Origin of the sequence: Castellaniella sp. MT123 (assembly GCF_039614765.1) — a bacterium.
Taxonomy (GTDB): Bacteria; Pseudomonadota; Gammaproteobacteria; order Burkholderiales; family Burkholderiaceae_B; genus Castellaniella.
Genome location: NZ_CP154879.1, coordinates 2,339,414 through 2,397,084 on the forward strand (window position 1 = coordinate 2,339,414; position 57,671 = coordinate 2,397,084).

52 protein-coding genes and 1 tRNA gene (2 of these 53 running past the window's edge) are annotated in these 57,671 nt (G+C 64.1%); 28 read left to right on the top strand and 25 right to left on the bottom strand.

Annotated elements, in window-relative coordinates; translation table 11 throughout:
• The 7 genes from ABCV34_RS11000 to ABCV34_RS11030 all read right to left on the bottom strand — a co-directional run.
• Positions 1-1,006: the 5' portion of an ABC transporter substrate-binding protein gene (locus tag ABCV34_RS11000; protein WP_345796267.1), read on the bottom strand. It extends 608 nt beyond the left edge of the window; the window shows 1,006 of its 1,614 coding nt (coding positions 1-1,006); its start codon is at positions 1,004-1,006; its stop codon lies beyond the left edge, outside the window.
• 76 nt (positions 1,007-1,082) lie between these two features.
• Positions 1,083-2,510, bottom strand: a complete 1,428-nt coding sequence (gene hydA / locus ABCV34_RS11005; protein WP_345796268.1) for a dihydropyrimidinase — start codon at positions 2,508-2,510, stop codon at positions 1,083-1,085.
• 635 nt (positions 2,511-3,145) lie between these two features.
• Positions 3,146-4,849 (bottom strand): recombinase family protein, encoded by a 1,704-nt coding sequence (locus tag ABCV34_RS11010; RefSeq protein ID WP_345796269.1) that lies wholly within the window; start codon positions 4,847-4,849, stop codon positions 3,146-3,148.
• Positions 4,849-5,037: a hypothetical protein gene (locus ABCV34_RS11015; RefSeq protein WP_345796270.1), complete on the bottom strand. Its 189-nt coding sequence runs from the start codon at positions 5,035-5,037 to the stop codon at positions 4,849-4,851. Before ABCV34_RS11015 ends, ABCV34_RS11010 begins: the two co-directional genes overlap by 1 nt.
• A gap of 195 nt (positions 5,038-5,232) precedes the next feature.
• Positions 5,233-5,553: an HNH endonuclease gene (locus tag ABCV34_RS11020; RefSeq protein ID WP_345796271.1), complete on the bottom strand. Its 321-nt coding sequence runs from the start codon at positions 5,551-5,553 to the stop codon at positions 5,233-5,235.
• A 273-nt stretch (positions 5,554-5,826) separates the two neighbouring features.
• Positions 5,827-7,104, bottom strand: a complete 1,278-nt coding sequence (locus ABCV34_RS11025; RefSeq protein WP_275162860.1) for an IS256 family transposase — start codon at positions 7,102-7,104, stop codon at positions 5,827-5,829.
• Positions 7,028-7,567 (bottom strand): DUF3578 domain-containing protein, encoded by a 540-nt coding sequence (locus tag ABCV34_RS11030; RefSeq protein WP_345796272.1) that lies wholly within the window; start codon positions 7,565-7,567, stop codon positions 7,028-7,030. The genes ABCV34_RS11025 and ABCV34_RS11030 overlap by 77 nt, the downstream gene beginning before the upstream one ends.
• Positions 7,568-8,097: 530 nt before the next feature.
• On the opposite strand from ABCV34_RS11030, the gene ABCV34_RS11035 reads away from it, so the two are divergent.
• Positions 8,098-9,129, top strand: coding sequence for a hypothetical protein (locus tag ABCV34_RS11035; RefSeq protein ID WP_345796273.1), 1,032 nt, complete (start codon positions 8,098-8,100; stop codon positions 9,127-9,129).
• Positions 9,130-9,248: 119 nt separating this feature from the next.
• On the opposite strand, the gene ABCV34_RS11040 is transcribed toward ABCV34_RS11035, so the two are convergent.
• Positions 9,249-9,323, bottom strand: a tRNA-Arg gene (locus tag ABCV34_RS11040).
• A gap of 200 nt (positions 9,324-9,523) precedes the next feature.
• Here ABCV34_RS11040 and ABCV34_RS11045 point away from each other — a divergent pair.
• The 4 genes from ABCV34_RS11045 to ABCV34_RS11060 all read left to right on the top strand — a co-directional run bounded on the left by ABCV34_RS11045 (position 9,524) and on the right by ABCV34_RS11060 (position 12,739).
• Positions 9,524-10,429, top strand: coding sequence for a c-type cytochrome (locus ABCV34_RS11045; RefSeq protein ID WP_345796274.1), 906 nt, complete (start codon positions 9,524-9,526; stop codon positions 10,427-10,429).
• A gap of 152 nt (positions 10,430-10,581) precedes the next feature.
• Positions 10,582-11,583, top strand: a complete 1,002-nt coding sequence (locus ABCV34_RS11050) for a nitronate monooxygenase family protein (protein ID WP_345798768.1) — start codon at positions 10,582-10,584, stop codon at positions 11,581-11,583.
• Positions 11,580-12,314 (top strand): enoyl-CoA hydratase-related protein, encoded by a 735-nt coding sequence (locus ABCV34_RS11055; RefSeq protein ID WP_345796275.1) that lies wholly within the window; start codon positions 11,580-11,582, stop codon positions 12,312-12,314. The genes ABCV34_RS11050 and ABCV34_RS11055 overlap by 4 nt, the downstream gene beginning before the upstream one ends.
• A 197-nt stretch (positions 12,315-12,511) precedes the next feature.
• Positions 12,512-12,739: a hypothetical protein gene (locus ABCV34_RS11060; RefSeq protein WP_345796276.1), complete on the top strand. Its 228-nt coding sequence runs from the start codon at positions 12,512-12,514 to the stop codon at positions 12,737-12,739.
• Between the two features lie 142 nt (positions 12,740-12,881).
• Here the strand turns inward: ABCV34_RS11060 and ABCV34_RS11065 are convergent, their stop codons facing one another.
• The 4 genes from ABCV34_RS11065 to ABCV34_RS11080 form a co-directional block, all read right to left on the bottom strand.
• Positions 12,882-15,110: a UvrD-helicase domain-containing protein gene (locus tag ABCV34_RS11065; RefSeq protein ID WP_345796277.1), complete on the bottom strand. Its 2,229-nt coding sequence runs from the start codon at positions 15,108-15,110 to the stop codon at positions 12,882-12,884.
• Between the two features lie 2 nt (positions 15,111-15,112).
• On the bottom strand, positions 15,113-17,203 hold the full coding sequence (locus ABCV34_RS11070; RefSeq protein WP_345796278.1) for a primosomal protein N': 2,091 nt from the start codon (positions 17,201-17,203) through the stop codon (positions 15,113-15,115).
• A 251-nt stretch (positions 17,204-17,454) separates the two neighbouring features.
• Positions 17,455-18,522 carry a uroporphyrinogen decarboxylase gene (gene hemE / locus ABCV34_RS11075; RefSeq protein WP_345796279.1) on the bottom strand — a complete coding sequence of 356 codons (1,068 nt, stop codon included), beginning with the start codon at positions 18,520-18,522 and terminating at the stop codon, positions 17,455-17,457.
• A 109-nt stretch (positions 18,523-18,631) separates the two neighbouring features.
• A complete protein-coding gene (locus tag ABCV34_RS11080) occupies positions 18,632-19,414 on the bottom strand; it encodes a helix-turn-helix domain-containing protein (RefSeq protein WP_345796280.1) in 783 nt (260 codons plus the stop codon).
• Positions 19,415-19,638: 224 nt separating this feature from the next.
• Here ABCV34_RS11080 and ABCV34_RS11085 point away from each other — a divergent pair, with 224 nt between their 5' ends.
• Positions 19,639-21,051: a sodium:alanine symporter family protein gene (locus ABCV34_RS11085; RefSeq protein ID WP_345796281.1), complete on the top strand. Its 1,413-nt coding sequence runs from the start codon at positions 19,639-19,641 to the stop codon at positions 21,049-21,051.
• Positions 21,052-21,112: 61 nt separating this feature from the next.
• Here ABCV34_RS11085 and ABCV34_RS11090 read toward each other — a convergent pair whose 3' ends face one another.
• The 9 genes from ABCV34_RS11090 to ABCV34_RS11130 form a co-directional block, all read right to left on the bottom strand.
• Complete coding sequence (locus ABCV34_RS11090) at positions 21,113-22,213, bottom strand: ABC transporter ATP-binding protein (protein WP_345796282.1); 1,101 nt, start codon at positions 22,211-22,213, stop codon at positions 21,113-21,115.
• A 4-nt stretch (positions 22,214-22,217) separates the two neighbouring features.
• Positions 22,218-23,264 carry an ABC transporter ATP-binding protein gene (locus ABCV34_RS11095; RefSeq protein WP_345796283.1) on the bottom strand — a complete coding sequence of 349 codons (1,047 nt, stop codon included), beginning with the start codon at positions 23,262-23,264 and terminating at the stop codon, positions 22,218-22,220.
• The gene (ddpC, locus tag ABCV34_RS11100; protein WP_345796284.1) at positions 23,264-24,097 is read right to left on the bottom strand and encodes a D,D-dipeptide ABC transporter permease; all 834 of its coding nucleotides are present in this window, start codon (positions 24,095-24,097) and stop codon (positions 23,264-23,266) included. The genes ABCV34_RS11095 and ddpC overlap by 1 nt, the downstream gene beginning before the upstream one ends.
• On the bottom strand, positions 24,094-25,116 hold the full coding sequence (locus tag ABCV34_RS11105) for an ABC transporter permease (protein WP_345796285.1): 1,023 nt from the start codon (positions 25,114-25,116) through the stop codon (positions 24,094-24,096). Before ABCV34_RS11105 ends, ddpC begins: the two co-directional genes overlap by 4 nt.
• Positions 25,117-25,174: 58 nt before the next feature.
• Complete coding sequence (locus tag ABCV34_RS11110; protein ID WP_345796286.1) at positions 25,175-26,737, bottom strand: ABC transporter substrate-binding protein; 1,563 nt, start codon at positions 26,735-26,737, stop codon at positions 25,175-25,177.
• A 47-nt stretch (positions 26,738-26,784) separates the two neighbouring features.
• Positions 26,785-27,345: a D-alanyl-D-alanine dipeptidase gene (ddpX, locus tag ABCV34_RS11115; RefSeq protein ID WP_345796287.1), complete on the bottom strand. Its 561-nt coding sequence runs from the start codon at positions 27,343-27,345 to the stop codon at positions 26,785-26,787.
• A 16-nt stretch (positions 27,346-27,361) separates the two neighbouring features.
• Positions 27,362-28,951, bottom strand: coding sequence for a glucose-6-phosphate isomerase (pgi, locus tag ABCV34_RS11120; RefSeq protein ID WP_345796288.1), 1,590 nt, complete (start codon positions 28,949-28,951; stop codon positions 27,362-27,364).
• 147 nt (positions 28,952-29,098) lie between these two features.
• Complete coding sequence (locus ABCV34_RS11125) at positions 29,099-30,295, bottom strand: acetyl-CoA C-acyltransferase (protein ID WP_345796289.1); 1,197 nt, start codon at positions 30,293-30,295, stop codon at positions 29,099-29,101.
• An 11-nt stretch (positions 30,296-30,306) separates the two neighbouring features.
• Entirely contained in the window at positions 30,307-32,730 is a 2,424-nt protein-coding gene (locus ABCV34_RS11130) for a 3-hydroxyacyl-CoA dehydrogenase NAD-binding domain-containing protein (RefSeq protein ID WP_345796290.1), read from the bottom strand.
• A gap of 200 nt (positions 32,731-32,930) precedes the next feature.
• Here ABCV34_RS11130 and ABCV34_RS11135 point away from each other — a divergent pair, with 200 nt between their 5' ends.
• The 5 genes from ABCV34_RS11135 to ABCV34_RS11155 all read left to right on the top strand — a co-directional run bounded on the left by ABCV34_RS11135 (position 32,931) and on the right by ABCV34_RS11155 (position 42,089).
• Entirely contained in the window at positions 32,931-33,716 is a 786-nt protein-coding gene (locus ABCV34_RS11135) for a hypothetical protein (protein ID WP_345796291.1), read from the top strand.
• Positions 33,717-33,750: 34 nt separating this feature from the next.
• A complete protein-coding gene (locus ABCV34_RS11140; RefSeq protein WP_345796292.1) occupies positions 33,751-34,806 on the top strand; it encodes an iron ABC transporter permease in 1,056 nt (351 codons plus the stop codon).
• A gap of 13 nt (positions 34,807-34,819) precedes the next feature.
• On the top strand, positions 34,820-35,635 hold the full coding sequence (locus tag ABCV34_RS11145; RefSeq protein ID WP_345796293.1) for an ABC transporter ATP-binding protein: 816 nt from the start codon (positions 34,820-34,822) through the stop codon (positions 35,633-35,635).
• A gap of 278 nt (positions 35,636-35,913) precedes the next feature.
• The gene (locus ABCV34_RS11150) at positions 35,914-40,611 is read left to right on the top strand and encodes a glutamate synthase-related protein (RefSeq protein WP_345796294.1); all 4,698 of its coding nucleotides are present in this window, start codon (positions 35,914-35,916) and stop codon (positions 40,609-40,611) included.
• A 14-nt stretch (positions 40,612-40,625) separates the two neighbouring features.
• Positions 40,626-42,089: a glutamate synthase subunit beta gene (locus tag ABCV34_RS11155; protein WP_345796295.1), complete on the top strand. Its 1,464-nt coding sequence runs from the start codon at positions 40,626-40,628 to the stop codon at positions 42,087-42,089.
• Between the two features lie 58 nt (positions 42,090-42,147).
• Here the strand turns inward: ABCV34_RS11155 and ABCV34_RS11160 are convergent, their stop codons facing one another.
• From ABCV34_RS11160 to ABCV34_RS11175, 4 genes are all read right to left on the bottom strand, one after another.
• The gene (locus ABCV34_RS11160; protein WP_345796296.1) at positions 42,148-42,639 is read right to left on the bottom strand and encodes a hypothetical protein; all 492 of its coding nucleotides are present in this window, start codon (positions 42,637-42,639) and stop codon (positions 42,148-42,150) included.
• 93 nt (positions 42,640-42,732) lie between these two features.
• A complete protein-coding gene (locus ABCV34_RS11165; protein ID WP_345796297.1) occupies positions 42,733-43,218 on the bottom strand; it encodes a periplasmic heavy metal sensor in 486 nt (161 codons plus the stop codon).
• Entirely contained in the window at positions 43,215-43,676 is a 462-nt protein-coding gene (locus tag ABCV34_RS11170; protein ID WP_345796298.1) for a hypothetical protein, read from the bottom strand. The genes ABCV34_RS11165 and ABCV34_RS11170 overlap by 4 nt, the downstream gene beginning before the upstream one ends.
• Before the next feature lie 14 nt (positions 43,677-43,690).
• A complete protein-coding gene (locus tag ABCV34_RS11175; RefSeq protein ID WP_345796299.1) occupies positions 43,691-44,239 on the bottom strand; it encodes a sigma-70 family RNA polymerase sigma factor in 549 nt (182 codons plus the stop codon).
• A gap of 122 nt (positions 44,240-44,361) precedes the next feature.
• On the opposite strand from ABCV34_RS11175, the gene ABCV34_RS11180 reads away from it, so the two are divergent.
• The 17 genes from ABCV34_RS11180 to ABCV34_RS11260 form a co-directional block, all read left to right on the top strand.
• Complete coding sequence (locus ABCV34_RS11180) at positions 44,362-45,189, top strand: ABC transporter ATP-binding protein (RefSeq protein WP_345796300.1); 828 nt, start codon at positions 44,362-44,364, stop codon at positions 45,187-45,189.
• A complete protein-coding gene (gene mlaE, locus ABCV34_RS11185) occupies positions 45,186-45,974 on the top strand; it encodes a lipid asymmetry maintenance ABC transporter permease subunit MlaE (RefSeq protein WP_345796301.1) in 789 nt (262 codons plus the stop codon). Before ABCV34_RS11180 ends, mlaE begins: the two co-directional genes overlap by 4 nt.
• Before the next feature lie 12 nt (positions 45,975-45,986).
• Positions 45,987-46,550, top strand: coding sequence for an outer membrane lipid asymmetry maintenance protein MlaD (mlaD, locus tag ABCV34_RS11190; RefSeq protein ID WP_345796302.1), 564 nt, complete (start codon positions 45,987-45,989; stop codon positions 46,548-46,550).
• A 62-nt stretch (positions 46,551-46,612) separates the two neighbouring features.
• A complete protein-coding gene (locus ABCV34_RS11195; RefSeq protein ID WP_345796303.1) occupies positions 46,613-47,449 on the top strand; it encodes an MlaA family lipoprotein in 837 nt (278 codons plus the stop codon).
• A gap of 86 nt (positions 47,450-47,535) precedes the next feature.
• Positions 47,536-48,192: an ABC transporter substrate-binding protein gene (locus tag ABCV34_RS11200; RefSeq protein WP_345796304.1), complete on the top strand. Its 657-nt coding sequence runs from the start codon at positions 47,536-47,538 to the stop codon at positions 48,190-48,192.
• 290 nt (positions 48,193-48,482) lie between these two features.
• Entirely contained in the window at positions 48,483-49,274 is a 792-nt protein-coding gene (locus ABCV34_RS11205) for an ABC transporter ATP-binding protein (protein WP_345796305.1), read from the top strand.
• Between the two features lie 29 nt (positions 49,275-49,303).
• The gene (locus ABCV34_RS11210; RefSeq protein WP_345798769.1) at positions 49,304-50,062 is read left to right on the top strand and encodes an ABC transporter permease; all 759 of its coding nucleotides are present in this window, start codon (positions 49,304-49,306) and stop codon (positions 50,060-50,062) included.
• 3 nt (positions 50,063-50,065) lie between these two features.
• Entirely contained in the window at positions 50,066-50,317 is a 252-nt protein-coding gene (locus ABCV34_RS11215; RefSeq protein WP_345796306.1) for a BolA/IbaG family iron-sulfur metabolism protein, read from the top strand.
• Positions 50,310-51,563 carry a UDP-N-acetylglucosamine 1-carboxyvinyltransferase gene (murA, locus tag ABCV34_RS11220; protein WP_345796307.1) on the top strand — a complete coding sequence of 418 codons (1,254 nt, stop codon included), beginning with the start codon at positions 50,310-50,312 and terminating at the stop codon, positions 51,561-51,563. The genes ABCV34_RS11215 and murA overlap by 8 nt, the downstream gene beginning before the upstream one ends.
• 12 nt (positions 51,564-51,575) lie before the next feature.
• Positions 51,576-52,241, top strand: a complete 666-nt coding sequence (hisG, locus tag ABCV34_RS11225; RefSeq protein ID WP_345796308.1) for an ATP phosphoribosyltransferase — start codon at positions 51,576-51,578, stop codon at positions 52,239-52,241.
• A 108-nt stretch (positions 52,242-52,349) separates the two neighbouring features.
• Positions 52,350-53,657 (top strand): histidinol dehydrogenase, encoded by a 1,308-nt coding sequence (hisD, locus tag ABCV34_RS11230; protein WP_345798770.1) that lies wholly within the window; start codon positions 52,350-52,352, stop codon positions 53,655-53,657.
• A gap of 67 nt (positions 53,658-53,724) precedes the next feature.
• Positions 53,725-54,312: an imidazoleglycerol-phosphate dehydratase HisB gene (gene hisB, locus ABCV34_RS11235; protein WP_345796309.1), complete on the top strand. Its 588-nt coding sequence runs from the start codon at positions 53,725-53,727 to the stop codon at positions 54,310-54,312.
• A gap of 58 nt (positions 54,313-54,370) precedes the next feature.
• On the top strand, positions 54,371-55,084 hold the full coding sequence (locus ABCV34_RS11240; protein WP_345796310.1) for an imidazole glycerol phosphate synthase subunit HisH: 714 nt from the start codon (positions 54,371-54,373) through the stop codon (positions 55,082-55,084).
• A 45-nt stretch (positions 55,085-55,129) separates the two neighbouring features.
• Positions 55,130-55,960 (top strand): 1-(5-phosphoribosyl)-5-[(5-phosphoribosylamino)methylideneamino]imidazole-4-carboxamide isomerase, encoded by an 831-nt coding sequence (hisA, locus tag ABCV34_RS11245; RefSeq protein WP_345796311.1) that lies wholly within the window; start codon positions 55,130-55,132, stop codon positions 55,958-55,960.
• Complete coding sequence (hisF, locus tag ABCV34_RS11250; protein WP_345796312.1) at positions 55,957-56,763, top strand: imidazole glycerol phosphate synthase subunit HisF; 807 nt, start codon at positions 55,957-55,959, stop codon at positions 56,761-56,763. The genes hisA and hisF overlap by 4 nt, the downstream gene beginning before the upstream one ends.
• A gap of 17 nt (positions 56,764-56,780) precedes the next feature.
• Positions 56,781-57,239 carry a phosphoribosyl-AMP cyclohydrolase gene (gene hisI, locus ABCV34_RS11255; protein ID WP_345798771.1) on the top strand — a complete coding sequence of 153 codons (459 nt, stop codon included), beginning with the start codon at positions 56,781-56,783 and terminating at the stop codon, positions 57,237-57,239.
• Positions 57,240-57,297: 58 nt separating this feature from the next.
• Positions 57,298-57,671, top strand: partial view of a phosphoribosyl-ATP diphosphatase gene (locus ABCV34_RS11260; protein WP_345796313.1) — the 5' portion only. The gene runs 7 nt beyond the window's last position; only the first 374 of its 381 coding nucleotides appear in the window; it begins with the start codon at positions 57,298-57,300; its stop codon lies beyond the right edge, outside the window.

The window sequence follows — 57,671 nt, forward strand, 5'->3', positions numbered from 1 at the left end:
ACACGGCCTTCAGAATATCCTCGCGCGGCACCAGGTAGTTCAAGGCCTGGCGCACATTCTGGTTATCGAAGGGTGGCGTGGTGTTGTTCATCTCCACGCGATGAATGTAGTTACCGAATACCTGCCACACTTTGATCTGGGGATTCTTCTCCAGGGCGGACAGTTCCCGGGGCGAAAGCCATTCGGCTACATCGACTGCGCCCGCCTGCAATGCTGCCAACCGGTTGGCCGACGTCGGCATCTCACGGAAGATGACTTTCTTGATCTGCGGCGCACCACGGTAATAGTTTGGATTGGCTTCGTAGATGACCTCCTGGCCCGACTGGAATTTCGCCACCTGGTATGGCGCAAACGACGCCGAATGGGTGGACAGCCAGCGCGAAGCCCAGGGATCGTCCGCCGTCACATGCTTCTTCGCGGTCACCGCATCCAGGATGCCTAGGTCATTGTTGACCCAGATGCGCTCGATCAACGGAGAGGGTCGGGGCAGCGTGACCTTCACCGTCATGCCGTCGACCTTCTGGAATGCCGAGAAATCGGTGATGCCCATGATCTGGCCCATGTACCAGCGGAAATTGGCATTCTTGTTCCAGCCACGCTCAAACGTCCACATCACGTCATCGGCGGTCATCTCGTTACCATCGGCGCTCTTGACGCCCTTGCGCAGGAAGAAAGTGATCGACGTCTTGTCTGCGGAGACTTCCCACTGCTCGGCCAGAGCACCGACGAGCTTGTCAAAGTTCTCTACCTTGACGCCATTCTGCATCTTGGTGTCATAGGCCAACAGACGCTCGTAGGTGTTGCGCTTGGATTCGTGCGAGGCCTCTGTGGGTGGATATTCCTGGTCAAGCGATTCCGGCGTGCGAGGTCCTGCCACGACCAGAACCGATTTTGCATCCTGCGCATATGCGGAGGGCACCACAAACATACCCAGCAACGATGCGGTGATGATGGCTCTCGCCATAGACTCCATAAGCGATTGTGCAGCTTCCTTCTTGATATTCATGGCTGATTTTCCAAGGTGGTGGAGAAAAGTGAAGCTTCAAAACAGAGTGACAAACAAAACCAGAAAACGCTCGAGACTAGGAAGCACGGACGTCGGGCAGGATCGAAGGCCGACCCGCCACAATGAACTTCCCTCGATGCCTGGAACCGACATAGGACTCACCGTCCCACAGCACTTCGCCACGCAGCAGCGTGCAGGCTGGCCAGGCGCCCAGCCGCATACCTTCATAAGGGGTGTAGTCGACCGCGTGATGCAGCGACCCATTGCGGATGGTGACTTCGCGTTCATCCCAAATCACCAGATCGGCATCGGCACCGATGCAGATGGCCCCCTTGCGTGGATGCAAGCCGTAAGTCTTGGCTGGACCCGTCGCCGTCAGCTCGACGAACTTTTCGAGACTGATGCGCCCCTTGAGGACCCCTTCCGAATACAGCAGCGGCATGCGCGTTTCCAACCCGGGGATTCCGTTGGGAATATGCCGGAACGACACTTCCTTGCCCTGCGGATGCTTGCCCTCGTCGCCTTCGAAATTGAAGGGCGCATGATCGGAAGAAAATACGGTGAACAACCCGTCACGCAGACCATTCCAGATGAATTCCTGATTTGCTTTGTCGCGCGGGGGCGGGCTGCACACACACTTGGCACCGGTATAACTGTCATCGATTCCCAGGTCCTCTGCCGTCAGGAAAAGATATTGAGGACAGGTCTCGGCGAAGATGTTCAAGCCATGCGCACGGCCCCAGCGTATCTGCTCGATCGCCTCGCGGCCCGAGACATGGACGATGAGAATCGGTACAGCCACCAATTCGGCCAATGCAATAGCGCGATGGGTGGCTTCACGCTCCACCAGCATCGGACGGGAATAGGCGTGAAAACGCGGAGCATGGCGCCCCATTGACTCAAGCCGCTGCGTCAGCCATTCGATGCAGTCCGAATTCTCCGCATGAAGCATAGCGATCGCACCATGACGCTTCGCCACATCCAGAACATCCAGGATCTGGCCATCGTCGAGCTTGAGATCGTCGTATGTCATGTACGCCTTGAATGACGTGTATCCTTTGCCGATCAGCTCCGGCAGCTCGACCTTCAGAACCTCGGGCGTCGGATCGCTGACGATGAGGTGAAATGCATAATCGATATGCGACACGCCATCCGCACGCCGGTGGTAGTCCTCAACAGCCGCACGCAGACTATGCCCCTTCTGCTGGGCGGCAAAGGGGATGACCGTCGTCGTTCCACCGCAAGCAGCGGAAATCGTGCCACTATTGAAATCGTCAGCCATCTTCACGGGCGACGACGACGGCTGGTCCAGGTGACAATGCGCATCAATACCACCCGGCGTGACGACACGGCCACGCGCATCGATCTCCCGGGCGCCTTCTGGCAGGCCTGACCCCAACTGGACGATCCGGCTATCACGAATGCCGATATCCGTGGTAAAGACATCGGAAGCCGTGGCCGCACGGGCATTGCGGACCACCAAATCAAAACAGGATGTGCTCATCTCTCTATGCTTCTTTCAATCAGGGCGACAGCGTATTTCTGGCCTTAGCACCTCATAAATACGCAACAAAATTCAGGTCAATTGCTTACAAAGCTTTATTTATGCTTTTATGATGAATCGTAGAAACTGTTGTAGACAATAATGTGGACAAAATTTACACGCCTATGTTTTTGTCGAATAGAGGGGAAAACCCTCACGTCTGAAGGGTCGGTGCATGGGGAAGCGTGGAGCTGGATGGCGGCGCTGGTCACGGAGTACAGGGCCACTGGCTGCAATGAACGCCCACTCTGACATCCCAGTCAGGGGTGGCTATCCTATGCCTTGTTTGGCTGATTCAATATCAACGCATCCCTGAAATCGAAGACTTAGGCGACCTATCCGCCTACGAGCAGGTCACGCACCCGAAATTGAGATCGGAAATACAGCAGACGCTTTCCGCTCGGACCGCCCAATAAGAGGAACGCGGCCGACTCATCGACTACCAGAACGTGCAGACGTGGGCAGATAGCCTTGGCACTGACCAGCCGATGTCGGTGCCGCGTTGATGGATCTGAAGTGGGTTCGGACCGTGCAGGGCACGGCGGCTGCTGGTCAGCCAGGATACGAGATACGCTATGAAATCCAGGGTTCCTGATCTACGTGCTGAGACTGTGCACACACGAGAGGATCGCTAAAGAGAGGGTCCGCCGACTGGCGGGAATGCCCATCCCCCGTTTATGGGGTAGAGCCGGGAATTTCGATTTAATTGGTGCGCCAGGTACGGCAAGGGTGGGCACTTTCAGCCCACCGCCCGCATTCAGTTCCTCGATGACACCCTCCAGGTCGCCAGTCCTGCCGGTGATCTTGATGTCACCGGCCTTGACCCGGATCTCTTTCACCAGCAGGCGCAGCAACTGCTTGCCATAGCCCTTTTCGCGATCCATCAGCATGGCCCGCATACGGTCGCAGGCGAAGGCTACCTGCGTGGGGGCTACATGTCGGGCCGACGGCGTTTCACGCCGCACCTCTGCCATCTGAGCCAGGATACGCTCCCGCTCGTCCTTGAGCCGGTTGATGCGGGCCTGGAACGTCGAGTCGAGGGTCACAATCCCCTTCTCAATGGCACCGTACAGGTTGTTGAGCCCATCATCTGCAGCCTTCAGCGCCTTTTGCAGATGCTCCATGGTGTCATTGGTGGCCGCTGCGCGCTTACCCTGCTCAGCCAGCCAGGCCTTGAGAATGACGGTAACCCGCTCAGGTGTAAGGACCTTGCCGATCAGGTGGTTCAGGATCAGTTCGTCCGTATCCCTGACCGGCAGATTGGGGGTATCGCAGGCGTTCGCCGAGAGGGAAACCTTGTGGCTGCATTTGTAGTACCTGTACCGCCCTCCCTTGCCGCTCGCCTGGGTCATGGATGTACTGCAGTGGTCACATTTTATGAGACCTGCCAGCAAGGTCACGCTGGTCGCATGCTGGGCCTTGCCGCCTTGCTTGTTAGGGTCTCGCGACTCCCGCACTCGGCGCACAGCCTCAAAGGTCTCGTCATCAACGATGGCCGGAATCGTGGTACGGATCCACTCGCTTTCAGGGCGCACCTGTCCCGTACGAGAATTCCGCATATTGAAGCAATACTCGCCGCGATAGGTTGTATCGGCCAGCACGGCATTGACCTTCTGCACCAGCCATGGCTTTCCGCGCATGAGAGTGCCGGACTGGTTCAGCCGGCCCGCGATCGCCTTCAAGCCCAGCGCGCACCCGTTTTCGCCATGTAGGTAAAGGTCATAGATCCGTCTGACGACCAAAGCTTCACGTTCATCGATTGCCAGCCGCTTGCGCTTCTTGCCCTTGTGGCCGACCACATCAGTCTCTACGGCCTCATAGCCAAAGGGCGCACACGATCCGTTGAAGTAGCCCCTGCGGGCGTTCTCCTTCATCGCCCGGCTGGTGTGCTTGGCATTCTCCAGCGAACTGTACTCATCCATCATCGAAATGAGGTTGTCCATCATGAAGCCCATCGGATCATCCGATGTGGGCTGCGTCATGGACAGAATGCGCGTGCCGTTGCGCTTGAGCCGGTGGGTGTACAGCGCCGAGTCCATCGTGTTGCGGAAGATCCGCGACCGGGCAAAGACGAGGATCGCATCGTACCGCCGAGACTTGCAGGAAGCGTCCTCGATCATCTGCTGGAAGACCGGGCGCCTATCGTCCATGGCAGAGTCGCCGGGCTCAACATACTCATGCAAGACCGTCATACCGTTTTGATGGCAGTAGGCCCGCATTTGGTTCAGCTGGTCTGGGATCGAGAGGTCGGCTTCGGCTTGCCTCGTGGTGGAAACGCGGGCATACAGGGCTACATCCATCAGTTGATCTCCCACTGAGCAAACGGCTGGACACCCAGCAGGTCATCCAGCATCGAGAAGGCCAGCTCCATTTCTTCCGGCCCCGGCTCGACTGCCGGTTCGCGGTAGGCCATGGCCAGGATTGCATTGGGTACCTTATCAGAAGGTGCAGTGAAAGTCTGAGTTGAGAATTGTGTGGTCGAGGACATCGACGGGCTCCACAAGGAGCGCCGGGGCCGTGGAGTGTGTCGTTTGTCCTCGAAATACCTGTGAAAATTTCATGTCTGCCTAACTCCGCCGTGCCAGGGCGCGATTGCAGTCCAGGATTGGGCTGTAACTCGTATAGGCCGTGGATTCAAGCTGAAGTCTGGTAGGGCGGAGGCAAAACCACTAGATCTGCCGATCTAGCCACGGTAATTGTTCTTCTTGAACTCAGCAATATCACCAACGCAACCTGATCGATGAATCATCCGGTGGCAGTTGGCACAGAGAACCGCAAAGTCCTTTACAGGATCCATGGCAACTCTTTTCCCTTTGAGAGTTGCAAGCGGCCTGAGGTGATGGGCTTCGATGTAGTCCTTGCCGAGTGCTCCATAGCGCATTTCAAAGTTGGTGCCACACACCTGACAGGTGTAGCCACGGTATTTCTTCACAGCTTTGACTAGACTTACGTTCCGTTCGATGCGTTTATGCATGCGGAAGCGCGTTGCGTCCTCGTAAGCCATGTCTGCGGGCTCGTCGCCCTCCACGGCCGTAGAACTTACCTCAGTATTCGTCTCGCTCTGAATAAGGGACTCATAAAGCTGAACCATATCGCTGAGATCACTAACCAGTTGAGCCTCACTCGGCAGAGCCTCTAGGGGGTAGAACTTGGCACATATGTTCCCAGCTTCGTAAAAAACTGTGTCGTTAGTACGGTTGGAAGGACGCAAATCGATGCTTAGCTCTGGGAACCCGGGAGTGTCAGATTTTTTGTGGGCGGGGCGGTTTGACATCGTTTAATCCCTCGCCTCGGTGAACCGTTCACCGAACAGGATGGCGAACTGATTCATGGCTGCTTTCCACGTATGAACCGATCGTGACGGCTTGGCCAGCACGTTTCGCAGCGCCAGCCATAGGAGTTTGACGGCCGCCTCGTCGCTGGGGAATTGGCCCCGGTTCTTGATGATTTTACGCAGCTGCCGATTCATGTTCTCGATGGCGTTCGTGGTATAGATCACGCGCCGGATATCGGGTGGGAAGATGAAGAACGGCACCACATGTTCCCAGGCCCGCTCCCAGGCGGCCACGATCGTCGGATATTTCGTGCCCCAAGGGCCAGCCGCGAAGGCGGCCAGCGCCTCTCTGGCCTGTTGCTCATTGGCGGCGGCATAGATGGGCTTGAGGGCGGCGGCGACCAACTTACGGTCCTTCCAGCCGGCGTAATCCAGGCTGTTGCGCATCAGATGCACGATGCAGGTCTGCACCGTCGTTTTCGGGAAGACCACGTTGATGGCCTCGGGCAGGCCCTTTAAACCATCGACCACGGCAATCAGAATGTCCTGGCAGCCCCGGTTCTTGAGCTCGTTGAAGACCTTGAGCCAGAACTTCGAACCTTCGGTCTGCTCAATCCACAGCCCCAGCACGTCACGCTCCCCGTTAGCGTCGATCCCCAGGGCCAGGTAGACCGCCTTGTTGACCACCAGCCCGTCGGTGCGGATCTTCACGCGCAGGGCATCGAAGAACACGACCGGGTACATGCGCTCCAGGGGCCGATTCTGCCAGGCCACCGTCTCGGTCATGACCTCGTCAGTGACCTCGCTGATGAGCTCGGGCGAGACATCCGTGCCATAGGTCTCAGCCAGGAATGCCTGGATCTCGCGCACGCTCATGCCTCGGGCGTACAGGGCGATGATGCGTTCATCGAACCCGGCGAAATGGCGCTCATGCTTGGGGATCAAGACCGGCTCGAAGGTACCGTCCCGGTCGCGGGGCAACTGAACACGCATCGAGCCGTGTTTGGTCAACAGCGTCTTGGCGCTCACGCCGTTGCGTTCGTCGGCTTGTTGGGCCGGCTTGTCTTCGCCGGCACGGTAGCCAAGGTGGGCGTTCATCTCGCCAGCCATGGCCCGCTCGATCACCGCCTTGCCAAAGGCATCAATCAGATCCTCGACCTCCATGGCCGACATCGGACCTTCGACCAGGCCGTCCAGCAAATGCTCAGGCAGCTTCGGAAATCGGGCCGTACGGGCGGCCGCCTGGGCCGCAATAGATGGCTTCTTGTGTTTCACGGGCATATCCATGATCGTTTTCTCTCATGTTATGCCTCGCCCACAAAATTCTGGACACTCTCGGGAACCCAGCAACCTCCTTTCCAAGCATGGCACGGAAGTTAGCTGCCCGCGACTTCAAGGCAGTTTGTGCGTCAGATCTGTACAACCTTCTTACTTCAGTCATCCCTTGATTTAGGCTTAGATAAAGCCCCGTCATATCTTCGCGGAACAAATAGACCGGGTAATAGCCGCTTTGGGCACCAGCAGTTACGAGCTTGTCAAAGACAGCCACCCAGGGACCGCGCGCCCAGGCACCTTGACCGGCGCTTCCTTTGAAGAGCAGACGATCACTTTGGCCGACGGCGTGGGCGACATCATCTCGCAGCCCATGACGGATGAAGTCCGCCAACACGTGTTGCGTAAAGTCTTCCTGCCTCGCCAAGGGATACTCCCTGAGTACTCGTTCCAATCCTTCACGCACACCCACAGGCGTTTCCTCCGCTTGCGTCGCTAAATTAGTCACGCCGATAGCATACTGCCGGCATAACAAGGCCGCTCAGCGGGAGCCGCGCCAGATGCTCTCGGAGGCCATCCGGAGGCGTAGCCGACGAGCCGCAGAGAGCAACTGGCGTGGGGCGCAGCCCGGTCCAGGCGGCAGCCTGGTGGGGGAGCCGTCCAGAGTCCGGACGCAAGCCGGGAGCCCGAAGGGCGGAAGGCGGCCGGAGCTCTGGATGGGGGCAACGCCCCGCCCCCCGCCGGCAGGCGGGCAAGGGGGTTTTTGAGGCCGTCCAGGCCGAAAAAAAGCCACTTGCCCGCCTGCGAAGCAGGTGGGGGGCGCCCCGAGCCGCCCGCCAGGGTGGCGCTGGAGGCTGACGGCAGTCAGCCGTGAAGGCCCTTGTGCGGCAAGGAGATTTGCGCAGCAAATCGACCCAGCACAAGGGTGTTCGCTGAGATAACGCACCCCACACTCTGGGAGTGTCTGGCGGTGTAAGGGGCTCACGCGGTGCTATACCATGCATGAACGACCAAAAAACCTCCCCATCGTCCCAACAGCAGCGCAAAGAAAACATCATCGATGCGCTCTACTTCATACACCAGCATGGCTGGTTACGGCCCATCGAAATGGGCGTGCACCTGTGGCCGCAAAACGCGTTCCCGCGTGCGCCTGGCTATGCCCTGGCCAAGGTGCTACAAGAAAAGCGACTAGTACGCGGAGTCGTACTGCCCGACAAGGCGGGTACGGCGCTGGTCCTGGCCAGGCGTGGAGCCGCTCTGCTGCGAGAGGATGGCATAGCTGGCGCCCAGGCACAGGAGCGGTGGCGGCCATCAAGCTCCTGGCGACATGAACTCATCGCTGCGGGGACCCTGGCTACCCTCTACAAATACGGTTGGGACGTCTTACCAGAGGCCGAAATCCGAAGACGAGTGAATCTGCGCGACACACTCAAACTGCCCGATGGACTGGCACGCGACCCTGAGGGTCGCTGGTGGTGGATCGAATGTGAGCAGGCAAGGAAATCAGGGCCGCAGTTGCGCCGCATGGCATCCTATGTCAGCGCGGTAGGCAACGGTGAGACTGAGATATGCGGGGTACGAACTACGGGCACGATGATCGCTTACCCGCATGAGGCGCGCGATGAAGGCGGCCACCGCATCGATCATCGGCTTCGCGTGACGCACGCCATCGAAACGTGGGCATGGGGTCCCGTACCGATCATCTGGGCGTCCTGCACGATGCACGGAGCAGGTGTTCAATCGATCGCGACAGAAATGGAAACCCTCCATCCCGACGCGGCACGCCGCGTGCGCAGAGTGCTGGATGCACGAAAATGGCAACCAGACGAGAGCGGCGTTTTGGTAGGGACACACCCACCGCACACGGCCCATGTCTGGCACGACGAGGACTATGGCCCAGGTTGGTACGCTAACGTGGAAGGTCCTGGCATAGAGCCGGGAGAACTCGCCTCGTACCACCCCACGATATCGGAGGCAAAATGGGACGCTGCACAGCGAATAGCCAATGCCCGAGCCAAGGGGAAAGCTGCTTGATACCCAAAGGTAGAGACCTCCGCACATTCCGCGCGGGGCTGTGCGGATCAAGATTTGGACTTCTGCGGCCACCGATACAGCGGGATATGCTCTACCCAGTGCCCAGACTCATACGTAATTGGCGCGCCCGACAGGAATCGAACCTGTATCAGAAGCTTCGGAAACTCCTATTCTATCCATTGAACTACGGGCGCTGATGGCCAGCCTGGCGGCTGACTAGGGCATATCATTGCGACATGCAAGTCAATCATTGTAGCGGTTTTAGTTCACAGCTGCAGCGGCTCAGGCCTGTCGCTATAATTGACCGTTGAAGCCTGTAACAGACAGCAGCCGGGATGTCTTACGGCACCGACCGCAGGCCGTTGGCCGCATTCCAATATCCCAGGACCTCACCATGAGTCTTCCCCAACATCAACACGAGCACGCGCACGAAAGCCCCATCAAGACCCCGAAGCAGTTGCTGATCACGGTCGTGCTGGCTTTCCTGATCCCGATCACGGTCATCATCCTGCTGGTCAACATGGTCGGCTCCTCCATCCGGACCGGATACGGTTCCAACAGCCAATCCGAGGAAGCCATCGCCAAGCGCATCCAGCCCGTGGCCGGCTTCAAACTCGTAGACGCCAATGCGCCGAAAGTCTTCAAGACCGGCGAACAGGTCTTCCAGTCCACCTGTTCGGCCTGTCACGGCACGGGCGTGGCAGGCGCGCCGAAATTCGGTAACAAGGAAGCCTGGGCACCATTCATCAAACTCGGCTTCGACCAGTTGCTCAAGAACGCCATCCACGGCATCGGCGCCATGCCGCCCAAGGGCGGCAACGCGTCGCTGGATGACCTCGAAGTCGCGCGCGCCGTGGTCTATATGACGAATCATTCCGGTGCCGACTTCCCCGAACCGAAGGAACCCGCTGGTGCCGCCACCGCGCCTGCTGCCGGCGCAGCGCCGGCAGCCAAGCCCGCCGAACAACCGGCCGCAGCCCAGCCTGCGGCAGCCAAACCTGCTGAAAAGCCGGCTGAAACCGCCACCCCCAAGGCGGAAGCCGCCCAGGCATCCGCCGGCAACGCGGTTGGTGAAAAGCTGTACAAATCCGTCTGCATCACCTGCCACTCCATCGGTGTGGCGGGCGCGCCCAAGTTCGGCGACAAGGCATCCTGGGAACCGTTTATCAAGACCGGTCTGGACACGATGCTGAAGAAGGCCATTTCCGGCGTGGGCGCCATGCCGCCGCGCGGCGGCTCGCAGGCAACCGACGACGAAATGAAGGCAGCCATCCAGTACATGGTTGACGCCGCGAAGTAATACTCTCGCGGCCCCGGAACCCCTCGCACCCAATCGGGTCCGGGGGGTTTTTTCATATCCCGGCGGAACAGACCGGGCCACCCCGTCTCCGCCGATCCACAGCGACGATCGGTTTTTCTGATTCAAACGATCGTTTGATTTAGAATGAGAGAATTCATCCGCGGGAGACAACCCTCATGCCTGATCCTATCGTCACCACGCTCTACCAGACCATGACGCTGCCCGTCATGGCCGCACCCATGTTCATCGTGTCCAATCCGGAACTGGTGATCGCCCAGTGTGCCAGCGGCATCATCGGCTCGATGCCGGCGCTCAATGCCCGGCCCCAGGAAAAGCTGGACGAATGGCTGACCCGGATCGAAACCGCGCTCGCCGCCTTGCGCACCGCGGAACCCGACCGGCTGATTCCGCCGTACGCCATCAACCACATCATCCACCAGTCCAACGACCGCCTGCAGCAGGATCTGGAAGTCTGCGCCCGCCATCGCGTGCCGCTGATCATCACCAGCCTGCGCGCGCCCAATCAGGTCGTCGATGCCGTCCACGGCTGGGGCGGCAAGGTCTTCCACGACGTCACCACATTGCGGCATGCGCAAAAGGCGATCGACGCGGGTGTGGATGGTCTGATTCTGGTGTGCGCTGGCGCTGGAGGCCATGCGGGCACGCTGTCGCCCTTTGCCCTGCTGGGCGAAGTCCGGCGCATTTTCGATGGCCCCATCTGCCTGTCTGGTGCCATCAGCCGCGGGCAGGACGTCCTGGCCGCACGCGCCATGGGTGCCGACTTCGCCTATATCGGTACCCGCTTCATCGCCAGCACCGAAGCCCATGCGCAACCCGAATACAAACAGATGATTGTCGACACGGCCGCCGCCGACATCGTCTACACGCCGTACTTCACCGGTATCCCCGGCAACTACCTGAAACCCTGCGTGCGCGCCATCGGTCTGGATCCAGACCATCTGCCGGCCGCCCAGGACACGCATTTCGGCAGCGACAGCAAGAAAGCCTGGCGCGATATCTGGGGCGCGGGTCAGGGGGTCGGCAACATCGACGCCATCCTGCCCACGGCCGACATCGTGGCGCGCCTGCGCGACGAATATCAACAGGCAGTCCAGTCCCTGCGGGACGGCTTCGTCACGGAGACCTGCGCATGATCCGCCTCGAACGCCATGGGCAAATCCTGGAGATCCTGATCGATCGCCCGGAACGCCGCAATGCACTGACCGACATCATGTACCGCGACATCGCTCACGCGCTGGAAGCCGCGAACACGGACTCCGGGTGTGCCGCCGTCATCCTGCACGGGGCGGGCGGCCACTTCACGGCCGGTAATGACCTGTCCGAGTTCCAGATGCCGCAAGACAGCCGCGACGTCGGCTCGATCGCCTTCCTGCACACGCTGGCAGCGGTGGACGTGCCTGTCATCGCCGCCGTCCAGGGTCAGGCCGTGGGCGTGGGCGTCACCCTGCTGGCGCATTGCGATTTTGTCTACGCCGACCGCAGCGCCGTCTTCCGTCTGCCCTTCGTCTCGCTGGGCCTGTGCCCCGAAGGTGCCTCCAGCTATCTGCTGCCCCGCCTGGCCGGGCCGCGTCGGGCAGCCCGATGGCTACTTCAGGCACAGCCTTTCGACGCCGATGAGGCGCTGGCGGGGCAGCTGATCAGCGACATCCAGGACGATCCGCTGGCCGCCGCACGCGCCAGCGCCCAGGTTCTCGCCACCCTGCCAACGCAGGCGATCCGCGCCAGCAAGCGGCTGCTGCGGGCGCCGGACCGGGATACCGTCCACCAAGTACTGGATGCCGAGGCAGCTGTGTTCTTGGACCGGTTGAGGTCACCCGAGGCCCAGCGGGCATTCCAGCAGTTCTTTGCGCGCAAGGGTGGCTGATCCAGCCACTCGACGTGCGACGGATGTCATCGGCCGGCAGGATCTCGAACCTGGGTATCGTTTTCATCTTTTTAACCACACCTTTTCAGGTTTCATTTGGCCTGAAGAAGGCATTAGGGTTTACCCCTATCTTTATCTTAGGGTTTACCCTATACTGACGTTGTCCTAATCTGAAACTTCTGAAGCAGGAGTCAGTCATGAACCACGTCTACACCCCGAACCTGATGTCCGATGCGCTGGAACGCGCGTATGCCTATACGATTCTGAACGAATCGCAACCGCTGGGCCTGACCAAGGGCCTGCGCGCTGCGGGCCGTGCCCTGCGCCGAGGCGCCAAGGCTGTCGGCCGCGGTGTCGCCAACATGATCAATGCCCAGGCCGAGGCCCGCGCCCGCAACATGCTGTACAACCGCACCCACTGGTAAGACATTGATCGTCGGCGGCTGAAGGCCGCCGGGGCGCGCGCCCGTCACGCCGTCGCAAAAGCACACGGACGGAAGCCGCGTCGATCCCAGCAAAAAGCCATGCCGCTCATCGCGGCATGGCTTTTTTATCGCTACGGAGGGCTTACCGCCCCAGCAGGCTTTTCAGGCGGCTGAGCGTGCGATCCGGGTCGACATCCGCCGGCCCGGCTTGCGCACCGGGCGCCTGCGTCAACAGGCCCATTTCAGCAATGAACCGCGAGGGTTCGCACACGGTGTCCTCGCGACCCCGCCTGCGTTTGCGGCACCAGCTGATCTGCAAGGTCCGCTGCGCGCGGGTGATGCCCACATACATCAGCCGGCGTTCTTCCTGAATCCGGCGCACGCGTGCCGCCACGGCGGCATCGCTGACGTCACCTTCCTCATCACCGCCCCGGTGAGGCAGCAAGCCCTCCTCCACCCCGATCAGGTAGACATGGGGAAACTCCAGGCCCTTGGATGCATGCAGGGTGGACAGCTTCACGGCATCGGGTTCCTCGTCGTCCGAGCGTTCGAGCATCGTCACCAGGGCGACGTGCTGGACGAGTTCCAGCACGGTCAGATCGTCCTCATCGGCCTTGCGTTTCAGCCACCCCATCAATTCCAGGACGTTGCTCCAACGCGCCTGGGCCTGACGCTCATCGAGCAGGTCATACAAATGGCGCTCGTAGCCCATGGCCGACAGCAGGTCGTCAAGCACCCGTCCCGCATGATCTTCACGCAGGCCATCGATGCCCGGGGTCGCCCCCGACGACAGGCTGCCAAGGGCGGCGGATACGGACTGACGCGCATCCGGGATATGCGGCTCGGGACCTGACGCGGCCGGCGGGTCCGGGTCGAACGCCAGCAGATCGCCCTGGACGCTCGCTGTCGGCAAGGGCAAGACCGCTGCCCCATTGCGCCGCGCCGCGCGCGCCTTAAAATGCTGGATCAGACGCACGAAGTCGCGCAGGGCTTCGCGCTGACGGGCGGCCGGAAGAACCGCCTCGGTCACTTCGGCGGCGGCGGCGAATAGCGAGACCCCCTGGCGCGCGGCTTCGGCACCCAATGCTTGCAAGGTTCCCTGGCCAATACCCCGACGGGGGGTGGTCGCCGCCCGGATGAAGGCCGGGTCCTCGTCCTCGTTGGCAATCAGGCGCAACCAGGCCAGTACATCGCGGATTTCAGCTTTGTCGAAAAAGCTTTGCCCGCCCGACACCGTATAGGGGATACGCAAGGTGCGCAGCGCCTGCTCCAGGATCCGGGCCTGGTGATTGCCGCGATACAGCACGGCAAAATCCTTCCACTGCGCTTGGCGCTCGAACCGGGCGGCGGACAGACGCATGGCAATGGATTCGGCCTCGCTCAGATCCGAATCCATGGGGGTGACGCCAATCGGTTCCCCGATCCCCAGGTCCGACCACAAGGTCTTGTCGAAGGTTTTGGGGTTATGGCTGATGACCTGATTGGCCGCCTGCAGGATGCGCTGCACCGAGCGGTAATTTTGTTCCAGCTTGATGACGCGCAGCTGCGGATAGTCGCGCTCGAGCTGCGCCAGGTTCTCGACGGTCGCTCCGCGCCAGGCATAGATGGCCTGATCATCGTCGCCCACCGCCGTGAATTGGGCCCGATCGCCGCACAGCATGCGTACCAGCTGATACTGACACGTGTTGGTGTCTTGATATTCATCCACCAGCAGATACTGCACACGCGCCTGCCAGCGGGCACGCACCGAATCGTCCCCGGCCAGAAGCTGCGCCGGCAGCCGGATCAGGTCGTCGAAATCCACGGACTGATAGGCCCGTAGCGTCGCTTCGTAACTGCGGTAGACCCGGACTGCCTCGGCCTCGTCGGGGCCTGCAGCCACCCGCGCGGCACCGTCCGGGTCCAGCAGGGCATTTTTCCACAGGGAGATCGTCTGTTGGACGGCGCGCAGCCGGGCGCGATCCGTCGTCACCAGGATCTCCTGGATGATGCCCTGGGCATCGGTCGCATCCAGAATCGAAAACCCGCGCTTGAGGCCGACCGCGGCATATTCCTCGCGCAGGAAGCGCAAGCCCAGCGAATGAAAGGTCCCCACCGTCAGACCGCGCAACAAACGGGAATCCACCAGCGTGCGCACCCGCTCGTTCATTTCACGGGCGGCCTTGTTGGTGAACGTCAGTGCGACCACGTGGCGCGCCTGATAACCGCATTCCCGCAACAGATACGCCATTTTCTGGGTGATGACGCGCGTCTTGCCGCTGCCCGCCCCCGCCAGCACCAGACAGGGGCCGTTCAGGTACAGGACCGCCTCGCGTTGGCGGGCGTTGAGACCAGCGGCCAGCGTCGAACCCGGAGCCTGAGTATCGTTCACAGTCAGATCTCCTGGGGATCGACCTCGATCCCCCAGCGCAGGGAACGACCGGTCGCCAACCCATCGACCTGCGGCAGCAGCACCCGAAGCAAGCGGTGCAAGGCACTGCGCCGCACCGATTCGATCAGCAACTGGGCGCGTTCCACCCGCGCCACACGCACGACGCGCAGAGGCACGGCATCGTAGACCCGCACGCCACGGGCTTCCGGAAGCGTCCCGGCAAGGGCCCGCACCGCTTCCAGGAAGCCCAGCGCCTCGGCGAGCCTGCCGGCCTGGGCGGTCAGCAGGGCCTGGCTGGAAAAAGGCGGCAGCCCGAGATCCTCGCGCTCGGCCAGGGCGGTTTCGGCAAAGGACCGGTAATCATGTCGACAGAGCGCCTGATAGACGGCCTGGTCGGGATAATCGGTCTGCACCAGGACCTGAGCCCCGGCGGTGCGCCGGCCCGCCCGGCCTGCCACCTGCATCAGTTGCGCGAACAAACGTTCCGGCGCGCGGAAATCCTGGGCGAAAAGCGTGGCATCGGCATTGAGCACCCCCACCAGACCCAGGTTGGCGAAATCATGCCCCTTGGAGACCATCTGCGTGCCGACGAGGATATCGGCATCCCCGGCATGCACCTGGGCAAACAGCGCCTGCGCACTGCCCTTGCGCCGCGTGGCATCGGCATCGATGCGCACGATGCGCGCCTGCGGAAAGCGCTCGGCCAGGAATTCCTCGACCCGCTGAGTGCCCCGCCCCATCGGCTGCAGATCCTGGTCCCCGCAATCAGGGCAGGCGCGCGGCACGGGCCTTGCATCGCCGCAGTGATGACATTGCAGCACCGCGCGACGCCCGGCTTCCCGATGCAGCACGGTATGCGCCGTGCATTGGTTGCACTGGCTGACCCAGCCGCACGAGGCGCAGCGCAGCACCGGCGCATAGCCCCGTCGATTGATGAAGACCAGACTCTGTTCGCCCAGTCGCAGGCGCGATTCCAGCGCCTGCAGCAACTGCGGGGTAAAGCCTTGCTCGAGTTGCGACCGGCGCGTGTCCACCAGATGGATGTCGGGTAATGCCTGAGCCTGGGCGCGTTCCGGCAGCGACACCAGGCGATAGTCCCCGCGCTGCGCTCGCCGCCAGGATTCCAGGGACGGCGTCGCCGACCCCAGCACCACGGGAATACCCAGATCATGCCCACGCCAGACGGCCAGATCGCGCGCCGAATAGCGCAGTCCGTCCTGCTGCTTGTACGAGGCGTCATGTTCCTCGTCCACGATGATCAGCCCCAGGCGCGGCATGGGGGTCATCAGGGCCAGTCGGGTGCCCAGCAGGATATCGGCCTGGCCGCGCGCGACTCGCAGCCAGGCGCGCAGCCGTTCACCTTCGGACAGGCGGCTGTGCAGGATCGCCATTGCGCCGCCGGCTGCCCCATCAGTGGATTCTTCGTGACCCGCACCGATCGCACACAGTCGGCCCGCGACGACCTGTTCCAGTTGCGGTGTCAGATTGATTTCCGGCACCAGCAGCAACACCTGCCTGCCCTGGGCCAGCACTTGCCGCGCCAGACGTAAATAGAGCTCGGTCTTGCCGCTGCCAGTGACGCCGTGCAGCAAGGCGATACCACGCCCATCGTCCATCAGGGCCTGCAGACTGTCCATGGCCGCGCCCTGAGCGGGCGTCAACGGCGGCGGCTCGACAGGCGACACTCCAACGGGTTTCGACTTCGCGGCACGCGGCCGCCGGTCCGCCCGACTCACCGGGCCGCCTGCGGACCGCGCCCCGGTATACGCGGCCGGTTTGCGCAACGGCGGAGGCAGCGCCGGCAATAGGACCTCGCCCAATGGGTGGTGATAATACCGCGCCGCGAATTCCGCCAGTCGCAGCCAGTCCGCAGGCATCGGCGGCAGATCATCCAGCACGGATTCAATTGGCCGGACCCGGTCCGCCGCTACCCCCGGTTGCTCCCGCACGGCCCAGACCATCCCCACCATGACCCGGCGGCCGAACGTCACCCGCACGCGCACCCCGGGTGCCACTGGCGCGACGTGGCTGTAATCGAACAGCCCCGGCAATGGCACATCCAGGGCTACGGCCAGATAGACGGGGTCAGACATAAGAACGGATTTTTCCTGCCTGTGGATAACTTTGTGGAGAAAGGCGGAACAAATGCACGAGGTCGCGACAACCGGTCAGACCATCTACCAGGAATTGGGTGGAAATTATGAATTTCTTCTTTAAAAACAACTGATTAAATGATTAATCAATATCTATTCTGGAAATGTTGGCGTTTACCCTGAGCCAGCTGAAATTGTGCATAAGCACAAAATTCAAACGCCCCGGATGCATGAGCAAGCAGGGCGCCGCTTCAGGCATGATACGCCCTGCTGGCAGTGTGGACTTCGTCGACCAGGGAAACGACGGCTTCCGGCGATGTGAATTGGGAAATACCATGACCCAGGTTGAACACGTGCCCACCGGCACCCACAGGACCAAAATCGGCCAGCACGCGACGAGCCTCGGCACGGATCGCCGCATCCCCCCCGAACAGCGCCATGGGGTCCAGGTTGCCCTGCAGGGCAACCCGGTCGCCGACCCGGCTGCGGGCGGCCCCCAGACGCGCGGTCCAGTCGAGCCCCACCGCATCGCAGCCGATAGCCGCGATATCCTCGACCCACTGGCCGCCGCCCTTGGTGAAGACGATGACCGGGACGCGGCGCCCGTCGTGTTCACGCAGCAGCCCGTCGATCACACGCTGCGTATAGTGCAGCGAAAACTGCTGGAACAGGCCGTCGGCCAGCACCCCGCCCCAGCTGTCGAACACCATCACGGCCTGGGCGCCCGCCTGGATCTGGGCATTCAGGTAGGCCTGAACGGCCCGCGCATTGACGTCCAGGATGCGATGCAGCAAATCGGGGCGCTGATACAGCAGGGTCTTGATCCGCCGGTAATCGCTGCTGCCCGCGCCTTCGACCATGTAGCAGGCCAGAGTCCAGGGGCTACCCGAAAAGCCAATCAGGGGAACCGCGCCATCCAGTTCCTTGCGGATCAGGGATACGGCGTCGAACACATAGCGCAGCGTGTCCAGATCCGGTACCTGCAAAGCCGCGATGGATGATTCATCCCGCAAGGGACGCTCGAATTGTGGACCCTCGCCCGTGACGAACCGCAGGCCCAGACCCATGGCGTCCGGAACGGTCAGGATGTCGGAAAACAGGATGGCCGCGTCCAGGGCGAAACGCCGCAGGGGCTGCAGGGTGACTTCGCAGGCGTATTCTGGATTTTGCGCCAGCCCCAGGAACGACCCCGCCTGTGCGCGGGTCTGGTTGTATTCCGGCAGATAGCGGCCCGCCTGACGCATCATCCAGATCGGCGTGTAGGGGACGGGCTGGCGCAAAAGCGCCCGCAGGAACGTATCATTTTTCAACTGGGTCACGTCGGTTTTCCTGTGGGACGTCGGGGTTTCCCGGCAACGTCGGATCGTCGATGGGGGGACCCTGGATTTTACCCGTCCGACGCCCCCCATGCCGGGGCGCCCGTTTGGGTCAGGCGGCGGACGATGTTTCTTCCGCATCACCCCGATACGGTGTCGGGTCGATCTCGTGTTTGCGCATCAGCGCCCAGAAGGCGCGGCGATGCTTCTGGGCCATCCGCGCCGCCAGGGTGACATTGCCCCCATGCCGCCCCAGGGCGGCGCGGATGTAAGCGCGCTCGAAGCGCGCCACGATCTGGCTCTTGGCGGCGCGAAACGAATCCCTGGAGGTCGCCCGCTGCATGGCCAGGGCCACCGCATAGGCCTCGAGTTCGCAGCCGGACCGATCCAGGATGGTTGCGCACAGATCCGCTTCGGTGGGGGTCGCCAGCGGCCCCACTGCCATGGGCAGGCCCGGAACCAGGGTGCCATAGACAGGCGCGGGTTCCGCGACACCGACGGGCGCCAGCCGATGCAAGGCGTGCTCCAGCCGGGCGCGCAGCTCTTCGGGGCAAAACGGCGGCCGCACGAAATCGGTGGCGCCCAACGCAATCAGATCGCGGATGGCCTGGGCCCGCAGCCCCACCGCATAGACCAGCAATACTGCCGGCAGACGCCCCGCCCGGGATGCCAGGGCCGTACGCCAGGCTGGCAGCGACGACTCATCCGCGTACAACAGGCCCGCGTCATAGCGTCCCCGGGCCAGCGCCGGATCATCCAGCATGGCCTCGGCCGAATGCCCGGACCACGGCGGAACATGCAGCTGCAACCGCCCGCCCAGATGGCCTCCGCCCAGGGCCGCCACCCAGTCGTCCTGCCCCAAGGCCAACAACGCACAATCCAGTCGTTCCCGCATTTCAGGTCTCCTTGTCAGTGACGCGGCGGGGCCACCGTGCAGCCGCACCGCGCCATCCATGAATCCGTCCAATGAGCCAACAGGATAGGAAAATGGCCTGATGCCGACCAGTCGCAAAACTACGTTAGGGGTAACCCGCATTCTGTGGAGGATTCGATAACTTTAGTTATTTTCACTGCGTTCAGGAGAATTTCAGGAAATTCCACCAAATATCCGATGATAGGATGGGGCCATTTTTAATCGGGAAGCGGGAGACAACCTTGGAATTCCTCAACACATTCGTCAGCCAGGCCAACAGCCTGGTCTGGGGCCCACCCATGCTGGTACTGATCCTGGGCACCGGCTTTTTTCTGATGGTCCTGCTGAAGTTCATGCCGCTGCGGCGCATCGGCACGGGCTTTGCCATGATCTGGCGTGGCCGCCATCGCGGCGACGCCGCCACCGGTGAAATCAGCCCCTTCGAAGCCCTCATGACCTGCCTGGCGGCCACCGTCGGGACAGGCAACATCGCCGGCGTGGCGACGGCCATCGCCGTCGGTGGCCCGGGCGCCCTGTTCTGGATGTGGTGCACCGCCCTGGTCGGCATGGCCACCAAATACTGCGAAGTCGTGCTGGCCGTCCATTTCCGGGAAAAGGACGATCGCGGCGAACACGCCGGCGGCCCCATGTACGCCATCAAGAACGGCCTGAGCCGCAAATGGCTGTGGCTGGGCGTGGCCTTTGCCATTTTCGGTGGCTTTGCGGGATTCGGCATCGGCAACATGGTGCAGGTCAACAGTATGGCGCAGGCCCTGGAATCGACGTTTGCCGTCCCGACCTGGGTCACCGGCGTGGTCACGATGATCCTGATCGGCCTGGTCATCCTGGGCGGCATCAAGCGCATCGGGGCCGTGGCGGCCTCGCTGGTTCCGTTCATGTGCATCGCCTACGTGCTGGCGGGCCTGGTCGTGCTGGTCGTCAACGCCGAACGTATCCCCGAGGCCCTGGACCTGATCTTCACGCACGCCTTCTCGCCGATCGCAGCCACTGGGGGTTTTGCCGGCGCGGCGGTCATGGCGGCCATCCGCTACGGTGTGGCCCGCGGGATATTCTCCAACGAAGCCGGGCTGGGTTCAGCGGGTATTGCACAGGCTGCCGGCACCACCAGCAACGCGGTGGAATCTGGCCTGATCGGCATGATGGGTACCTTCATTGACACGATCATCATCTGCAGCATCACGGGCCTGGCGATCGTCTGCTCCGGCGTCTGGAACACCGGCAAGAGCGGCGCCGAACTGTCCGCCATGGCCTTCGAGGTGTCCATGCCCGGCTTTGGCGGCATCATCCTGACGATCGCGCTGGTGATCTTCGCGTTCACCACGATTCTGGGCTGGAGCTACTACGGCGAGAAATGCTGGGAGTTCCTGCTGGGGTCCAGGTCCACGCTGCCGTACCGCGTGATCTGGGTCGTCGCAATTCCGTTTGGCGCCATCACCCAGTTGGACTTCGCCTGGCTACTGGCCGACACGCTCAATGGCTTGATGGCCCTGCCCAACCTGGCATCGCTGATCCTGCTCAGCCCGGTCATCATCCGGCTGACCCGTGAATATTTCCGGGATTACGCGCCAACCGGGGAACTGAGCCTCCAGTCGAAATGACTTCCTGAGACGCTTTGTCGAAAGCCCACGGCCAGCGCCCGCTGCCGTGGGCTTTCCACTGTTAGCGACCTCGATTCAGCGCCACATGGCAACGGACCCGGTGCTCTGGCGCATCCTGCCGCCCCAGCAGCCGCTGAGGCAGCTCGCAACCCGCCGTTGCCCAGGGGCAGCGATCCCGAAAGAAGCACCCGGTCGGCAGGACACGATTGCCCGGCAACTCGACCGGCACAGCCGGCATGTTCTCAGCCCAAGGTTGGTCCAGACGGGGAACCGCATCCAGCAGTTCGCGCGTGTAGGGATGGCATGGCGCATCCAGCACGGCGGTTATCGGCCCCTGCTCCACGACTTGACCCAGATACATGACCGCAACGCGGTCGCACAGGTGACGCACGACCGATACGTTGTGTGAAATCAGCACATAGGTCAGCCCAAGGCGGCGTCGCAGGTCCTGCAGCAGATTCAGGATCTGCGCCTGCACGGAAATATCCAGCGCCGAGGTCGGCTCATCGAGCACGATGACATCGGGGTCCGAAGACAAGGCACGGGCGATTGCCAGCCGCTGACGCTGGCCACCGGAAAACTCATGCACGTAGCGATCCAGATGTTCGGGCCGCAATCCGACCTGCAGGGCAAGCTCGGCCGCCCGGGCTCGCAAGGCGGCGCGGTCCGCACGCATCGCCGGGCGGGCGACGGACCGCGTCGACGAATCGTCCCGGCTCGTGATGGCGCGCCGTCCCCGGACCACCATGGGTTCCACGACCACTTTCCAGGCCGGCAAACGGGGATCCAGCGAGGACTGAGGATCCTGAAAGACGATCTGCACGTTGGCTTCACGGCCATCCGCCTGTGGCAGGCGGCGCAAGGCTCCTTCGGTGGGGGGAAGGAGCCCCACCAGAACCTGGGCCAGGGTGCTCTTGCCGCAACCCGACTCACCCACCACACCGAAGACTTCGCCGCGCCTGATCCGCAGGGTGACGCCATTGATGGCGTGCGCGAAGCGGACCGCCCGGCCGCGCCAATCGCGAGACACGGGAAAGCGCACCGTGATGTCGCTGGCGTCCAGCACCCAGTCCTTGCCGAGGTCCGTCAGGCTCGGCTCACTCGGATCCGGACTTTCCGGCCCACCGGCGACCACCGCCTCGTTCGTCGAATCCGTCGCCATCCCATCAGTCCCCTGTCGCCGTCACGCCCTGCGGATGCCAGCAGGCGACCTGACGATCCGTGGATCCCACATGGGCTCTTCGTATCCCGGCCCCCTCGGCATCAATCTGGACGTTGACCGGAGGGTCGGCCAGCGGCGGCCGTCGGCGGCACATATCATCGGCAAACGCGCAGCGGTCAAAGAACAGACACCCGGAAGGGGGGTGACGCATATCCGGGACCTGCCCCGGAATCGCCGCCAGATCCTCGCCCGGCGCCGCCCGTTCCGGCAGCCCGCCCAGCAAGCCACGCGTATAGGGATGCATCGCGGCCCCCAGTACCTGCCGCGTGGGACCGTGCTCGACCACCATCCCTGCGTACATGACATACACCCGGTCGCAGAATTGCGACACGACCGCCATGTCATGCGTGATGAACAGGATGGCGGTTCCCCGCTCACGCGCATGGTGCTTGAGCAACTGCAAGACCTGCCGCTGGACGGTGACATCCAGCGCCGTCGTGGGTTCGTCCGCGACCAGCAACGCCGGATCGCAGGAAAACGCCATGGCCACCATGACACGCTGGCGCATGCCGCCCGACAATTCGAAAGGATAGGCTCGCAGCACCTGGGCAGGATCCGGAATCATCATCTCGCGCAGCAGGGATTGCGCGCGGGCGGTCGCGTCACGCCGACCGAGTTGGCGGTGCACGCGCAACACTTCGGTCATCTGGTCACCCACGCGCTGCGTCGGGTTCAGGGCCGTCATGGGCTCCTGGAAGATCATCGCCACCCGACGACCACGCCACTGGCGCACCCGGGATTCGGATGCGCACAGGACATCCTCGCCTGCCAGCCACAGACTGCCGCCTGTCACCCGGTAGCTGTCCGGCGGCAGCAGACGCAGCGCGGCCATGGCGGTCACTGACTTGCCGGAACCCGATTCACCCACGAGTCCGACGATCTCGCCCGGCATCACCCGCAGGCTGACACCATTGAGTGCCTTGACCGCCCCGCCATACACGGGAAATTCCAGCGACAGATCCCTGACATCCAGGATGGGCGAGGCGGCCATTACTTCACCCTCGACTTCGGATCGAGCAGATCGCGCACACCGTCACCCACCAGATTACAGGCCAGCGCCGTCACCAGAATGGCGCACCCGGGCGTCACGGTATACCACCACTGATCCAGCAGGAAATTGCGGCCGGTGGCGACCATGGCACCCCATTCCGCCGTGGGCTGCTGCGCCCCCAATCCGATGAACCCCAGGGCCGCGGCCATCAGGATCGCGCCCCCGACATCCAGTGTGGCCTGAACCACGATCGGCGAAGCCGCGTTGCGCACCACGTGCCAGCGCACCACGTGACGCCGAGTCGCACCGAACGTCCAGGCCGCCTGCACATAGGCCATCTCGCGGATCCCGAGCGTCTGGCCGCGAGCGAGCCGCACATAAAAGGGTATCCGCACCAGCGTGATGGCCAGCATCGCGTTGAACAGGCTCGGCCCCAGCGCGGCCGCCAGCGCCATGATCAGCACCAGCGACGGGACCGACAGCACCACATCCATGACCCGCATGATCAACCCATCGATACGACCGCCCAGAATTCCGGAAAAACAGCCGATGATCGCCCCGACCACACTGGCGCAACCCGCCACGAACAAGCCCACACCGATGGATTGGCGCCCGCCGTACAGGACCCTGCTGAAGATATCGCGCCCGACCTCGTCCGTGCCGAACCAGTGCTGCGCCGACGGTGCCGCCAGGCGATGGACCAGGTCGAGCTTCTCGGGATCATGGGGAGCGATCCAGCCGGCCAGCACCACGGCCAGTCCGACCGCCAGCAGGACGATCAGGCCCAGCAGCATCAGCGGGCTGCGGCGCAGCTGATAGAGAAAATAGCTCACCCCACCCCCCGGATGCGCGGGTCCAGCCGGCGGTACAGCAGATCGACCAGCAGGTTCAGCACGACATACGCGAAGGACACCACTACGGCAAACCCCATGACGGCCGGAAAATCCAACGCCTGAATGGAGTCCACCACATACGCCCCCATGCCGGGCCAGCCGAAGACGGTTTCCGTCAGGACAGCGCCATACAGAAGATCGCCCAGGGCCAGGCCCAGCACGGTCACGGACGGAATCAGCGCATTGGGCAGGGCATGCCGCAACACCACCGCCCAGGGCGACAGGCCATATGCCCGGGCCGTGCGCACATAGTCTTCACCGAGCTGCTCCAGCATGGAGGACCGGATCTGCCGCGCCACCACGCCCAGATGCACGAAACCCAGCGTCAGTGCCGGCAGGATCATATGCCACAGTGCATTACGCCAGACTGGCCAGTCGCCCGCCAGCGCGGCATCGATCAGGTACAAACCGGTGACCGTGGGCGGCGGCATCATGCCCTGATCGAGGCGGCCCCCGCCGGGCAGCCAGCCGAGATCGCCATAGAACACCACGATCAGCCCCAACCCCAGCCAGAATGCGGGCGTGGAAATCCCCGCCACGGCCAGGATGCGGGCAACGTGATCCGCGAACCGATTGCGTTGAACGGCCGACACCACCCCCAGTGGAATTCCCAGCAAGGTCGCCAGGATCAAGGCAACGAGCGCCAGTTCCAGCGTCGCCGGGAAAAATGCGGCGATGTCCTGCAACACCGGACGGTGCGTACGGATGGACGTCCCCAGATCCCCCTGCAACAGCTGCCCCATATAGCGCAGATACTGCTGCGGCAGTGGCAGGTCCAATCCCAGCTGGGTACGGATATGGGCCACGATCTCTGGGGTGGCCCGATCGCCCGCCACCAGCCGCGCCGGATCGCCCGGCACCAGGTGGGAAATGACGAAGGTGATGAGGGACACGCCCACCACCACCCACACCAGGCTCAGCAGGCGACGGCCCGCGACTGGCAACCACGACCCGTTCATGCCGCCGGGTCTTCGCAACCAGGTTCATTCGCCACCAGAGGGACGAACGGACGCAGCGTCATTTCTTCATGTCGGCGACATTGAAGACACGCTCCAGCATGGGATTGAAGACGAAACCCTGCACATTGGCACCCACACCGACCTGGTAATTCTTCTGGTACAGATAGGCATAGGCCGCATCCTTGATGACCTGTTCCTGGACCTTTTTGTACAAAGCGACGCGTTTTGCCTGATCGCTGAGCGTGGCGGCTTCGCGCAGCCAGCCATCCACCTGAGGGTTGGAATAGAAAGATCGATTGCCGGCCAGACCCTTCTTGTCCGAATCGAACCAATAGCTGGTGAACATGTAGGGATCGGCGAAGTCCGGGCTCCAGTTGCCGATGGAGATATCGAAATTGCCCTGTCCCAGATTCTCGCGCAGCGTGGCATTGGCCAGTTTTTCGAGTTTGACCGACACACCGACCGCGGCCAGATTGGCCTGTACGGTCAGGGCAATGGGTTCCCAGGCCGGATCCTGGGTCGAATAGCGCAGCAGCAGCGGGGATTTGACACCGCCTGCCTTCTTCACCAGGGCCTTGGCGGCCGGCACGTCTTGCTTGGGTAGTGGCAGATCAGCATCGTAACCCCACATGCCTTCAGGAATCGGGCCGCGCGTCTGCCTGGCCTGCCCCATCATGATGCCATCGACAATGCCCTTGTAATCCAGGGCATCGACCACCGCGTGACGCAGGTCGATGCTTTGCAGCGGGCCTTTGGCATTGTTCAGGTACAGATAGGTTACGCGCAGGGATGGAAATTCAGCCACGCGTACGGATTTGTCCTTTTTCAGGGCCTGCAATTGATCGACCGGCAGTTCCTCGGCCACGTCCAGATCGCCTTTCTGCAGTTGCAGCCGCCGGGCAGAGGATTCGGGCACGATCTTGACCACGAATTTGTCCAGCACGGGTTTCTTGGAACCGGCGTAATGCGGGTTGCGTTCCAGTGTCAGCGCCTGACCCTTTTGCCAGGAAACCAGTTGGTAAGGGCCCGACCCGGCCGTGTGCCCGGACAGCCAGGCATCGGCGTCCGGGCGCTGCATGGCCTTGGGATTGACGATGGAAGCACCGTTGTTGGCCAGGGTATACAGGAAGGGGGCGAAGGGCTTCTTCAGAGTGAAACGCACCGTCCCGGCATCCACCGCATCGATTTTCATATCGGCGGGAAAGGCCTCGGATGGCCCTTGTTTCTTCGCCAGCAGTCTCTCGAAAGAGGCTTTCACGGCCTGAGCATCGACGGCTGTGCCGTCCGAGAACTGCTGGCCGGCATTCAGGGTGAAGGTCCAGACCAGATTGTCGGGAGACGCCGACCAGCTGGCAGCCAGATCGCCCTCGACCTCGGTGGAGCCCTTGCCGTCGATCTGCTTATAGCGCATCAGGCGCTGATACGCCGGATAGGTGGCCGTCCAGTCGTTGTTGTCGATCGTAACCGCCGGATCCAGCGTCTGAGGGTCGGCGGGCTTGCCAATGACCAGCGTATCGGCTGGCGTCGCTGCAATTACCCCACCCGTCAGGGCCATGGCCCCGATCCCCATCAAGCTAACCAGCACTGCCCGGCATATGCGGGTCTGAAACATGAATTGCATGGTATGCCCCCGTCCATCAGATGATTACGACTGGTCCATCGGATGGCCTAATGGGTGTGATACACCTGGACCATCTCATTGTCCGGCAGTAACGCATATTCCTGCGCGTTCGGCAATTCGTAATGCCACCATTCCGTGGGAATCGACCGGAAACCGGCCTGCAGCATGATGCCCAGCAGCAGCTGGCGGTTGCGCTGAATCTCGGACGGCAAGTCATCACGGTCATGATGGGACTGTTCGCGCATGTCGTCGAACCCCGTCCCCATGTCCAGCGGTTCTCCACTGATTTCCAGCAAGCCGACATCCACGGCCACCCCGCGCGTATGGTTGGACCCCTGTGAGGCATCGGCCACATAGCGCGGATCCGGCAAAGCTTTCCAGAACACAGCGTGGGCCGCCGCGGGTCGATAGGCGTCATAGACCACCAGCGCCAGCCCGGCCCGCCAGGCCGCCTGGGCGGCCCGACGCAGGCATGCCGCCGCTTCTGGGCGCAAGGCGCAGCGCGCGTCGGGCGCATAGATGGGACGCCCGATCAAATTGTCCGCCGTCGCGTACACCAGCGCGATCTGCAGGCCGTCATCTTGTGTCAGTTCAATCAGATCCGTCATGGCTTACTTACCCCGATCAGCGCCGCAGTTGCTCTATCCAGTGACAAGTCGATACATCATGACCGGCGGATTCAGGCCGGACTTCGGCGCCTGGCGTCAGGGCCGACGCAATTCCGCGCGCCAGGATCTTGCCATATTCCACGCCCCACTGGTCAAAAGGATCGATCCCCCAGATCAGCCCCTGCGTGAACACCCGATGCTCGTACAGCGCCAGCAGCGCGCCCAATGAATACGGCGACAGACGCGGCAGCGCGATCAGATGGTTGGGGCGCCCACCCGGATGCACTCGATGCGGCGCCAGCCAGTCGGCCTGTTCGGGTGTCATCCCCTCGGACAGGCATTCGGCCCGCGCCTGGGCCAGCGTCTTGCCGCGCATCAGGGCCTCGCGCTGGGCCAGGCAGTTGGCCAGCAACTGGCGATGATGCGCCGCCCAGTGGTGGTCCGCCTGACAGCACAGGATGAAATCCACCGGCGCGCCGTCGCTGCCCTGATGCATCCATTGAAAAAAAGTATGCTGGGCGTCGGTACCCGGCATGCCCCAGACAGCGGGTCCGGTGGGCACGCCCACCGGGCGACCGGCCTGATCGACCGATTTTCCCAGGGATTCCATGTCCAGTTGCTGGACATAGGGCACCAGATTGGCCAGGCGGGAATCATAGGGAGCGATGTTCAGCGAACCCTGCCCCAGGACGCTGCGATTGACGATGCCGGCCAGCGCCATGCGCACCGGCGCGTTGGCTGCCAGCGGCGCCTGCGCAAAATGGGTGTCCATGGCGGCGGCGCCCATGCGCAAGCCCGCCAATACGTCCGAACCCACCGACAAAGCGGTGGTGAGGCTGACCGCGGACCAGATCGAAAAGCGCCCGCCGACCCAATCCCAGATCTTGAAAATCTGGGTATCCGGAATCCCCCAGGCACGGGCGCGTTCCGGTTGGGCGGTGACCGCCACGAGATGGTCTGCGGGGTCCAGCCCGGCGGCGACCAGCCATTCCCGCGCCCGGGCGCCGTTTTCCAGGGTTTCCGAGGTGGTGAAGGATTTCGACACCAGCACCACCAGGGTGTCGCGCGGATCCAGGCCGGCCAGGCCGCCCTCGATGGCATGGCCGTCGATGTTGGCGACGAAGCGGACATCACGCCAGGTGCCGGCATAACCGAAGGCCGACACCGCCAGCCGCACGCCCCAGTCCGAGCCACCGATGCCGACATGCACGATATGGCGCCAGCGGCGTTCGGCGTCGGCGCGCCGCACCCAGGCGTCCATGCGCTCGCGCTCGGCCAGCACCTCGGCTGGCGCTGTCGGGGACCGCAACACGGTATGCCAAGCCGCCCGGTTTTCGGTGACGTTGACGGCCTCGCCGGCCAGGAGGCGGCGGCGCTGTTCCGTAAAACCCCGGGCCTGCAGCAGCGCCTCGCCCGCGGCCAGCAGCGCGGGCGAATGGCGCTGACCGCTGGCATCCAGCATCAGGCCGGGTGCTTCGATCAGATCCAGGCCATCGGTGCGCGACGCGCAGGTCTGCGCCGCCACGACGAAGCGCTTCCATTCGGGCAAGTCGGTCAGCGGGGCGATCAAGTCATCCCCCGCGGTGGGCATGAGGTCTTGGGACATGGCGAAAGTATAAAGTGAAGCCCGCCGTTCACGGGTCGGTCACATGCCCTCTCATGCACCTGAAAAACCACGCGCCCTCTGGAAAGGGCGCGCGGCAGCCGGTTGGCCGGGCATCGTCGAACCGGCTCCGGCGGGAATGACGAACGATCAGCAGCGCTCGTAGATCCCCGCCGCACCCATGCCGGTACCCACGCACATGGTCACCATGCCGTACTGCAGGTTGTGGCGGCGCAGGGCGTGGATGGTCGTGGCGGATCGGATGGCGCCCGTGGCACCCAGCGGGTGACCCAGAGCGATGGCGCCACCCATCGGATTGACCACGTCCTCGTTCAGCCCCAGATCGCGGATGACGGCCAGGGACTGCGCGGCAAAGGCTTCGTTCAGTTCGATCCAGCCCATCTGGGCCAGCGTCAGGCCGGCTTTCTTCAACGCGGCCGGAATGGCTTCCTTGGGGCCGATCCCCATGATGTCGGGCGGCACACCACGCACGGCAAAGGACACGAAACGCGCCAGCGGCGTCAGATTGTGTTCCTTCAGTGCGCGTTCCGACACCACCAGCAGCGCGCCGGCGCCGTCCGAGGTCTGCGAACTGTTGCCCGCCGTGACGCTGCCTTTGGCGGCAAACACCGGACGCAAGCGCGCCAATGCTTCCAGGCTGGTGTCGGCACGCGGACCTTCGTCCAGGGTCACGGTATGGCGGGTTTCACGGACTTCCCCCGCGGCCAGATCCGGGATCCGACGCACGATTTCCACCGGCAGCATCTCGTCGGTGAATTCCCCGGACTGCTGCGCCGCCAAGGCACGCTGGTGCGATCGCAGGGCAAAGGCATCCTGATCCGCGCGGGAAACATCCCAGCGCTCGGCGACCTGTTCGGCGGTCGCGCCCATGCCATAGGCGATCCCGATGTTGTCGTCGTTCAGGTAGACGTCCGGGCTGAACGAGGTATTGATCCCCATGGTGGGTACGAGACTCATGGATTCGGTGCCGCAGGCCAGCATGACGTCGGCCTCGCCCACACGGATGCGGTCGGCCGCCATGGCGACAGCCGTCAGGCCGGACGCGCAGAAGCGGTTGACCGTGACGCCGGCCACCGACGATGGCAGATCGGCCAGCAAGGCGCCGATGCGCGCCACGTTCAGCCCCTGGGGGCCTTCTGGAATGGCGCAGCCGACGATGGCGTCCTCGATGGCGGCTGGATCCAGGTTTGGCGCCTGGGCCAGCACGCCCCGGATAACCTTGGCCAGCAGATCATCGGGACGGGTGTGGGAATACATGCCGCGCGGGGCCTTGCCGATGGGCGTGCGCGTCGCGGCAACGATATAGGCTTGTTGAAGGGCTGTCATCGAAGGTCTCCTTAGTTGCGGACGGGCTTGCCGGTTTGCAGGAGGCCGGCAATGCGCTCCTGGGTCTTGGGATTGGCGAGCAGGCCCAGGAAGGCCTGGCGTTCCAGCCTCAGCATCCAGGCCTCGTCCACCAGGCTGCCCGGATCGACGTCGCCGCCGCAGATGACGGTCGCAACTTCCAGACCGATGTGAAAGTCGTAATCGCTGATGTAGCCGCCCACCTGCATGTTCACCAGTTGGGCACGCAGAGTGGCGATGGCGTCGCGCCCAGCCACCGGGAATCGCGCGGGCAGTGGCGGGCGATAGCCCTGCCCGGCCAGATTGGCCGCCTCGCGCACGGCGACGGACAACAGCTCGTGGCGATTCATGACGATCGGATCGGAATCCCGCAGATAGCCGATCTCGCGCGCGTCCAGCGCGGACTTCGACACGCGGGCAGTCGCCACCGCCTGCACGAAATTCTTCACGTAGGCCAGCAGCGGCGCATCGGGTGCCGATTGCGCCTGGATCTCGGCCGCGCGACGGGCGCTGTAGGTCATGCCGCCGGCGCCCGGTACCAGACCGATCCCGACTTCGACCAGCCCGATGTAGGTTTCAAAATGGGCCACGCGACGGGCGCAGTGCACGGACAGCTCGCAGCCCCCGCCCAGAGCCAGACCGGCCACGGCCGCCACCACGGGGACCTGGGCATAGCGCAGGCGCAGAACCATGTCCTGCATTTCCTTCTGGATGGGCTCGACCGCCTTGACGCCGCCCGTCATGAACGCGGGCAGCATGGCCTTCAGGTCGGCACCGGCCGAAAACGGGTCTTCCAGCTGGCCGATCACCATGGCCTTGTAGTTCTGCTCGGCCAGATCGACGGCATGGACCACGCCGCGCACCACATCGGGGCTGAGCGTATGCATCTTGGTCTTGAAGGACGTGATGAGCACGTCCTGCGGGTGCGGCGCGGGCAGCGTCCAGCACAGCACGGCATCGTTCTCGTAGACGACGGTGGGCACGATGGCCGGACCCTCGCCCACCAGGCGCGGGGCGCCGATCTGGCGCTGGTAAACCGCCAGCGTGCTGCGCGGTACATAGGCATTGCGCGCGGGGCTGAAGGACCCTTCCGGCGTATGCACGGCTTGCTTGTCCCACACCGGGCCGCTGGTCGCCCAGGCCGGCAGCGGGGCGGACGACAAGGTCTTGCCGGCTGCAATATCCTCGTTGATCCAGGTGGCAACCTGCCGCCAGCCGGCGGCCTGCCAGATCTCGAAGGGGCCGAAACTGTGGCCGAAGCCCCACTTCATGGCCTGATCCAGCTCGCGCGCGCTGTCGGCGATGTCGCCCAGGTGCACGGCGCTGTAGTGGAAGGTATCGCGCAGCACGGCCCAGACGAATTGCGCCTGCGGATGATCGGAATCATGCAGGGCCCGCAGGCGGGTGGCGGGGTCGCGTTCCTTCAGGATTTCCTTGACCTCGTCATCGGCCTTCTCGCTGGACGGCACGTATTGGCCCGCGGCGGGGTCCAGGCGCAGGATCTGCTTGCCTTCCTTCTTGAAGAAGCCGGCCTTGGCCTTCTGGCCCAGCGCGCCCTTTTCGATCAGACCCGCCAGCACGGGCGGGATCGCAAAATACGCATGGAAAGGATCGTTGGGCAACTGCTCCTTCATCGTGTCGATGACGTGCGCCAGGGTGTCCAGGCCTACGACGTCGGCCGTGCGGTAGGTGCCGGATTTGGCGCGGCCCAACCGGGTGCCGGTCAGGTCATCGACCAGTTCGTAGGGCAGATCGAAGGCTTGCGTGTGATGGAACACCGACAGGATGCCGAACACGCCGATCCGGTTGCCGATGAAATTGGGTGTGTCCTTGGCGCGCACGACGCCCTTGCCCAGCTGCGACACCAGGAAGGTTTCCAGATGATCCAGCAAGGCTGGCTCGGTGGCGGACGTGGGAATCAGTTCCACCAACGGCATGTAGCGCGGCGGATTGAAGAAGTGCACGCCGCAGAAACGGTGGCGCAGGGTCTCGGGCAGAGCTTCGGACAGGGACGTGATGGAAAGGCCCGACGTGTTGCTGGCCACGATGGCGTGGGGGTTCAGCGCCGGGGCCAGCTTGTGATACAGGTCGCGCTTCCAGTCCAGGCGTTCGGCAATGGCCTCGATGACCACGTCGCAATCGGCCAGCAGAGCCAGGTCTTCATCGTAATTGGCCGGGGTGATCAGGTCGGCCAGCTTGTCCACGCCCAGCGGCGCGGGGTTCAGTTTCTTCAGCTGGGCGATGGCGCGCTGCACGATGGCGTTCTTGCCGCCCTGGCCATCGTCTTTGGCCAGATCGAACAGCACCACCGGCACGCCGGCATTGACGCAATGGGCGGCGATCTGAGCCCCCATGACCCCGGCGCCGCACACCGCCACTCGGCGGATGAACAGGGGGGCGGACTGACTGGTTTGCATGATAGGTTGTCCTCTCGCAATGATGGAAGATCCCGACTGGGCGGCTCTGTAGCGTGTTTCTTGTCCCGCAGCCGATCGTTCGATTGTCGCTGATTTACGCGGAAAATTCAAACGATCGTTTGAATTTATGGATGTGCATCGCATCCGTATAATTAGGGACACACCCCACCGTCCAGACGGCCCGTCCCTTCATCCACATTATGGCCCGCCTTCCCCGTCTTTACGCACCGCGCGTCCCACAACTGGTGCAGGCGCAGTTCGCCTACCCGCTGGCACGACCGGATGCCCCGGTGCCAGGACCCGCGCTGGACCGGATCCACGCCTGGCTCGGCGAGGAAACCCGCGGCCTCGCGGACGGGCGGACGGAATCGGCACGCCCCGACGGCGACCCGAATCCGTCCGGCGACAAACCGGCCACCGCGATCCACGCCTGGGCCATACTGCCGGACGGGATCACATTGCTGGCCACGCCGGGCGATGCCCAGTCATTGCCGTACCTGATGCAAGGCCTGGGCCGACGCATGGGTTCCGGACTGATGCGCACCCGCGTCTACACGAGCCGCTATCACAATGCCCTGCTGGAACCCGGACGCTGGGTACTGCCCGCCATGGTCTGGGTGGAATCCCTGGCGGTGATGGCCGGCTACGTGACCAGCGCCACACAATGGCCATGGTCCTCGGCCGCCGAACACGCCGGCCTGGCGGCGATCAGCCGGCCGCCATCCGGAGACCGGAACGCCGACGCCACGATGCCGCTGACCGACCACCCCGATTACTGGCGCGAAGGCGACACCCCGTTTTCCCGCCAGGCCGCGTGGCGCAAGCGGCTGGCCGATGGTCTGGCCGAACCCCAGCGGCGGCAGATCGAAGCCGCCCTGCATGGTCAGTGGGCACTGGGGGAAAAGATCTTTCTGACGCACCTGGGGCGGCTGGCGTCCCGGCGCGTCAGCCCGGCGCCACGCGGCCGCCCCCGAAAACCCGTATGACCGGACCCGCCCAACCCTAGCGCACTGCATCTTCATGCCCTCTTCGCCCATCCCGCCAACCGGCCCCCTGCCGCACTATCAGCGCTTGCTGCGCCGCCGCTGGCTGCTGACGGCGCTTCTGGCAGTCATCATCCTGATATCGATTCTGGCGGACTTCATGCTGGGGCCGTCGGGGCTGGGCTGGGCCGATCTGAGCCAGGCCCTGTTTCACCCGTCCCAGGCCGTTCCGACGACGCGGGTGATCGTCTGGGACATCCGCCTGCCCTATGCGCTGATGGCGGTCGCCGTCGGTCTGGCCCTGGGCCTGGCGGGCGCGGAGATGCAGACCATCCTGAACAACCCGCTGGCCAGTCCGTTCACGCTGGGGCTTTCGTCGGCGGCCGCCTTCGGCGCATCGCTGGCGATCGTGCTGGGCCTGTCGCTGCCAGGCGTGCCGCAGTCGTGGATGGTGGCGGCCAATGCCTTCGTGTTCGCCCTGCTGTCGGCGCTGATGCTGGATCTGGTTGCCCGCTGGGGCGCCATGAGCACCTCGGGGCTGATCCTGTTTGGTATCGCCCTGGTGTTCTCTTTCAATGCCGCCGTCTCGCTGGTGCAGTTCGTGGCCAGCGCCGAAGCCCTGCAGGGCCTGGTGTTCTGGACCATGGGCAGCCTGGCGCGCTCGTCGTGGCCAAAGCTGGGTATCCTGCTGCTGACGATCCTGATCCTGCTGCCGCTGTCGCTGCGCGACACCTGGAAACTGACCGCCCTGCGCCTGGGCGAGGACCGCGCCGCCAGCTTCGGCATCGACGTGCCGCGCCTGCGGCTGACCGCGCTGGTGCGTATCAGCATCCTGGCGGCGCTGGCGGTGTCCTTCGTCGGCACGATCGGCTTTATCGGCTTGATCGCCCCGCACATCGCCCGGCGCCTGTTTGGCGAGGACCACCGCTTCTACCTGCCGGGCAGCGCCCTGGTGGGCGGCACGATCCTGTCGCTGGCCTCGATAACCTCGAAAAACATCGTGCCCGGAATCATCGTGCCGGTGGGGATCGTGACCTCTCTGGTCGGCGTCCCCTTCTTCCTGGCGGTCGTGCTGCGCCGTCAGGTGAAATGAGGACGACTTCGTCATGCTTCGGATCCAGGACCTGTCAGTCGCCTACGGCCATCACACCGTCATCCGGGACCTGTCGGTGGGGCCCCTACGGCCTGGCCACGTGGTCTCGCTGCTGGGGCCCAACGGCAGCGGCAAATCGACGCTGCTCAAAGCCGTGGCGGGACTGCTCAAGACCGTACGGGGCCAGGTGCTGCTGGACGGCCAGGATCTGACGCGCCTGTCGTTCGAGCGACGGGCGCAAAGCGTGGTCTACCTGCCGCAATCGCTGCCGGCAGCCGTGCATCTACGGGTGTTCGAATCGGTCCTGGTGGCTGCCCGCGCGTCGGATCTGGATCCACGAGCCCAGGCGGCCAGCCCGCAGCGCATTCTCGACGTGCTGACTAGGCTGGGTATCGAGCATCTGGCCATGCACTATCTGGATCAGCTCTCAGGCGGACAAAAGCAGCTGGTGGGCCTGGCGCAGGCGCTGATCCGCACGCCACGCCTGCTGCTGCTCGACGAGCCCTTATCCGCCCTGGACCTGAACTATCAGTGTCATGTGATGAACCTGCTGCGCCAGGAAACCCAGGAGCACGACCTGATCACCCTGATCGTGCTGCACGACCTGAATGTCGCCCTGCAGCGCAGCGACGACGCGCTGCTGATCCAGGCTGGCAAACTGGTCGGCCATGGCACCCCCGACCAGGTGATCACGGCCAAATCCCTGGCGCAGGTCTACCAGGTAGACGCCCGGGTCGAGACTTGCTCTCGCGGGCTTGCCCATGTGCTGATCGATGGCCTGTGCGCGCCACCGGCGCCTCATCAGACAGCGCGCGACAACATCCGATAAATATTTTTTGATTGTGCCATTCGGGTTTCCCCGCATCCATCAAAACCTCGAATCAATATTTAATTCATATTTTTCATTTGAATAAATATGTCCCCAATTAACTTAATAAGCATATTCAATCCTTATAAATAGGGACGCATCATGAAAAAACCTATTGTCGACAAGACCATGGCGGCGTAATTTTCTGATTCCACCTTCGCGGTGGGGCTTCCTGTTCCGGACGCCACATTCCACCGAGCACAGACGCCGGCCCCCGTTTCACCCTTTCGAGTCTCGCCATGACCCAACCCGCCTCCTGTCCCCCCGGCCTGCCGGCCGCCCAGGGTCTGTACCACCCCGAATACGAACATGACGCCTGCGGCGTGGGTTTCGTCGCCCACATCGAGGGCAACAAAAGCCATACCATCATTCAGCAGGCGCTGAGGATCCTGGAAAACCTGGATCACCGGGGCGCAGTCGGCGCGGACGAACTGATGGGCGACGGCGCGGGCATCCTGCTCCAGATCCCGGACCAGCTCTACCGCGAGGAAATGGCCGCGCAGGGCGTAACCCTGCCGCCCCCCGACGACTACGGGGTGGCGATGGTCTTCCTGCCGAAGGAAACCGCATCCCGCCTGGCCTGCGAACGCGAACTGGAACGCGCCGTGCGCGACGAGGGCCAGGTGGTGCTGGGCTGGCGCGACGTGCCCATCGATCACGACATGAAGATGTCGCCCACCGTGCGTGCCTGCGAACCGGTCATCCGCCAGCTGTTCATCGGCCGCGGCCCGGACATCATGGTGCCCGACGCGCTGGAGCGCAAACTCTACGTCATCCGCAAGACCGCCAGCCACGCCATCCAGCGCATGCAGCTGGCGCACGGCCAGGAATATTTCGTGCCGTCGATTTCGGTGCGCACGGTGGTCTACAAAGGCTTGCTGCTGGCCAACCAGGTCGGCGTCTACTACCGCGACCTGGCCGACACGCGTGCCATTTCGGCGCTGGCCCTGGTCCATCAGCGTTTTTCCACCAACACCTTCCCCGCCTGGCCGCTGGCGCACCCCTACCGCATGATCGCGCACAATGGCGAGATCAACACGGTCAAGGGCAACTTCAACTGGCTGCGCGCCCGCGAAGGGGTCATGACCTCGGCGGTACTGGGCGAGGATCTGGGCAAACTCTACCCGATCGTCTACGAAGGCCAGTCGGATACGGCCACCTTCGACAACTGCCTGGAACTGCTGGTCATGTCTGGCTATTCCCTGGCCCATGCCATGATGATCATGATTCCCGAGGCCTGGGAACAGCACGCCGACATGGACGAGTCGCGGCGCGCCTTCTACGAATACCATGCGGCCATGATGGAGCCGTGGGACGGCCCGGCGGCGGTGGCCTTCACCGATGGGCGCCAGATCGGCGCCACGCTGGACCGCAACGGCCTGCGCCCGGCGCGCTACCTGATCACCGACGACAAGATGGTGATCCTGGCATCCGAAGCCGGCACACTGCAGATCCCCGAGCACCGCATCGTCAAGAAATGGCGCCTGCAGCCGGGCAAGATGCTGCTCATCGACCTGCAGCAGGGCCGCATCATCGACGACGAAGAGATCAAGTCGCAACTGGCCAATGCGCACCCCTATCCGCAGTGGATCCAGCGTCTGCGCATGAAGCTCGACGACCTGCCCGCCCTGAAGTCCGACGACCTGCCCGAAGCCACCGCCAGCCTGCTGGACCGCCAGCAGGCCTTCGGCTGGACGCAGGAAGACTTCAAGTTCATCCTGGAACCCATGGCCACGAGCGGCCAGGAGGCCATCGGATCGATGGGCAACGACGCGCCGCTGACGGTGCTGTCGGACCGCCCCAAGCCCTTCTACAACTATTTCCGCCAGATGTTCGCGCAGGTGACCAACCCGCCGATCGACCCGATCCGCGAGCAGCTGGTCATGTCGCTGGTGTCCTTCATCGGACCCAAGCCCAATCTGCTGGACATCAACAACGTCAACCCGCCGCTGCGCCTGGAAATCAGCCAGCCGGTGCTGGACCAGGCCGCCATGGCGCAATTGCGCCACATCAGCCAGCAGACCAGCGACAAGTTCCGCTGCTGCGAGCTGGACATCACCTATCCGGTCGCCTGGGGCCGTGAAGGCATCGAGGCATGCCTGGCATCGCTGTGCGCCAGCGCCGCGGACGCCGTGCGCAGTGGCGACAACATCCTGCTGCTGAGCGACCGCAAGGTGGATGCCGATCACGTTGCGATCCCCGCCCTGCTGGCCACGTCGGCCATCCACCAGCACCTGATCCGCGCCGGCCTGCGCACCAAGACCGGCCTGATCGTGGAAACGGGTTCCGCACGCGAGACCCACCATTTCGCCCTGTTGGGCGGCTATGGCGCCGAAGCCGTGCACCCCTGGCTGGCGCTGGAATCACTGACGGCGCTGGAATCCAGCATTCCCCACGCCACGGAAAACTACATCAAGGCGATCGGCAAGGGCCTGAAGAAGGTCATGTCCAAGATGGGCATCTCGACCTACATGTCCTACACCGGGGCCCAGATTTTCGAAGCCGTCGGCCTGCACAACAGCCTGGTGAAAAAGTACTTCACCGGCACCCCCAGCAACATCGAAGGCATCGACATTTTCCAGGTGGCCGAAGAGGCCCTGCGCACGCATCAGGCGGCGTTCGGCAACAGCCCCGTCCTGGCCGACCGGCTCGACGAAGGCGGCGACTATGCCTTCCGGATTCGCGGCGAAGAGCACCTGTGGACGCCGGACTCGATCGCCAAGCTGCAGCACGCCACCCGCGCCAACAACTATTCCACCTTCAAGGAATACGCTCAGCTGATCAACGATCAGTCCAAGCGCCACATGACCCTGCGCGGCCTGTTCGAATTCCGCGTGGACCCGGCGCAGGCCATTCCACTGTCCGAGGTCGAGCCCGCCAAGGAAATCGTCAAGCGCTTCGCCTCTGGCGCCATGTCGCTGGGTTCGATCTCCACCGAAGCGCACGCAACCCTGGCGGTCGCGATGAACCGCATCGGCGGCAAGTCCAACACCGGCGAGGGCGGCGAGGACGCGCTGCGCTATCGGAGCGAGATGCGCGCCGGCAAGCCGACCGTGCGCAAGGGCGACACAATCGCCTCGGTCCTGGGCAAGGACCGTGTCGTGGCCGACATTCCGTTGGCCGCCGGCGATTCGCTGCGCTCGCGCATCAAGCAGGTCGCATCCGGGCGCTTCGGCGTCACGGCGGAATACCTGTGCAGCGCCGACCAGATCCAGATCAAGATGGCCCAGGGCGCCAAGCCGGGCGAAGGCGGCCAGCTGCCGGGGCACAAGGTCACCGACTACATCGCGCAACTGCGCTATTCGGTGCCGGGCGTGGGCCTGATCTCGCCCCCGCCGCACCACGACATCTACTCCATCGAGGACCTGGCGCAGCTGATCCACGACCTGAAGAACGTCAACGAGCAGGCCTCGATCTCGGTCAAGCTGGTGGCCGAGGTCGGCGTGGGCACGGTGGCCACCGGCGTGGCCAAGGCCAAGGCCGACCACGTGGTCATCGCCGGCCACGACGGCGGCACAGGGGCCTCTCCCGTGTCGTCGATCAAACACGCCGGGATCCCCTGGGAACTGGGCCTGTCCGAAACGCAGCAGACCTTGGTCCTGAACCGCCTGCGCAGCCGCATCCGCGTGCAGGCCGACGGCCAGATGAAGACCGGCCGCGATGTGGCGATCGCCGCCATGCTGGGCGCCGACGAATTCGGCTTTGCCACCGCGCCCCTGATCGTGGAAGGCTGCGTCATGATGCGCAAATGCCATCTGAACACCTGTCCGACCGGCGTCGCCACCCAGGATCCGGTGCTGCGCAAGAAATTCAACGGCAAGCCCGAATACGTCGTGAACTACTTCTTCTTCGTCGCCGAGGAAGTCCGCGAAATCATGGCGCAGTTGGGTATCCGGCGCGTCGACGACCTGATCGGCCGCGTCGATCTGCTGGACATGCGCAAAGGGATCAATCACTGGAAGGCCCATGGCCTGGATTTCAGCCGTATCTTCCATCAAGTCCAGACCACCGATTCGGTACACAACACCGACAGCCAGGACCATGGCCTGGCCCACGCGCTGGATCATCAGCTGATCGACCGCAGCAAGGCCGCCCTGGAACGGGGGGAAAAGGTTTCCTTCATCACGCCGGTGCGCAATCGCAACCGCACCATCGGCGCCATGCTGTCGGGCGAGGTCGCCCGGCGATACGGCCACGAGGGGCTGCCGGAAGACACGATCCACATCCAGTGCAACGGCGCGGCAGGCCAGAGCTTCGGCGCATTTCTGGCGCACGGCATCACCCTGGATCTGGTGGGCGAAGCCAACGACTACGTCGGCAAGGGCCTGTCGGGCGGCCGCCTGATCGTACGCTCGCCCAATGATTTCCGCGGTTTCGGCCCGGATCACATCATCGCGGGCAACACGGTGCTGTATGGCGCCACTGGCGGCGAGGCCTATTTCAACGGCGTCGCGGGCGAGCGCTTCGCCGTGCGCAACTCGGGCGCGGTGGCCGTCGTCGAAGGCACGGGGGACCACGGTTGCGAATACATGACCGGCGGCACCGTCGTCGTGCTGGGCGAGACCGGACGCAACTTCGCCGCAGGGATGTCGGGTGGGGTTGCCTACGTGTGGGATCCGGAGCACATCCTGGTCCGGCGCTGTAACCCCGACATGGTCCACCTGGACCCGATGAGCGCCCACGACGCCCAGCAGCAGGCGGGCGACAAGCAGTTCTGGCACCACCAGACCCGCGACAGCGAACGCGAGACCGATGAAACGATCGTGCGCCGGCTGGTGGAGAACCACTTCCGTCACACGGGCAGTTTCCGCGCCCGCGAAATCCTGGACGACTGGAACCAGGCGCGCAGCGCCTTCGTCAAAGTCACGCCGATCGAATACCGCCGCGCACTGGGCGAACTGTGGCAGGCCGCCCAGACCCGTGACCTGGCCGCCTGAAGGAATACCGCATCATGGGAAAAATCACTGGTTTCATGGAATTCGCCCGGGTCAAGCCTGCGTACGAGGCGCCGGAATCCCGTCTGCACCACTGGAAGGAATTCGTCTCTCCGCTGACCGACGAAGAGGCCCGCATCCAGGGGGCCCGCTGCATGGACTGCGGGGTGCCGTTCTGCACGCACGCCTGCCCGGTCAACAACATCATCCCCGACTGGAATGACCTGGTCTACAAGCAGGACTGGAAGCGCGCGCTCGACACACTGCTGTCGACGAACAATTTTCCGGAGTTCACCGGCAGAATCTGCCCCGCGCCGTGCGAGTCCGCCTGCACGCTGAACCTGAACGACACCGCGGTCGGCATCAAGTCCATCGAGCACACGATCATCGAGCGCGGCTGGAAGGAAGGCTGGGTCGTGCCACAGCCGCCCTCGCGCAAGACGGGCAAAAAGGTCGCGATCGTAGGCTCCGGCCCCGCCGGCCTGGCCTGTGCACAGCAGCTGGCACGCGTCGGCCACAACGTGTCGGTGTACGAAAAGAGCAACCGCATCGGCGGGCTGCTGCGCTACGGGATCCCGGACTTCAAGCTGGAAAAGATTCATATCGACCGCCGGCTGGCTCAGATGGAAGCCGAAGGCGTGGAATTCTTTCCCTCGACCTACGTCGGCAACCCCGGTGACGCCGATGACGGCCTGACGGTCATCACCCCCGACGATTTGCTGGCGACACACGACGCCGTGGTGCTGACCGGCGGCAGCGAGCAGCCACGCGATCTGCCGGTGGCTGGACGCGAGCTGCGCGGCGTGCACTTTGCCATGGATTTCCTGCGCCAGCAGAACAAGATCAACCATGGCGACCGGATCAGCAAACCGATCAATGCCAAGGGCAAGCACGTCATCGTGATCGGCGGGGGCGACACGGGTTCCGACTGCGTGGGCACCAGCAACCGCCAAGGCGCGGCCTCGGTCACGCAATTCGAACTGATGTTCCGCCCGCCGGAAGAGGAAAACAAGCTGCTGACCTGGCCGTACTGGCCGATCAAGCTGCGCACCTCATCCTCGCACGAGGAAGGCTGCCAGCGCGACTGGGCGGTCGGCACACAGGCCTTCGAGGGCAAGGGCGGCAAGGTCGAGAAGCTCGTCGCCACCCGGCTCGAATGGCTGAAGGACAAGGCCACCGGCCAGATGAAGATGCGCGAGGTGAAGGATTCGCGCTTCGAAATCCAGGCGGATCTGGTGCTGCTGGCGATGGGATTCGTGTCGCCGATGCGCTCGGTACTGGATGCGTTCGGCGTCGAGGTCGACGGTCGCGGTAACGCGCGGGCGAACACGAACGATTACTGCAGCAACCGGGAAAAAGTCTTTGCCGCCGGCGATATGCGGCGCGGCCAGTCGCTGGTGGTCTGGGCGATCCGCGAAGGCCGTCAATGCGCGCGGTCGGTGGACGAGTATCTGATGGGATCGTCGGTGCTGCCGCGCTGACTGCCGGCGGGCCCGGCGTCCGGCAATGCCGGCGTCAGACCCGCCAGGCGCTGTCCGCTCAATGCGGCAGCTGGACCTCCTGCCAGCCGGGATGGTCGAAATATTCGCTATAACGATTCAGCGCCTGCGCCAGGCGAACGACACCGTCGGCGCGGGGCTGGCCCGCCTGCTTGCCGCCGATGACTTCGGCACCGTTGACCATATCCGCCAGAATGACGTGCAGGGCGGCGTCGGCTTGCGGCGTCAGCTTGCAGTTTTCGACGATATAGGCGAATTCCTGATTGGCTTTCGTACCCAGCGCGTCATATTGCGCGTCGGTCAAGGTGCCGGCATGGGCCGCCGGCAGACTCTGGTTGACCGCCTGCGCCAGATTGCCCATGGCCCGACGCAACGGGGCATCGGTCGCCCATTTCTGACCATGATCCAGGGTCAGCGCCGTCGATGCGGCAGAACCATGATCATGCGTTTGCGCTAGCGTGGGGCCGGCGGACAAGGCGAGGGGCAGGGCGAGGCTCAGGGCGAGCAGAAGGCGGGGGGCTTGGATGGACATGTTTCATCTCCGTGAAAAGGACAAATATCGGTCTGACATCTGCTCTAACGGACCATCCGGAAAAAAGTTCCATCCATCCCGCAATCGCCACCGTCAAGGATGCGGCGCTGTCTGGTGCAGGCGCTCCGCCTGGGTGGCCTGGCCTGCCTGCGCGGCATATTCCTGCATCAACAGGCTCCTGAGGACATCTTGCTGATGGGCATCCAGCACGCCACGTTCGGCCAGCAACTGGCGAATCACGCGTTTCTGCTGACTGTCCTGCAAGGCGGCGATCCGCTCCTGGATGCTGGCCAGGCGCGCCTCGTCCGGGTGCGCGGCAAAGATCTCATCCAGCAAGGCCTGACGCTGCACGCGGATGGCCGCCCAGTTCCCGGCCAGGTCGCTCACGAACGGCCCCTCGAGCGCGGTCCAGGCTGTCCGTTGCGCGGCCGACAGGTTCAGGCGCTGCGCCAGGGGCGCCATGGCCTCCTGCCGGTCCTGCGCGGGACCGAGCCAGTGGCGCTGAACGGCCGTGGCCAGGAAACCGACATTGAGGGCCAGGGAGACAGCCAGCAATGTGTTGCGGAGTCGGGCTGTCATGTGCGCTCCCGGGGGGTTCCGCACAAGCCGGCCGCGGCACACAGCCCGCCCGGGGGCACCGGATCAAAACTGTCCATCCGCGCCGTCACTGCCAGGGACTGCGCGGGCCCCGCCACGGGCAAGGACCAGTCCGCCAGTCCGACGCCAGCCGCCAAAGAAGCCGCGACCGCCAGCCCGGCCGGCAGCTGCGTCCACCAGGACGAGCCGTCCCGCCAGAATTTCCAGCGGAAGCGGCCGCGCGAGGAAACCGTCGGGGACGCCTTCCAGGCACCGGACAGGTCTGACGCCCCACCCGGGTCGGGCAAGGCCCGCAGGTCGGCGGACAGGGATTGGAGCACCGCCAGTTCCGCTGCGCAGATGGGGCAGGACCGGACATGCCCCAGGATCTGTGATCGTCGCCTGTCCGTGCATTCCGGATCGAGGCTGGCGGACAGCAATAGCGTGTGGGGACAAGGCATGGATATTTCCTCGGTCAAGTTCTCAGGGCGGCGAGCAACGCCGTCCGGGCACGGGCAATACGTGAGCGCACGGTGCCCAGGTTCAGATCCAGCGTGTGCGCAATATCCTCATAGGACATTTCCTCGATCTCGCGCAGCAGCAGGACCTCGCGATGCGCCGGCGCCAGAGTGGCCAGAGCCCGTTCCAGCTCGCGCGCCCTTTGTCGGGTTTCAAGCTGCTTTTCCGGTCCGGGGGCGGGGTCCGGCACGTCGAGACCCTCGTCCAGCGGCTCCAGGCGCACATGTTTCGCACGCCGCAAGTGGTCCAGCGCCAGGTTGTGTGCAATCCGGAACAGCCAGGTCAGGAACCGCGCCTCCGGTTGCCAGGTCCGGATCGCCTGGTAAGCCCGCAAAAAGGTGTCCTGCGTCAACTCGCGCGCGATTTCCGGGACCCCGATCAACCGCACGAGATAACGATGGACGGCGCCCTGATGCCGCGTTACCAGCCAGGCATAGGCGTTCGCATCCCCGGCACTGGCGCGCACCGCATAGCGCATATCCTCGAGGTCGGCATCCGCGTTCACCCCTTCTCCAACGAATGGCGGCGCAAAAAGTTCCCGCTCGACTGATCCCGGTGACAAGGGCGTCTCGGCCCCACTGATCAGCACAGGTACAATGTTAAACCGATGCGGCCAATTGACCCCCGATGAGTTCAACCAATCCCACCGATCCTGTCGTAACCTTCGCCGGCGCCTCGTTAGGCTACGGAGACTTCACCGTGTTGCGCGACATCGACCTGCAGGTCATGCCGAAACAGGTCGTGGCCATGATGGGCGGATCCGGATCGGGCAAGACCACGCTGCTGCGCGCCGCGACCGGCCAGCTGCAGGCGCAATCCGGGCGCATCACGGTCTTTGGCCAGGATATGGCCCGGATACACGGCGAACCCCTGCGCGAACTTCGCCAGCGCATGGGCGTCTTGTTCCAGGGCGGCGCACTGTTCACGGACTTGAACGTCTTCGAGAACGTCGCCTTTCCGTTGCGTGAACACACCTGCATTTCAGAACAACAGATTCTGGAACGCGTCCTGGATAAACTCCAGGCGGTCGGCCTGCGTCATGCGGCCCACCTGCGCATCTCGGAAATTTCCGGCGGCATGGCACGGCGCGTCGCATTGGCCCGGGCTATCGTGCTGGAACCCGAACTGATCCTGTACGACGAACCCTTCGCGGGCCTGGATCCGATTTCCCTGGGCATCACGGCGCAGCTGATCCGCCGCATGACCGACACACTGGGCTGCGCCTCGATCCTGATTACCCACGACGTCGCGAAATCCTTCCCCATCGCGGACCAGATCTATCTGATCGGACAAGGACGGTTGATCGCCCATGGCACGCCAGCCGAGCTCTCCGCCTCCCGGGACGAGTACCTGCAACAATTCCTGGAAGGCCGGCCCGATGGCCCCATCGGATTCCACTACCCGCTGACGCCGGCCTTCGAGCGCTGGTTCGCGGCACAACGGGGAACCGCATGAATCGCCCCTCTCTTCATATTGCCTCCCTGGGCCACAATTTCGTGTCGATGGTGGTCGGCCTGGGCGCCTTCGTCCGCCTGTTCTTCGCCATCCTGGCCCGCAGCGGCATCCTGTGGCGCCGTCCTCGGCTGACCGCCCAGCAGGTGCACTTCATCGGCAATCACTCGCTGCTGATCATCAGCGTGTCCGGCTTGTTCGTCGGCTTCGTTCTGGGGCTACAGGGCTATTACACACTGGAACGCTATGGCTCCGAGGAAGCCCTGGGCCTGCTGGTTGCGCTATCGCTGGTGCGCGAACTGGGTCCGGTGGTCACGGCGCTGCTCTTTGCCGGCCGGGCCGGCACGTCGCTCACGGCCGAGATCGGGCTGATGAAAGCGGGCGAACAGCTGTCGGCCATGGAGGTCATGGCCGTGGACCCGGTGCGCCGGGTCCTGACGCCCAGATTCTGGGGGGGCGTGATTGCCATGCCGGTGCTGGCGGCGGTCTTTTCCATGGTCGGCATCCTGGGGGGCTGGTTCGTCGGCGTCGTGCTGATCGGCATCGACCCAGGGGCCTTCTGGTCGCAGATGCAGGGCGGGGTCGACGTGGTAAAAGACGTGCTCAATGGCGTCATCAAGAGCCTGGTGTTCGGCGTCGTGGTCACCCTGATCGCACTCTACCAAGGCTGGACGTCCCGGGCTACCCCGGAAGGAGTGTCCCGGGCCACCACCCGCACGGTGGTCAGCGGCGCGCTGGCCGTGCTGGGGCTGGATTTCCTGTTGACGGCGCTGATGTTCGCGCACTAAGGATCGATTTTCATGACACGCGAAAAAACGGATTTTTGGGTTGGCCTGTTCATTCTGCTGGGCCTGATCGCTCTGGTGTTCCTGGCCCTGCGCGCCGGCAACATGAGTTCTTTCTCCTTCGCGCCGACATACCAGGTGCATGCCGATTTCGACAACATCGGCGGGCTGAAGGTGCGCGCACCGGTCAAAAGCAGCGGCGTCGTGGTCGGCCGGGTCGCCTCGGTCGGCTTCGACAACCAGCGCTTCCAGGCAACCGTCACGCTGGACATGGAAAAACAGTACACATTTCCAGAGGATACGTCGGCCTCGATCCTGACATCGGGTCTGCTGGGCGAGCAATACGTCGGCCTGACACCGGGCGGCGAGGACAAGAACCTGGCCGACGGCGGCACGATCCGGTTCACGCAATCGGCAGTCGTACTCGAAGACCTGATCAGCAAGTTCCTGTATAACTCGGCGGAAAAGGGCGGGTCGGCCGCGCCGGCTACGAATGGCGCCCCGACCGGCTCGCCGACGCCACCTGCGGTGCCGTCATCCGGTTCCCCGGCCGGCGCCGCACCTGCCGCCACGCATTAAACGGTTACAATACGCAACCCATTTCGTCCGACGGCTCGTCCGTCGACCGCTTGAACCGTTCCATGACTGCGATCCACACACATCTTCGATCCGTTCCGCGCCGCTCACTGACCCGCGCCAGTCTGGCGCTGGCCTCTGTCGCGCTGATGGCCGGCTGTGCCCAGGTACCCCACCCGTCACCCAACGACCCCTGGGAATCCTATAACCGTGGCGTATACACCTTCAACGACACTGTGGATCGCGCGGTACTGAAGCCAATCGCCACCGGCTACGAAAAGGTCACCCCCCAGCCGGTGCGCACCTGTGTCCACAACATCTTCGGCAACCTGGGCGACGTCTGGTCGGCCGTCAACAGCCTGCTGCAGGGGCGCGGGCGCGACTTCGTGGATACCTTCGGACGCGTGCTGTTCAACACCACGGCAGGTCTGGGCGGCTGCATCGACATTGCTTCCATGCACGGGGCGCGCAAGATCCCCAATGACTTCGGCATGACGCTGGGCGTTTGGGGTTTCGGCCACGGCCCTTACATGGTGCTGCCATTCCTGGGACCCAGCACGGTACGTGATGGCGTGGGCACGGCCGTCACCCTGGCCGCCCCGGTGACCCCGACGGCCGCGGTCTTCGCCATCGACGACATCCCGGTTCGCAATTCGATCCTGGGCTTGTATATTGTGGATACACGGGCCGGCCTGCTGGAAGCCGACCGCCTGGTGGATCAGATCGCCCTGGACAAATACAGTTTCATCCGAGACGCGTATCTGCAGCGCCGCAAGGCTATGCTGGACAGCCGCCGCCAAAGCGAACGCGCCAGCACCCAGGACACGCTGGATCACACCGCCAGCCCTGCCCAGACCGACCTGCCGGTCTACGAGGATCCGGACGCCCAGCCCACCCGGTAGCAACCCGCCGGCGCGGGCCCGGTCCGTCCGTGCCCACGCCGGAAACCCGGGCGCGCGGGACGATCCCGGCGCCCTTGGAGTCCCTGATGATGATTTCGCCATTCTTTAACCTGCGCCGGATCGGGCAACTGTGCCTGCTGAGCGCCACCCTGGGCCTTGGTGCCCTGCCCATCGCTCACGCTGAACGGCCGGTCGACCCGAAAGCCGCACCGGACGTCTTCCTGTCCTCGGTCGCCGACAACATGCTCGAGGCCGTCAAGGCCGACCCGAAGGCCATCCAGGGCGACGTCAGCCACATCACGGCCATCGTGCGCAAGTACGCACTGCCCTATGTGGACATGAACAAAACCACACGCCTAGCGGCTGGGCGCTACTGGCGTCAGGCATCGGCCGAACAGCAAAGCGAGCTGGTCAAGGCCTTCACCGGCACGCTGATCCGCACCTACAGCGGGGCCTTCACGCGGGTGACCCCGAGCACGACGATCACGCTGCAACCGTTCCGCGAGGGCAACCAGGCCAATGACGCGGTCGTGCGCACGCTGGTGTCGCAACCCAACGGTGCTCCGATCGGCGTGGACTACCGGCTGGAACATACGGATGCGGGCTGGAAGGTCTACGACCTGAACGTCGAGGGCATTTGGCTGATTCAGAATTACCGCAATCAGTTCTCCCAGGAAATCGGCAACAGCGGGATCGATGGGCTGATCAAGGCACTGAACGCGAAGAGCGGGCAATCGCAGTAAACACGCTGTCAGCCTGGCATGAGGGGGTGGTGCGCTCTGTTCGGCGGTCCTCCCTCCGGTCGGACTGCCCAGCCCTTCTTCGTCCAGCCGGGCGGCGTGCGAACTCGCCGCTTCGCGGCTCAGACACACACGCCGACGTCCCCCGGCTTCCCTTCAGAAGCGGCTGGCGCCTCACGCGTTTGCACCACCCCCTCATGCCAGGCTGCCCGCTGCCGCGTCTCCAGCCCCCACCCCAGGATCACCGCTTATAATGCTTAATGGCGCCCATTTCGGGGCGCCATTGTCTGCTCATGCCCGCCCTCGACCTGCAAAATATCTCCAAAGTCTATGCTCCCGCTCAGCGATCCCTGCGTGATCGGCTGTTGGGGCGTCCCGTGCCCACCGGCTTCCAGGCCCTGCACGACGTCACCCTGACGGTCGAGCACGGCGAATTCTTCGGTTTGCTGGGCCCCAACGGCGCGGGCAAGACGACCCTGATCTCCATCCTGGCCGGTCTCGCGCACGCGACACGGGGCACCGCCCGGGTCTGTGGCTACGACGTGGTCGGGGACTTTCGCCGCGCCCGTCAGTCGCTGGGGGTCGTCCCCCAGGAACTCGTCTACGACCCGTTCTTCACCGTGCGCGAGACCCTGCGCCTGCAGTCCGGCTACTTCGGGCTGCGCAACAATGACGACTGGATCGACGAGATCCTGGACAATCTCGGATTGCTGGACAAGGCCGAGATCAACATGCGCGCTCTGTCGGGCGGCATGAAGCGGCGGGTCCTGGTCGCGCAGGCATTGGTGCACCGCCCGCCTGTCATCATTCTGGACGAGCCCACGGCCGGGGTCGACGTGGATCTGCGCCGCACGCTGTGGGACTTCATCACCCGCTTGAATCAGGCCGGACACACCATCCTGCTCACGACGCATTATCTGGAAGAGGCCGAATCGCTGTGCGGCCGGGTTGCCATGTTGAAATCCGGCCATATCGTAGCCCTGGACACAACCCAGGCCCTGATGGCCCGTTTCGGCGGCTCCGACCTGGAAGACGCCTTCGTGCACATCATGCACGATGATTCCCTGCTGGAGGCCGAACTGTGATCCGCCCCGTCGCCCAAGCCCGGCCCATCATGGGCTCGGGGTTCCCCACGCTGCTGCACAAGGAACTGATGCGCTTCTGGAAGGTCGGCCTGCAGACGATCGCCGCCCCGGTGGTGACGGCGCTGCTATACCTGCTGATCTTTTCCCACGTGCTGGAAGACCGGGTGCACGTCTACGGCAGCTTGTCCTACACGGCCTTTCTGATTCCGGGCCTGATGATGATGAGCATGCTGCAAAACAGCTTCGCCAACCCGTCCTCATCCCTGATCCAAAGCCGCATCACGGGCAATCTGATTTTCGTGCTGCTGCCGCCCTTCTCGCACCGGCAGATCTTCACCGCCTACCTGCTGGCGGCCGTCGCACGCGGCCTGACGGTCGGCATCTGCATCTGGGCCATGGCGCTGTTTTTCGTGGCATTGCCGGTCACCGAACCAATCTGGCTGCTGACCTTCGCCGTGCTGTCTTGCTGGATCCTGGGCACGCTGGGTCTGATCGCAGGCCTGTGGTCGGAAAAATTCGACCAACTGGCGGCGTTCCAGAATTTCCTGATCGTGCCCGCCACGTTCCTCTCCGGGGTGTTTTACTCCATCCACAGCCTGCCCCCTTTCTGGCAGGCCGTATCCCGCTGGAATCCAGTGTTCTACATGATCGACGGATTCCGCTACGGCTTTTTCGCCGTATCCGACGTATCCCCCTGGCGCGGGCTGGCCGTCGTGCTGGCCGTCGCCATCGCCCTGAGCCTTTTCGCCCTGCGCCTGCTGGCGCGCGGCTACAAATTACGGAGTTGAGCCATGTCGCCTACCCCCGAACACGTCCGCCAGTACATCGCCGAACACCTGGACTGTGAACACCTGGAAGTCTATGGCGACGGTGCCCATTTCGAAGCGCTGATCGTCAGCAAGGCCTTCGAGGGCCAGAACACGCTGGCCCGCCACCGCACGGTCTACCAGGCGCTGGGCGACCGTATGCGCGCCGAAATCCACGCGCTGTCCATGCGCAACCTCACACCCGCCGAATACGCGGCCACGAAAGACAATGGATAAGCTCCTCATCCAGGGCGGCCGCCCGCTGCGGGGCGAGGTCAACATTTCGGGTGCGAAGAACGCCGCCCTGCCGATCCTGTGCGCCGCCCTGCTGACGGACGAGCCGCTGGTGCTCGACAACGTCCCGGCCCTACGCGACATCGGCACCACGCTGACCTTGCTCGAGCGCATGGGCGTGCACACCAGCCGCCCGGGTGACGAGCAGGTCACCCTGCGCGCCGACCAGGTACACAGCCAGGAAGCGCCCTACGAACTGGTGAAGACCATGCGGGCGTCCATCCTGGTGCTGGGCCCCCTGGTGGCGCGCTTCGGCAACGCCCGGGTCAGTCTGCCGGGCGGCTGCGCGATCGGCCAGCGTCCGGTGGACCAGCACATCAAGGGCCTGGCCGCCATGGGCGCCAGCATCCACATCGAACATGGCTTCGTCGTGGCCGAGGCAAGGCGCCTGCGTGGGGCCAGCATCCTGACCGACATGGTCACCGTCACCGGCACAGAAAACCTGATGATGGCCGCGGCGCTGGCCGAAGGCCGCACGGTTCTGGAAAATGCCGCCTGCGAACCCGAAGTCGTGGATCTGGCGCGCGTGCTGATCTCCATGGGGGCCCACATCGAAGGCCATGGCACCGACCGCATCGTGATCGAAGGCGTCGAGCGCCTGCATGGCGCCCATCACCGGATCGTGCCCGACCGCATCGAGGCCGGCACCTTCCTGTGCGCTGTCGCCGCAGCTGGCGGCGACATCACCCTGCGCCGTGCTGCGCCTGATACGCTCGGTGCGGTGCTCGACAAACTGCGTGACGCCGGGCTGGAAATCACCACCGGCCCGGACTGGATCCGCGCGCGCATGGCCGGGCGCCCCCGCGCCACAGGCTTCCGGACCAGTGAATACCCCGGTTTCCCGACCGACATGCAGGCCCAGCTCATGGCCCTGAACACCCTGGCCGACGGCACCGCCGTCATCACGGAAAACATCTTCGAAAATCGCTACATGCACGTGCAGGAACTCTGCCGCATGGGGGCCGACATCGAGATCGACGGGCACACTGCCATCGTTCAGGGCAGCCCGCGGTTGCTGGGCGCCACCGTCATGGCCACAGACCTGCGCGCCTCGGCCAGCCTGGTCATCGCCGGCCTGGCCGCCCAGGGGCAGACCACGGTGGAACGCATCTACCACCTGGATCGTGGCTACGAACGCATGGAACACAAGCTCCAGGCGCTGGGCGCGGACATCCAACGCATTCAATAGGCGAACCGACGCATGGCACAAGCCCCCCTTACCCTGGCTCTGTCCAAGGGACGCATCTTCGAAGAAACCCTGCCGCTGCTGGCCGCCGCCGGCGTGGGCGTGCCCGAAAACCCAGAGACCTCGCGCAAGCTGATCCTGCCGACCGACTCGGACGCCCTGCGCATCATCATCGTGCGCGCCTCGGACGTGCCCACCTACGTGCAGTATGGCGCAGCCGACTTCGGCATCGCCGGCAAGGATGTGCTGCACGAACACATGGCGCAGCATCCGGGCGGCCTGTATCAGCCCATCGACCTGAACATCGCCCGCTGCCGCCTGTGCGTGGCCGCCCCCGAAGGCTTCGATTACCAGACGGCCGTACGCCAGGGCTCGCGCCTGCGCATCGCCACGAAATACGTGCGCGCCGCCCGCGAACACTTCGCCGCCAAAGGCGTGCACGTGGACATCATCAAACTCTACGGCTCGATGGAACTCGCGCCGCTGGTCGGTCTGGCCGACGCCATCGTGGACCTGGTGTCCTCGGGCGGTACCCTGCGCGCCAATAAACTGGTCGAAGTCGAGGAAATCCGCCAGATTTCGTCACGCCTGATCGTCAACCAGGCCGCCCTGAAGATGCAGGGCCCACGCCTGCAACCCTTCCTGGATGCGTTCGCTCAGGCCTCCGTGCGGATGGCCTGACGGGGCGGGCAAGGCCAATCGGGTCACGGCGGGACAAGGCCCATCGCGGCCGCCCGCACCCCCCAGCGGCAAATTCGGTAAGATACCCTTTTGCGCCACCCTATCGTCATGCCGCTCATCAACCGCCTGGATACCCGTTCCGCTGATTTCGACTCGGCCCTGACCCGCCTGCTGGCCTACGACGCCTCGCAGGACGAATCCATCGAATCGACGGTGCGCGACATCCTGCACGACGTACAGACGCGCGGCGATGCGGCGGTGCTGGACTACACGGCCCGATTCGACCGCGTCCAGGCCGGCAGCCTGACCGCCCTGGAAATCCCGCGCAGCGACTGCCAGGCGGCGTTGGCCGGCCTGCCCGCCGACCGGCGCGCAGCCCTGGAAGCCGCGGCTGAACGGGTCCGACGCTACCATGAACACCAGCGCGCCCAGACCTGGACGTACACCGAACCCGACGGGACGATGCTCGGCCAGCAGATCACTCCGCTGGACCGCGTAGGCCTCTACGTCCCAGGCGGCAAGGCCGCCTACCCCTCGTCTGTCCTGATGAATGCCATTCCGGCAAAAGTCGCCGGCGTGCCGGAACTGATCATGGTCACGCCCACACCCGGGGGCACGCGCAACCCGATGGTGCTCGCCGCCGCCGCGCTGGGCGGTGTGGACCGCATCTTCGCCATCGGCGGCGCCCAGGCCGTGGGCGCGCTGGCCTACGGCACACAGACGCTACCGGCCGTGGACAAGATCGTCGGCCCGGGCAATGCCTACGTGGCAGCCGCCAAACGGCGGGTCTTCGGCACGGTGGGCATCGACATGATCGCCGGCCCCTCGGAAATCCTCATCGTGGCCGACGGCAGCACACCGGCGGAATGGCTCGCGGTGGATCTATTCTCCCAGGCCGAACACGACGAACTCGCCCAGGCCATCCTGCTGTGCCCGGACGAGGCCTACCTGAACGCGGTCCGGGACGCCATCGAACGGTTGCTGCCGCAGCAGCCGCGCGCCGACATTCTGCGCGTCAGTCTGGCCAATCGCGGCGCGCTGATCCATACGACCGGTCTGGAACAGGCCTGCTCCCTGGTCAACCGGATCGCCCCCGAACACCTGGAACTGTCCGTCCGCGACCCGCAGGCCATTCTGCCGCTGATTCGCCACGCCGGCGCGATCTTCATGGGCGCCTACAGCTCGGAATCCCTGGGCGACTATTGCGCCGGCCCCAACCATGTATTGCCCACCGCACGCACGGCGCGCTTTTCCTCGCCACTGGGCGTGTATGATTTCCAGAAGCGCAGCAGCCTGATCCAGGTTTCCGCGACAGGGGCGCAGACTCTGGGCCGCATCGCCGTCACCCTGGCCACCAGCGAAGGCCTGCATGCCCATGCCGCCAGCGCCGCCCTGCGCCTGAACGACCCGGCCTGACGCCGGGCCCCAGCCCCACGCTTTCGCCGCCTCGCGACCGACACCGCCCAGGACACCCCTCAAAGCCATGCGCACTGCCACGATCGAACGCAACACGCAAGAAACCCGGATCCGCGTCACCATCAACCTGGACGGTACGGGGGCCCGCACCCTGAACACCGGCGTTCCGTTCCTGGACCACATGCTGGACCAGATCGCCCGCCATGGCTTGTTCGACCTGGACATCCGTTGTGACGGCGACACGCACATCGATGACCATCACAGCGTCGAGGACGTCGGCATCACCCTGGGCCAGGCCTTTGCCGCCGCCGTGGGCACCAAGGCGGGGCTGCGCCGTTATGGTCACGCCTACGTCCCGCTGGACGAGGCCCTCTCGCGCGTCGTGGTGGACCTGTCCGGCCGTCCCGGCCTGTTCTATCACGTGGACTATGTCCGGGCGCGCATCGGTACCTTCGACGTGGATCTGGCGCGCGAATTCTTCCAGGGCTTCGTGAACCATGCCCAGGCCACCGTCCACATCGACAACCTGCGCGGGGAAAACGCGCACCACCAGTGCGAAACCATCTTCAAGGCCTTTGGACGCGCGCTGCGCATGGCTGCGGAAGTCGATCCGCGCGCCGGCGGCACGATTCCGTCCACTAAAGGCGCCCTCTGACCGACGGCATCCCCATCGCACGCCTTTCGACCCGACACCACATCAGGACCACCGCACCGTGACACGCATCGCCATCGTCGACTACGGCATGGGTAATTTCCACTCCGTCGCGCGCGCCCTGCAGGCGGCCGCCCCGGACCAGGACATCCGTATCGCGCGCAGCGCCGCCGACATCCTGGCGGCCGACCGCATCGTGTTTCCCGGCCAGGGAGCCATGCCCGACTGCATGCACACGCTCGATACCTCGGGCCTGCGCGACGCCGTGCTGCGCGCCGCCCGCGAAAAGCCCCTGCTGGGCGTCTGCGTCGGCGAACAGATGCTGTTCGACGGCAGCGACGAAGGCGACACGCCCGGCCTTGGTCTGCTCGCGGGACGCGTGCGCCGCTTCCAGGGGCCAGCCTTCGACCAGCCTGCGGCAACCGGCTCCGCCTGCGCCGACAGCCCGGGCACCACGGCGCATGACCCTGTCGCCCGCCCGGCGGACACGCCGCCCCCTCGGTTGAAGGTCCCGCACATGGGCTGGAACGCCGTCACCCAGACCCGCGCGCATCCCCTCTGGGACGGCATCGCCCAGGACACGCCGTTCTACTTCGTTCACAGCTACTACGCCGAACCCGGCGACGCGGCGCTCACGGCGGCCACCAGCCGCTACGGGCAGCCCTTCTGCTGCGCCGTTGCCACCGACAATATTTTTGCCGTACAGTTTCACCCAGAAAAGAGCGCAGCGCCCGGCTTGCTGATGTATCGCAACTTCACCCGCTGGCAACCCTGACCCCCATACCGGGTTTCGAATCCTTCCTGCACTGACACGACGACCATGCTTCTGATCCCCGCCATCGACCTCAAAGACGGGCGCTGCGTGCGCCTGCGACAAGGCGACCTGGCTGACGCCACCGTCTTTTCCGAAGATCCCGCCGCCATGGCCATCCAATGGGCCAGCCAGGGCGCGCGCCGCCTGCATCTGGTGGACCTGAACGGCGCCGTCGCGGGCAAACCGCGCAACCGTGCGGCCATCCAGGCGATCGTCGATGCGACCGACGACGACCTGCCCATCCAGATCGGCGGCGGCATCCGCGACCTGGACACGGTCGAATACTATCTGGACAACGGCATCTCCTATGTCATCATCGGCACCGCCGCAGTCAAGGACCCCGGTTTCCTCAGCGATGCCTGCTCCGCCTTCCCCGGCCACATCATCGTAGGCCTGGACGCGCGCGACGGGAAGGTTGCCACCGACGGTTGGTCCAAGCTCACCCGTCACGACGTGGTGGATCTCGCCCACAAGTTCGAAGACTACGGCTGCGAATCGATCATCTACACCGATATCGGCCGCGACGGCATGCTCAGCGGTGTCAACGTCGAAGCCACCGTCCGCCTGGCGCAGCACGTCCGTATCCCGGTCATCGCCTCCGGCGGTGTAGCATCGCTGGACGACATCCGCGCCCTGTGCGCGGTTGCCAACGAAGGCATCGAAGGCGCCATCCTGGGCCGCAGCATCTACGAAGGCACGCTGGGCTTCGCGGATGCCCAGGCCCTGGCCGACTCGCTCAGCGGCTCGGCTGACGACGAATCCGATCCGGCCGATGCCCGCGCGCCCGGGTCCGATGCGGAATCCTCCGACACCCCGGCCCCAGGCCGCTCCGCATGACCGCCTCGATTTCCCACACAGGTGAATCAGGCCTGTGCTGTCGCATCATCCCCTGCCTGGACGTCAACGCAGGTCGGGTCGTCAAGGGCGTGAATTTCGTCAACCTGACCGATGCCGGCGACCCGGTAGAGATTGCCCGCCGCTACGACGAGCAGGGTGCCGATGAAATCACCTTCCTGGACATCACGGCGACGTCCGATGATCGCGGCCTGATCCTGCCGATCATCGAAGCCGTCGCCCGCCAGGTCTTCATCCCCCTGACGGTTGGCGGGGGCGTGCGCCAGGTCGCCGACATCCAGCGCCTGCTCGACGCGGGGGCCGACAAGGTCTCCATCAACAGCGCGGCCGTCGCCCGTCCGGAACTCGTGGCCGAGGCCGCTCGCCATCATGGTTCGCAGTGCATCGTCGTGGCAATGGATGCGCGGCGCGTCTCGGGCGCCGGCGAGGCCCCGCGCTGGGAGATCTTCACCCACGGGGGGCGGCGCGGCACCGGCCTGGACGCCGTCCAGTGGGCTCGCCGCATGGCGGACATGGGCGCCGGTGAATTACTGCTCACCAGCATGGACCGCGACGGCACCAAATCCGGCTTCGATCTGGAATTGACGCGCGCCGTCTCCGACGCGGTACCCGTCCCGGTCATCGCTTCGGGCGGTGTGGGCACCCTGCAGCATCTGGCCGATGGCATCACCCTGGGCCACGCCAGCGCGGTGCTGGCAGCCAGCATTTTCCATTTTGGCCAGCACACGCTAGCCGAGGCCAAGGATTTCCTGGCCGCCCAGGGCATTCAGGTACGGCGCACATGACTCTCGACAAGGACACCATGCCATCGGCCCGGCCGGCGGCGGACGCCACCGACCCGCAGGCGCCGCCTGCGTGGCTGTCGGCCCTGCACTTCGACGACCAGGGGCTGATCCCCGCGATCGCCCAGGATGCGCAGACCGGCAAGGTGCTGATGATGGCCTGGATGAACGCCGAATCGGTGCAGGAAACCGTGCGCACCGGGCGCGCCGTGTATTTTTCACGCTCCCGCCAGCGCCTTTGGCGCAAGGGCGAGGAATCCGGCCACGTCCAGCAGGTCCACGACCTTCGCCTGGACTGCGACGGCGACGTGCTGCTGCTGCGGATCACGCAGGTCGGCGGCATCGCCTGTCATACCGGGCGGGAACGCTGCTTCTTCCGCAGCCTGGATCGCCAGGCCGCCGATCCCGCCTGGGTCACCCAGGACCCTGTGCTGAAGGACCCAGGCGACATCTACGGCGCGGGCGCGACGCATCCCTGACTTCCCCACGCCGACACGCCCTCTCGGCCCGAACCCCTGATTCCCTTCACTTCTCGACATGACTTCCGCAGACACCGACCCCCGGCAGGCAGCCCCAGGAAATTCTTCCACCGGAGACATTCTGGCCCGGCTGGCCGACACCCTTGCGACCCGCCGCCCAGACCATGGCGGCAATCCAGAGACCTCCTACACAGCCCGTCTGCTGGCTCGCGGGCCGGATGCCTTCCTGAAGAAGATCGGCGAGGAAGCCACCGAACTGGTGATGGCGGCCAAGGACGGCCAACGAGACCGTATCGTGGCGGAAACCGCCGATCTCTGGTTCCACTGTCTGGTGGCCCTGACGCATTTCGATCTGCGGCCCGAGGACGTACTGGCCGAGCTTGCCCGCCGTGAAGGGCTGTCCGGGCTGGAAGAAAAGGCCTCCCGACCGAA

Excerpts from the sequence above, each read along its gene's own strand:
- hydA (WP_345796268.1), bottom strand. The coding sequence starts at position 2,510 with ATGAGCACATCCTGTTTTGATTTGGTGGTCCGCAATGCCCGTGCGGCC.
- ABCV34_RS11010 (WP_345796269.1), bottom strand. The coding sequence starts at position 4,849 with ATGGATGTAGCCCTGTATGCCCGCGTTTCCACCACGAGGCAAGCCGAA.
- ABCV34_RS11015 (WP_345796270.1), bottom strand. The coding sequence starts at position 5,037 with ATGTCCTCGACCACACAATTCTCAACTCAGACTTTCACTGCACCTTCT.
- ABCV34_RS11020 (WP_345796271.1), bottom strand. The coding sequence starts at position 5,553 with ATGGCTTACGAGGACGCAACGCGCTTCCGCATGCATAAACGCATCGAA.
- ABCV34_RS11025 (WP_275162860.1), bottom strand. The coding sequence starts at position 7,104 with ATGCCCGTGAAACACAAGAAGCCATCTATTGCGGCCCAGGCGGCCGCC.
- ABCV34_RS11035 (WP_345796273.1), top strand. The coding sequence starts at position 8,098 with ATGAACGACCAAAAAACCTCCCCATCGTCCCAACAGCAGCGCAAAGAA.
- ABCV34_RS11045 (WP_345796274.1), top strand. The coding sequence starts at position 9,524 with ATGAGTCTTCCCCAACATCAACACGAGCACGCGCACGAAAGCCCCATC.
- ABCV34_RS11055 (WP_345796275.1), top strand. The coding sequence starts at position 11,580 with ATGATCCGCCTCGAACGCCATGGGCAAATCCTGGAGATCCTGATCGAT.
- ABCV34_RS11060 (WP_345796276.1), top strand. The coding sequence starts at position 12,512 with ATGAACCACGTCTACACCCCGAACCTGATGTCCGATGCGCTGGAACGC.
- ABCV34_RS11070 (WP_345796278.1), bottom strand. The coding sequence starts at position 17,203 with ATGTCTGACCCCGTCTATCTGGCCGTAGCCCTGGATGTGCCATTGCCG.
- ABCV34_RS11080 (WP_345796280.1), bottom strand. The coding sequence starts at position 19,414 with ATGCGGGAACGACTGGATTGTGCGTTGTTGGCCTTGGGGCAGGACGAC.
- ABCV34_RS11085 (WP_345796281.1), top strand. The coding sequence starts at position 19,639 with ATGGGGCCATTTTTAATCGGGAAGCGGGAGACAACCTTGGAATTCCTC.
- ABCV34_RS11090 (WP_345796282.1), bottom strand. The coding sequence starts at position 22,213 with ATGGCGACGGATTCGACGAACGAGGCGGTGGTCGCCGGTGGGCCGGAA.
- ABCV34_RS11095 (WP_345796283.1), bottom strand. The coding sequence starts at position 23,264 with ATGGCCGCCTCGCCCATCCTGGATGTCAGGGATCTGTCGCTGGAATTT.
- ABCV34_RS11105 (WP_345796285.1), bottom strand. The coding sequence starts at position 25,116 with ATGAACGGGTCGTGGTTGCCAGTCGCGGGCCGTCGCCTGCTGAGCCTG.
- ABCV34_RS11110 (WP_345796286.1), bottom strand. The coding sequence starts at position 26,737 with ATGCAATTCATGTTTCAGACCCGCATATGCCGGGCAGTGCTGGTTAGC.
- ddpX (WP_345796287.1), bottom strand. The coding sequence starts at position 27,345 with ATGACGGATCTGATTGAACTGACACAAGATGACGGCCTGCAGATCGCG.
- pgi (WP_345796288.1), bottom strand. The coding sequence starts at position 28,951 with ATGTCCCAAGACCTCATGCCCACCGCGGGGGATGACTTGATCGCCCCG.
- ABCV34_RS11125 (WP_345796289.1), bottom strand. The coding sequence starts at position 30,295 with ATGACAGCCCTTCAACAAGCCTATATCGTTGCCGCGACGCGCACGCCC.
- ABCV34_RS11130 (WP_345796290.1), bottom strand. The coding sequence starts at position 32,730 with ATGCAAACCAGTCAGTCCGCCCCCCTGTTCATCCGCCGAGTGGCGGTG.
- ABCV34_RS11135 (WP_345796291.1), top strand. The coding sequence starts at position 32,931 with ATGGCCCGCCTTCCCCGTCTTTACGCACCGCGCGTCCCACAACTGGTG.
- ABCV34_RS11140 (WP_345796292.1), top strand. The coding sequence starts at position 33,751 with ATGCCCTCTTCGCCCATCCCGCCAACCGGCCCCCTGCCGCACTATCAG.
- ABCV34_RS11145 (WP_345796293.1), top strand. The coding sequence starts at position 34,820 with ATGCTTCGGATCCAGGACCTGTCAGTCGCCTACGGCCATCACACCGTC.
- ABCV34_RS11150 (WP_345796294.1), top strand. The coding sequence starts at position 35,914 with ATGACCCAACCCGCCTCCTGTCCCCCCGGCCTGCCGGCCGCCCAGGGT.
- ABCV34_RS11155 (WP_345796295.1), top strand. The coding sequence starts at position 40,626 with ATGGGAAAAATCACTGGTTTCATGGAATTCGCCCGGGTCAAGCCTGCG.
- ABCV34_RS11160 (WP_345796296.1), bottom strand. The coding sequence starts at position 42,639 with ATGTCCATCCAAGCCCCCCGCCTTCTGCTCGCCCTGAGCCTCGCCCTG.
- ABCV34_RS11165 (WP_345796297.1), bottom strand. The coding sequence starts at position 43,218 with ATGACAGCCCGACTCCGCAACACATTGCTGGCTGTCTCCCTGGCCCTC.
- ABCV34_RS11170 (WP_345796298.1), bottom strand. The coding sequence starts at position 43,676 with ATGCCTTGTCCCCACACGCTATTGCTGTCCGCCAGCCTCGATCCGGAA.
- ABCV34_RS11180 (WP_345796300.1), top strand. The coding sequence starts at position 44,362 with ATGAGTTCAACCAATCCCACCGATCCTGTCGTAACCTTCGCCGGCGCC.
- mlaE (WP_345796301.1), top strand. The coding sequence starts at position 45,186 with ATGAATCGCCCCTCTCTTCATATTGCCTCCCTGGGCCACAATTTCGTG.
- mlaD (WP_345796302.1), top strand. The coding sequence starts at position 45,987 with ATGACACGCGAAAAAACGGATTTTTGGGTTGGCCTGTTCATTCTGCTG.
- ABCV34_RS11195 (WP_345796303.1), top strand. The coding sequence starts at position 46,613 with ATGACTGCGATCCACACACATCTTCGATCCGTTCCGCGCCGCTCACTG.
- ABCV34_RS11200 (WP_345796304.1), top strand. The coding sequence starts at position 47,536 with ATGATGATTTCGCCATTCTTTAACCTGCGCCGGATCGGGCAACTGTGC.
- ABCV34_RS11205 (WP_345796305.1), top strand. The coding sequence starts at position 48,483 with ATGCCCGCCCTCGACCTGCAAAATATCTCCAAAGTCTATGCTCCCGCT.
- ABCV34_RS11210 (WP_345798769.1), top strand. The coding sequence starts at position 49,304 with ATGGGCTCGGGGTTCCCCACGCTGCTGCACAAGGAACTGATGCGCTTC.
- ABCV34_RS11215 (WP_345796306.1), top strand. The coding sequence starts at position 50,066 with ATGTCGCCTACCCCCGAACACGTCCGCCAGTACATCGCCGAACACCTG.
- murA (WP_345796307.1), top strand. The coding sequence starts at position 50,310 with ATGGATAAGCTCCTCATCCAGGGCGGCCGCCCGCTGCGGGGCGAGGTC.
- hisG (WP_345796308.1), top strand. The coding sequence starts at position 51,576 with ATGGCACAAGCCCCCCTTACCCTGGCTCTGTCCAAGGGACGCATCTTC.
- hisD (WP_345798770.1), top strand. The coding sequence starts at position 52,350 with ATGCCGCTCATCAACCGCCTGGATACCCGTTCCGCTGATTTCGACTCG.
- hisB (WP_345796309.1), top strand. The coding sequence starts at position 53,725 with ATGCGCACTGCCACGATCGAACGCAACACGCAAGAAACCCGGATCCGC.
- hisA (WP_345796311.1), top strand. The coding sequence starts at position 55,130 with ATGCTTCTGATCCCCGCCATCGACCTCAAAGACGGGCGCTGCGTGCGC.
- hisF (WP_345796312.1), top strand. The coding sequence starts at position 55,957 with ATGACCGCCTCGATTTCCCACACAGGTGAATCAGGCCTGTGCTGTCGC.
- hisI (WP_345798771.1), top strand. The coding sequence starts at position 56,781 with ATGCCATCGGCCCGGCCGGCGGCGGACGCCACCGACCCGCAGGCGCCG.